At 70.1% G+C, this 57,671-nt stretch carries 45 protein-coding genes, 1 tRNA gene, 1 rRNA gene and 1 pseudogene (1 of these 48 running past the window's edge); 17 read left to right on the top strand and 31 right to left on the bottom strand.

Annotation, left to right across the window (positions count from 1 at the left end):
* From ACIGXX_RS37410 to miaA, 3 genes are all read right to left on the bottom strand, one after another.
* Window positions 1–2,401, bottom strand: part of the annotated coding region (locus tag ACIGXX_RS37410; RefSeq protein ID WP_399982619.1) for a trypsin-like peptidase domain-containing protein (this coding region is incomplete at its 3' end). The annotated region extends 1,034 nt beyond the left edge of the window; 2,401 of its 3,435 annotated nt are in view.
* An 8-nt stretch (window positions 2,402–2,409) separates the two neighbouring features.
* Complete coding sequence (locus ACIGXX_RS37405) at window positions 2,410–2,742, bottom strand: CU044_2847 family protein (RefSeq protein WP_399982616.1); 333 nt, start codon at window positions 2,740–2,742, stop codon at window positions 2,410–2,412.
* Window positions 2,743–4,541: 1,799 nt separating this feature from the next.
* Window positions 4,542–5,480 (bottom strand): tRNA (adenosine(37)-N6)-dimethylallyltransferase MiaA, encoded by a 939-nt coding sequence (gene miaA, locus ACIGXX_RS37400; RefSeq protein WP_399982613.1) that lies wholly within the window; start codon window positions 5,478–5,480, stop codon window positions 4,542–4,544.
* A gap of 182 nt (window positions 5,481–5,662) precedes the next feature.
* On the opposite strand from miaA, the gene ACIGXX_RS37395 reads away from it, so the two are divergent.
* The gene (locus ACIGXX_RS37395; RefSeq protein WP_399982609.1) at window positions 5,663–6,052 is read left to right on the top strand and encodes a hypothetical protein; all 390 of its coding nucleotides are present in this window, start codon (window positions 5,663–5,665) and stop codon (window positions 6,050–6,052) included.
* Between the two features lie 25 nt (window positions 6,053–6,077).
* A complete protein-coding gene (locus ACIGXX_RS37390) occupies window positions 6,078–6,347 on the top strand; it encodes an antitoxin (protein ID WP_399982606.1) in 270 nt (89 codons plus the stop codon).
* Window positions 6,348–6,549: 202 nt separating this feature from the next.
* Here ACIGXX_RS37390 and ACIGXX_RS37385 read toward each other — a convergent pair whose 3' ends face one another.
* From ACIGXX_RS37385 to miaB, 3 genes are read right to left on the bottom strand one after another with little or no spacing between them, the layout of a single operon-like run.
* Window positions 6,550–7,263 carry a class III extradiol dioxygenase subunit B-like domain-containing protein gene (locus tag ACIGXX_RS37385; protein ID WP_399982603.1) on the bottom strand — a complete coding sequence of 238 codons (714 nt, stop codon included), beginning with the start codon at window positions 7,261–7,263 and terminating at the stop codon, window positions 6,550–6,552.
* Between the two features lie 34 nt (window positions 7,264–7,297).
* Complete coding sequence (locus ACIGXX_RS37380; RefSeq protein ID WP_399982600.1) at window positions 7,298–7,582, bottom strand: hypothetical protein; 285 nt, start codon at window positions 7,580–7,582, stop codon at window positions 7,298–7,300.
* Between the two features lie 52 nt (window positions 7,583–7,634).
* A complete protein-coding gene (gene miaB, locus ACIGXX_RS37375) occupies window positions 7,635–9,152 on the bottom strand; it encodes a tRNA (N6-isopentenyl adenosine(37)-C2)-methylthiotransferase MiaB (protein WP_351173507.1) in 1,518 nt (505 codons plus the stop codon).
* Window positions 9,153–9,237: 85 nt separating this feature from the next.
* Here miaB and ACIGXX_RS37370 point away from each other — a divergent pair, with 85 nt between their 5' ends.
* On the top strand, window positions 9,238–10,233 hold the full coding sequence (locus tag ACIGXX_RS37370) for a TAXI family TRAP transporter solute-binding subunit (RefSeq protein WP_366463924.1): 996 nt from the start codon (window positions 9,238–9,240) through the stop codon (window positions 10,231–10,233).
* A gap of 24 nt (window positions 10,234–10,257) precedes the next feature.
* Here the strand turns inward: ACIGXX_RS37370 and ACIGXX_RS37365 are convergent, their stop codons facing one another.
* Together ACIGXX_RS37365 and ACIGXX_RS37360 are read right to left on the bottom strand one after the other, a co-directional pair.
* Window positions 10,258–11,673 (bottom strand): ATP-binding protein, encoded by a 1,416-nt coding sequence (locus ACIGXX_RS37365; RefSeq protein ID WP_399982595.1) that lies wholly within the window; start codon window positions 11,671–11,673, stop codon window positions 10,258–10,260.
* Between the two features lie 16 nt (window positions 11,674–11,689).
* Window positions 11,690–12,379: a response regulator transcription factor gene (locus ACIGXX_RS37360; RefSeq protein WP_351173498.1), complete on the bottom strand. Its 690-nt coding sequence runs from the start codon at window positions 12,377–12,379 to the stop codon at window positions 11,690–11,692.
* 287 nt (window positions 12,380–12,666) lie between these two features.
* Between ACIGXX_RS37360 and ACIGXX_RS37355 the strand changes: the two genes are divergently transcribed.
* From ACIGXX_RS37355 to ACIGXX_RS37320, 8 genes are all read left to right on the top strand, one after another.
* Entirely contained in the window at window positions 12,667–13,446 is a 780-nt protein-coding gene (locus tag ACIGXX_RS37355) for an amino acid ABC transporter ATP-binding protein (RefSeq protein WP_344527009.1), read from the top strand.
* A gap of 46 nt (window positions 13,447–13,492) precedes the next feature.
* On the top strand, window positions 13,493–14,410 hold the full coding sequence (locus ACIGXX_RS37350; RefSeq protein WP_351173494.1) for a glutamate ABC transporter substrate-binding protein: 918 nt from the start codon (window positions 13,493–13,495) through the stop codon (window positions 14,408–14,410).
* A gap of 168 nt (window positions 14,411–14,578) precedes the next feature.
* Window positions 14,579–15,226 (top strand): amino acid ABC transporter permease, encoded by a 648-nt coding sequence (locus tag ACIGXX_RS37345; protein ID WP_351173491.1) that lies wholly within the window; start codon window positions 14,579–14,581, stop codon window positions 15,224–15,226.
* Window positions 15,223–16,170: an amino acid ABC transporter permease gene (locus ACIGXX_RS37340; RefSeq protein WP_351173489.1), complete on the top strand. Its 948-nt coding sequence runs from the start codon at window positions 15,223–15,225 to the stop codon at window positions 16,168–16,170. The genes ACIGXX_RS37345 and ACIGXX_RS37340 overlap by 4 nt, the downstream gene beginning before the upstream one ends.
* 261 nt (window positions 16,171–16,431) lie before the next feature.
* A complete protein-coding gene (locus tag ACIGXX_RS37335; RefSeq protein WP_351173486.1) occupies window positions 16,432–18,075 on the top strand; it encodes an FAD-dependent monooxygenase in 1,644 nt (547 codons plus the stop codon).
* 43 nt (window positions 18,076–18,118) lie between these two features.
* On the top strand, window positions 18,119–18,205 hold the full coding sequence (locus ACIGXX_RS37330) for a putative leader peptide (protein ID WP_311605579.1): 87 nt from the start codon (window positions 18,119–18,121) through the stop codon (window positions 18,203–18,205).
* A gap of 67 nt (window positions 18,206–18,272) precedes the next feature.
* Window positions 18,273–18,812, top strand: coding sequence for a cysteine dioxygenase (locus ACIGXX_RS37325; protein WP_383823946.1), 540 nt, complete (start codon window positions 18,273–18,275; stop codon window positions 18,810–18,812).
* Window positions 18,803–19,216: a rhodanese-like domain-containing protein gene (locus ACIGXX_RS37320; RefSeq protein ID WP_383823995.1), complete on the top strand. Its 414-nt coding sequence runs from the start codon at window positions 18,803–18,805 to the stop codon at window positions 19,214–19,216. Before ACIGXX_RS37325 ends, ACIGXX_RS37320 begins: the two co-directional genes overlap by 10 nt.
* Before the next feature lie 25 nt (window positions 19,217–19,241).
* Here ACIGXX_RS37320 and ACIGXX_RS37315 read toward each other — a convergent pair whose 3' ends face one another.
* The 6 genes from ACIGXX_RS37315 to ACIGXX_RS37290 form a co-directional block, all read right to left on the bottom strand.
* Window positions 19,242–21,785, bottom strand: coding sequence for an FtsX-like permease family protein (locus ACIGXX_RS37315; RefSeq protein ID WP_399982586.1), 2,544 nt, complete (start codon window positions 21,783–21,785; stop codon window positions 19,242–19,244).
* Window positions 21,782–22,486, bottom strand: coding sequence for an ArsR/SmtB family transcription factor (locus tag ACIGXX_RS37310; RefSeq protein WP_399982583.1), 705 nt, complete (start codon window positions 22,484–22,486; stop codon window positions 21,782–21,784). Before ACIGXX_RS37310 ends, ACIGXX_RS37315 begins: the two co-directional genes overlap by 4 nt.
* A 207-nt stretch (window positions 22,487–22,693) precedes the next feature.
* Window positions 22,694–23,443 (bottom strand): recombination regulator RecX, encoded by a 750-nt coding sequence (gene recX, locus ACIGXX_RS37305; RefSeq protein WP_399982580.1) that lies wholly within the window; start codon window positions 23,441–23,443, stop codon window positions 22,694–22,696.
* Between the two features lie 3 nt (window positions 23,444–23,446).
* Entirely contained in the window at window positions 23,447–24,571 is a 1,125-nt protein-coding gene (gene recA, locus ACIGXX_RS37300; RefSeq protein WP_361468314.1) for a recombinase RecA, read from the bottom strand.
* Between the two features lie 308 nt (window positions 24,572–24,879).
* Window positions 24,880–26,187, bottom strand: a complete 1,308-nt coding sequence (locus ACIGXX_RS37295; RefSeq protein WP_351173784.1) for an AI-2E family transporter — start codon at window positions 26,185–26,187, stop codon at window positions 24,880–24,882.
* Window positions 26,188–26,291: 104 nt separating this feature from the next.
* On the bottom strand, window positions 26,292–26,486 hold the full coding sequence (locus tag ACIGXX_RS37290; protein ID WP_351173787.1) for a DUF3046 domain-containing protein: 195 nt from the start codon (window positions 26,484–26,486) through the stop codon (window positions 26,292–26,294).
* Window positions 26,487–26,565: 79 nt separating this feature from the next.
* Here ACIGXX_RS37290 and ACIGXX_RS37285 point away from each other — a divergent pair, with 79 nt between their 5' ends.
* Window positions 26,566–27,531, top strand: a complete 966-nt coding sequence (locus ACIGXX_RS37285) for a hypothetical protein (protein ID WP_361468318.1) — start codon at window positions 26,566–26,568, stop codon at window positions 27,529–27,531.
* Here the strand turns inward: ACIGXX_RS37285 and ACIGXX_RS37280 are convergent.
* The 4 genes and pseudogenes from ACIGXX_RS37280 to ACIGXX_RS37265 all read right to left on the bottom strand — a co-directional run.
* Window positions 27,502–28,701, bottom strand: coding sequence for a helix-turn-helix domain-containing protein (locus ACIGXX_RS37280; RefSeq protein ID WP_366464493.1), 1,200 nt, complete (start codon window positions 28,699–28,701; stop codon window positions 27,502–27,504). The two genes, ACIGXX_RS37285 and ACIGXX_RS37280, sit on opposite strands and share 30 nt — an antisense overlap.
* 129 nt (window positions 28,702–28,830) lie before the next feature.
* On the bottom strand, window positions 28,831–29,139 hold the full coding sequence (locus ACIGXX_RS37275; RefSeq protein WP_351173796.1) for an AzlD domain-containing protein: 309 nt from the start codon (window positions 29,137–29,139) through the stop codon (window positions 28,831–28,833).
* Window positions 29,136–29,933 carry an AzlC family ABC transporter permease gene (locus ACIGXX_RS37270; protein ID WP_383823998.1) on the bottom strand — a complete coding sequence of 266 codons (798 nt, stop codon included), beginning with the start codon at window positions 29,931–29,933 and terminating at the stop codon, window positions 29,136–29,138. Before ACIGXX_RS37270 ends, ACIGXX_RS37275 begins: the two co-directional genes overlap by 4 nt.
* A 35-nt stretch (window positions 29,934–29,968) precedes the next feature.
* Window positions 29,969–30,823: pseudogene (locus ACIGXX_RS37265) on the bottom strand (AraC family transcriptional regulator); the annotation flags it as partial.
* 79 nt (window positions 30,824–30,902) lie between these two features.
* Between ACIGXX_RS37265 and ACIGXX_RS37260 the strand changes: the two are divergent.
* The 3 genes from ACIGXX_RS37260 to ACIGXX_RS37250 all read left to right on the top strand — a co-directional run bounded on the left by ACIGXX_RS37260 (window position 30,903) and on the right by ACIGXX_RS37250 (window position 37,554).
* Window positions 30,903–35,594, top strand: coding sequence for an ATP-dependent helicase (locus ACIGXX_RS37260; protein ID WP_366464495.1), 4,692 nt, complete (start codon window positions 30,903–30,905; stop codon window positions 35,592–35,594).
* 188 nt (window positions 35,595–35,782) lie between these two features.
* A complete protein-coding gene (locus ACIGXX_RS37255) occupies window positions 35,783–36,583 on the top strand; it encodes a DNA-formamidopyrimidine glycosylase family protein (protein ID WP_361468328.1) in 801 nt (266 codons plus the stop codon).
* Between the two features lie 170 nt (window positions 36,584–36,753).
* Window positions 36,754–37,554, top strand: coding sequence for an SDR family NAD(P)-dependent oxidoreductase (locus ACIGXX_RS37250; protein WP_399982571.1), 801 nt, complete (start codon window positions 36,754–36,756; stop codon window positions 37,552–37,554).
* Here the strand turns inward: ACIGXX_RS37250 and ACIGXX_RS37245 are convergent.
* From ACIGXX_RS37245 to ACIGXX_RS37200, 10 genes are all read right to left on the bottom strand, one after another.
* Window positions 37,502–37,834 (bottom strand): hypothetical protein, encoded by a 333-nt coding sequence (locus tag ACIGXX_RS37245; RefSeq protein WP_351173811.1) that lies wholly within the window; start codon window positions 37,832–37,834, stop codon window positions 37,502–37,504. The genes ACIGXX_RS37250 and ACIGXX_RS37245 overlap by 53 nt on opposite strands.
* 384 nt (window positions 37,835–38,218) lie before the next feature.
* Window positions 38,219–38,689 (bottom strand): DNA starvation/stationary phase protection protein, encoded by a 471-nt coding sequence (locus ACIGXX_RS37240; RefSeq protein ID WP_351173814.1) that lies wholly within the window; start codon window positions 38,687–38,689, stop codon window positions 38,219–38,221.
* A 198-nt stretch (window positions 38,690–38,887) separates the two neighbouring features.
* Window positions 38,888–39,262 carry a helix-turn-helix domain-containing protein gene (locus tag ACIGXX_RS37235; protein ID WP_160507571.1) on the bottom strand — a complete coding sequence of 125 codons (375 nt, stop codon included), beginning with the start codon at window positions 39,260–39,262 and terminating at the stop codon, window positions 38,888–38,890.
* A 109-nt stretch (window positions 39,263–39,371) separates the two neighbouring features.
* Entirely contained in the window at window positions 39,372–39,953 is a 582-nt protein-coding gene (locus tag ACIGXX_RS37230; RefSeq protein WP_399982766.1) for a CinA family protein, read from the bottom strand.
* Window positions 39,953–40,666 carry a CDP-diacylglycerol--glycerol-3-phosphate 3-phosphatidyltransferase gene (gene pgsA / locus ACIGXX_RS37225; RefSeq protein WP_351173818.1) on the bottom strand — a complete coding sequence of 238 codons (714 nt, stop codon included), beginning with the start codon at window positions 40,664–40,666 and terminating at the stop codon, window positions 39,953–39,955. The genes ACIGXX_RS37230 and pgsA overlap by 1 nt, the downstream gene beginning before the upstream one ends.
* Window positions 40,663–42,156, bottom strand: coding sequence for a 30S ribosomal protein S12 methylthiotransferase RimO (gene rimO, locus ACIGXX_RS37220; RefSeq protein ID WP_351173821.1), 1,494 nt, complete (start codon window positions 42,154–42,156; stop codon window positions 40,663–40,665). The genes pgsA and rimO overlap by 4 nt, the downstream gene beginning before the upstream one ends.
* Window positions 42,157–42,222: 66 nt before the next feature.
* The gene (locus ACIGXX_RS37215; RefSeq protein ID WP_351173823.1) at window positions 42,223–43,110 is read right to left on the bottom strand and encodes a RodZ domain-containing protein; all 888 of its coding nucleotides are present in this window, start codon (window positions 43,108–43,110) and stop codon (window positions 42,223–42,225) included.
* Between the two features lie 188 nt (window positions 43,111–43,298).
* Complete coding sequence (locus tag ACIGXX_RS37210) at window positions 43,299–46,085, bottom strand: DNA translocase FtsK (RefSeq protein WP_366464499.1); 2,787 nt, start codon at window positions 46,083–46,085, stop codon at window positions 43,299–43,301.
* A gap of 138 nt (window positions 46,086–46,223) precedes the next feature.
* On the bottom strand, window positions 46,224–46,907 hold the full coding sequence (locus ACIGXX_RS37205) for a response regulator (protein ID WP_351173828.1): 684 nt from the start codon (window positions 46,905–46,907) through the stop codon (window positions 46,224–46,226).
* 244 nt (window positions 46,908–47,151) lie between these two features.
* Complete coding sequence (locus ACIGXX_RS37200) at window positions 47,152–52,665, bottom strand: HAMP domain-containing protein (protein ID WP_351173831.1); 5,514 nt, start codon at window positions 52,663–52,665, stop codon at window positions 47,152–47,154.
* 273 nt (window positions 52,666–52,938) lie between these two features.
* Between ACIGXX_RS37200 and ACIGXX_RS37195 the strand changes: the two genes are divergently transcribed.
* Window positions 52,939–55,602, top strand: coding sequence for a SpoIIE family protein phosphatase (locus ACIGXX_RS37195; protein ID WP_351173834.1), 2,664 nt, complete (start codon window positions 52,939–52,941; stop codon window positions 55,600–55,602).
* An 86-nt stretch (window positions 55,603–55,688) separates the two neighbouring features.
* Here ACIGXX_RS37195 and ACIGXX_RS37190 read toward each other — a convergent pair.
* Window positions 55,689–55,761, bottom strand: a tRNA-Thr gene (locus tag ACIGXX_RS37190).
* 140 nt (window positions 55,762–55,901) lie between these two features.
* On the opposite strand from ACIGXX_RS37190, the gene ACIGXX_RS37185 reads away from it, so the two are divergent.
* The gene (locus ACIGXX_RS37185; RefSeq protein ID WP_361468347.1) at window positions 55,902–56,810 is read left to right on the top strand and encodes a PHB depolymerase family esterase; all 909 of its coding nucleotides are present in this window, start codon (window positions 55,902–55,904) and stop codon (window positions 56,808–56,810) included.
* On the opposite strand, the gene ACIGXX_RS37180 is transcribed toward ACIGXX_RS37185, so the two are convergent.
* Entirely contained in the window at window positions 56,807–57,469 is a 663-nt protein-coding gene (locus ACIGXX_RS37180) for a DegT/DnrJ/EryC1/StrS family aminotransferase (RefSeq protein WP_399982559.1), read from the bottom strand. The genes ACIGXX_RS37185 and ACIGXX_RS37180 overlap by 4 nt on opposite strands.
* Before the next feature lie 115 nt (window positions 57,470–57,584).
* Window positions 57,585–57,671, bottom strand: a 5S ribosomal RNA gene (gene rrf / locus ACIGXX_RS37175); the annotation flags it as partial.

Below are 57,671 nucleotides of genomic sequence, written 5' to 3'. Positions count from 1 at the left end.
GGACGGTGTTGCCATCACCGTTAGTGGCGAAAAGTTTACCGTCCGCGCTGTATGCCACTGCGTTCGTACCGCCACTGCTGGTATTGGCAAGAACAGATCGAATCGGATTTCTAGCTGCCAAGTAAAGGCGGTAGGCGGCTTCGGTAGTCGGGCTAGTCCGATACGCTTGGATACTCAATAGCGAGGACAGGTCAGTGTCGCTCTCCGATAGGTAACCTGACTGGGCAGCAAGTTGCCGTGACTGAGCTACCCTCTGAGCCGTTACGGCACCCTTTTTCGCTTGGACGGCGTTCTGCTGCTGCCAAAAGGCAAGTCCTGCGGCCAGAAGAGCCATGCATAGAAGAGTGGCCAAGGCGGTGTTGATACGCCGAGTGCGGCGAATTGCGGCCTGCTGGCGTCGTTGGCTGTTGGCCAGGAAAGCGGCAATATCCTGTGGAAGCCCGCGCTTGTCGGACCACGCCACGCCCGCGGCCAAGTCTGTCCCGTCTAGCAAGTCACCAGGGTGCCCGCTCTGGGTGTAACCGATGTACTGTTCGCCGACCCTGCGGAGCCAGGCGTGGAACTGATAATCGGCTGCCACCCAATCACGCAGATCGGTCCAGTCGCGGATGAGAGCGTCATGGATGAGCTCAGCTGTGGCCTGGCCGGGTGTGCCGTCCTGATTGGGCGTGGTGCGAGTCGTGATGACTCGGCTCCGGGTCAACGAGGCCAACACTGCATCGAACGCCTGCCCACTTTGTGCGACGGACAGGGGGTCAGCGGCCAGGGCTCGAAGGTCGGCAACGGCGACGTGTCGCCGGGTTGCGGGGGTGGCGTTCGCTTCGTCAGCGGGGTGGACTAGTGCGGTGAGGACCTTCTGGGCAATGGGGCGCTGTTCGAGGGGAAGCTGGCCCAAGGCGGCCTCGCACCAGGTGGTCAAGCTACCGGCGACCCCGCCGACCTGGTCGTAGGCATGGTGCGTCAGGAAGCCGTCGTTACGACGTTCCCATAACTGGCTCAGCGCCAACTCCAAGGGTGGCAACAGGGTGGCTGGCGCCTGCCGGGTAGCTGGAGCATGTTCGTCTGCTGCCAGGACGTCGGCGATGATGCGCTCCGCAAGACCCTCTTCCAAGCGGGCGCCTACTGCATGGGCAGGTTGGGTGATGACGGCATGTAAGTCTGAGACGCTCAACGCAGCAGAGACATTCAGCAGCCCTTGGGTCGCGACCTTCGTCAGGCTGGGCTCTCCGGCGGCCAGGCGTGGGTAGAAGTCGTCCCGCATGACCAGGATGACTGTGACCGCGAGTGGCGATTCGATGAGCGCCTGAAGTTGCTGTGCGACAGGTATCTGCCGATCCGGCCCATCAGCCGCTCCTTGAAGGAGAAGTTCCTCGAATTGGTCGATGACCACGACGAGGCGTCGATCCGCAGGCTCCGCGGCAAGTCGGCGTTGAACTGCGTGCTCAATGCCCTCACTCGTGGTCCCGGGCAGGCCACTCCGCTCCAGCTCTGCCATCAGATCCTGCCTCGGCCGAGCCATCAGCGGTAGCCACCGGTCGCTACCTGGTAGTCCGCCGTCAGCCAGAGCCGGCAGGATGCCGGCTTGAACGAGAGAGGACTTGCCCGCTCCGGAAGGTCCCAGTAACAACAGGACCCTCTTGTTGCCGCGCAGCGCGGCCAACGCCTCTTCTACAGCTGCTTGCCGGCCATGAAACCAGTCGACGTGCTCAGCGGTAAACGGCTCCAGACCTCGATACGGGCACACCTGGTGCTCGACCAGGTCGGGAAGGGCATCCCTCAGCACCTGGGTAGGAGTTGCGTACGCAATTGCCAGCCCTCGGCTCTGGCGGTCCGGGGCGGTAATCGCAGTCACCATGCCAATCACCAGGCCAGTGACCTCGTCCACGACGGGGCCGCCACTGAAGCCAGTCGTCAAGTCGTTGGCATCAGCCAACTGCAACACGACACCCGCGCGACTGTCTGGCGGCAGTAGAGCACCAGCCACGCCGTAACCGAAGTGGCCACCGCCCGGCGCCTGGCTGGGAAACCCGAATGAGAAGACACTGTGCCCGCGGCACCCCGCTGCGGACCCCAGTTTCACGGGCTGGGCGTCCGCAGGCGTGGCATCCAGGCGCAGAACGGCAACGTCCTCGGCCTCTGATTCGCGCCAGCCTGATGCCAGTACGTGCCCTACCAAGCGAGGGGCATCCGCTAAGTGAGGGAAGCGAAGTTGTACGCGCCCTCCAGGGCCTTGGCCCGCAAGCTCCACCACGTGCGCGCAGGTGAGAACGATGCCAGCAGCAGCTAGAAACCCCGTCCCGGCTGTACTGCCGTCCTCGGCAAGGACCTGAGCCACGGCTGCTTCCCTGCCGAACCAGTCGCGACCGATGGAGCCAGTCCCTGGTGCATCATCAGCGACCATGTTCCCCCTCAGGAAGCGTCTTCACCTGACTCCCCTCGGCTCCACAGCACCCGCACCTTCAAGTGGACCGCCGACTCGCCTCGTGTGATAACCGCTCCTGCCTGCGCTGAGAGATCCACCCCGAACTCCACCTCAACCTCGTTGGGACCGGCTTGCCGCAGCTGGTCCAACACTGCTTGCGCAGTGTCCTTAACCGGCCCCAGGGCTTGCTGCAGAGTCTGAGGCAGGTCGCGCACCGCGTCTGCGAGTCGCCCGGCCTTCACGGGCCCGTCCAGCTCCGGTGCGGCTTCGAGCAGAACCGCGCCCCCACCTTCCAGCGGAATACGCGCAAGACTTTGCATCAACACATCGACCTAACTCTGCGTGTCCGTATCAATACGGTAGACCTCCTGGCTGGAAAAGGCACTGCCCTGGCACATCGGCCAGGATCAACGCTTGCACTGCAGCAGACCGGGTGCCACGACATCATCTGGCGGACCTTCCGTACGCACTTCTCATCGTCGCGGCGCTACGACGCGGCTCGATCGGCCCGGCCCGACCAATCTCGACGTCTCACGGCCCTGGGGGAATGACGGGCGGTCGCGGCCGGGCCGTGACGTAACCACTGCTCATGATCACGAAACCGCGGATCATGGACCCAACTGCTCAGCACGCAGCCCGTGTTCCGCGTGGCCCATCAGTCAGGAGTGCCGTCGGGCACAGTGGTCGCCAATACGTGGCTGCGCGAGCTGCCAATCAACAAGGTGCCGGCGTGGCGTTCTTGGTGAGCGTACGCGCGTGCACTTCTGGCCTGGCTGGAGTTTCTCCAGCGATACGGTGTGGATCCGTACGGTGACCGTGGTGAACTCCGCGCTGCGCTCTGAGGTCTAGCCGACTTCCGGTTGGCCGGGCCGCTCAAGGGAGCGGTGAGACGTTGGGCCTTGGAACCAGCGGGCGAACGCGATGTCCCGCTTCTACGGCTGGTGCGTGGACAACGAGCACTGCGTGAACGTGCCGTTCACCTACTCATGGGCACGGCGCTGCATCGAGGCCGGCGGCGGACGCCTGGTGGACCGATACACCGATCAGCCCCACACATGCCAGCCACTTTGCTCGACTCGGCATGGCCCTCGCGGCCTGACCACCGAATCGGGCAACAGGGTCTACCCAAACCGGGGATCCGCCGCATCCTTCTAGCTCCACCGCCGGGCCCTGACTGCCCCGTCGAAAAGCTGCATCACGACAGCACCCCACAACGCCAACCACCCGCCCAGCACGACCACGCCACCCGCAGCCACGCTCCCCCGCGGCGGGACAGGTCCTGGGCGCGCTCCAGGTCTCGCTCCGTGCGCAGCTGCAACTCTGGTTCACCGTTGCCATGGTGACCTAGCCCCGTCACATCCCGGGAAAAGCCCCCAACGAGGTCGACCTCTTTCAGGTTGGCTTGAGGTAGAGGAGGAGCTTGGTGGGCAGACGCAGGCGAAAGTTGCGCAGCCGCTAGTAAGCCGCGTACTGCTAAGGACTTCAAGAAGATCTCCTCGCACCAACGTCGCTCTCCAGGTGGCCTGACCAGGCCAGCAGCGCACCTGACAGCCCATCACAACGAGCGTCAAGATATCGCCCGTAACGCCCACACCACACATAACGCGCACGCACAAAGCGGCAGGTCAGGAGCCCTTTGCGGCAGGCTCAAGGCTCGCCACGCGCTCCACGTCATGCGTCACCGGAAGCAGGTTGAACGCCTATAGCAGGCAGCACACATGCGTTGGCCCCTCAAGACAGACAGACCAGGTTTGCAGTCGGCGCGCGCAACATAGCGCAGGATCGCCGGTTAGCCAAACCGGCGATCCCGCGCATCATCAGTAGTCCACCGCCATGCCTTGCCACAAGCTGCTCGCCTGGATCAGATACAGCGCCTGCACCTCGTTCCTCGGCGTACGAAACACCACCTCCACTCACAACGCACTCCGGCACCCCACCACGGCCAACCATTGGAAGTGACCACCCGTCAGCAAAGTCAGTAACAGCTCAGCACCAACCAGCGATCTGTCGTCCTGGTCGTCGGAACCCGGTGAAACACCGCAACCCAGTAACTCGCCCTGACCTGCCTCGATTTAGCCCAATGAAAGTCGTCGCTAAGGCCACTTTCCTCATCATGCGATCAGGCTGTGACCGCTCGTTCGACCAACGTCAGTGCCCGCCCTGGGAGTTCCCCTCGATCGTCCATGGCGCCACTGAGCCAGTGCACCCGGGGATCGCGGCGGAACCACGAGTCCTGACGGCGGGCGAAGCGCTTGGTCGCACGCACGGTCTCCGCGCGCGCCTCGTCGTCGGTGCACTCCCCCGCGAGCGCCGCGAGCACCTGCTGGTACCCGAGCGCGCGTGACGCCGTACGCCCCTCGCGCAGCCCCACGGCCTCCAGGGCACGCACCTCGTCGACGAGGCCCGCGTCCCACATGCGGTCCACGCGCGTGGAGATGCGTTCGTCGAGTTCGGGGCGGCCCACGTCCACGCCGATCTGGACGTTGTCGTAGACGGAGTCGTGACCGGGGAGGTTGGCGGTGAAGGGCTTGCCGGTGATCTCGATGACCTCGAGGGCGCGGACGATCCGGCGGCCGTTGCTGGGGAGGATGGCCTGGGCCGCTCCGGGGTCGGCGACGGCGAGGCGGGCGTGCAGCGCGCCGGGGCCGCGGAGTTCGAGCTCCTCCTCGAGGCGGGCCCGGACCACGGGGTCCGTGCCGGGGAACTCCAGGTGGTCGACGGCTCCCCTGACGTAGAGCCCGGAGCCGCCGACCAGGATCGGCCAGCGCCCGTCGGCGAGGAGCCGGTCGATCTCGGCCCGTGCCAGCTTCTGGTACTCGGCGACGCTCGCCGCCTCCGTGACGTCCCAGATGTCGAGGAGGTGGTGCGGCACTCCGTCGCGCTCTTCGAGCGTCAGCTTGGCGGTCCCGATGTCCATCCCTCTGTAGAGCTGCATGGAGTCGGCGTTGACGACTTCGCCGCCGAGACGCTGGGCGAGGAAAACGCCCAGATCGGACTTTCCTGCCGCGGTCGGCCCGACGACGGCGATGACCCGCGGTGCGGGAGCTGCTCTACTCACCGCCCCAGTCTCGCAAATCCCACGACCACTTCCCGAACGAGCTACGTGACGCCACAGGTCCGGGGTCGTTGCCTGTTGCGAGGTTCCAGCCGCCGGTTTCGAGGATCGGCGACCCGGGAGGCGCAACAGGGCGCACCGGGCGGCGCGGGATTTCGCCCACACGAGTACCGTATGGAGTAGATATGGGCGTTTTTGCACGGTTCCGCAGGAAGTCCAAGGACACGGAAGAGGCGTCAACAGCCGAGGCGGCAGCAGGCACCCCGACGGCCGAGCCGGAAGCGGCCGGGGAGTCCCCCGAGCCCGAGGCCGGCAAGGAAGAGGCCAAGGCCGAAGCTGCCGCCGAGGACGACACCAAGACCGACGAGAAGGCCGAGGCCGACACGAAGGTCGACGCCGAGGCGAAGTCCGAGGCCGCTTCCAAGACCGAGACCGGCTCCGAGTCGAAGTCCGAGTCCGAGGACAAGGCGGAGAACACCGAAGAGGCTGCCGCGGAGAACGTGGACATCCCCAAGCAGCAGTCCGCGGAGAAGGCCGCCGACAACGACGAGGCCGACGAAGGCGCCCGCAAGTAACTCTCCCAGCGAGGGAAGGTGAACCATGGGTTTCCTGCAAAGCCTGAAGGACAAGCTCGCCCCGGCGAAGGACAAGGTCGCGGGCCTCGCGCAGCAGCACGGGGACAAGATCGACCAAGGTCTCGACAAGGCCGCGCAAGTGGTCGACGAGAAGACCAAGGGCAAGTACAGCGACAAGATCCAGACGGGTACGGGCAAGGCGAAGGATGCCGTGGACCGCCTCGCGGGGACGCCCGACGAGGGCAAGGACCCGGGCGGCGGCACCGCCCCTCCGAAGCCCCGTCCGGCGCCCTGAACCACCGGCTGAACGACACCGGCGGACGGCCGTGGAGCGCCACCAGCTCCGCGGCCGTCGCCATGCGCCGGAGGGTCGGCGGTCGACCAATAGGCGGGTCAACCAATAGGCGGGCAGCGTCGCGCGGAAGCCGGTCTCGCGCAGGCCACTGGGCCCGCCTGGACCGCTTGGGCCACTGAGGCAGTTGAGGCCGCTGAGGCCGCTACGACCAGGCCGCCACCAGATACCCGACCCCGTACGGAGCGTCCTCGTACAGCAGCTCGCCCCGCAGGCCCGCGCCCTCGGCCGCGCCCGCGAGCACCTGCCACGGCGCCCGGCCCGCCGCCTTCAGTTCGTACGCCAGCTTCTCGTCCAGCGCCTTGAGTGCCTCCACGTCCGCCGCCCCCAGCGCACGCGCGATCGCCGCGTCGAACCCGGCCGCCCGCTCGTCGAGGTATCCCGGCGCCTTCAGCGTGCGGCACGCGCTGGCGTCGCCCATCACCAGCAATGCCACCCGGTCGGCCCGCGCCGCGATGTCCCCTCCGACTTGAATACACCGCTCGGCCTCCAGAGGTTCCCCCACCCCGAGTCCTTCCAGCGGGGCCGCCGACCACTCCGTGCGGTCGAGCAGCCAGGCCGCGACGGCGAGCGAGGGCGGAAGCATGCCTTCCGCCGCATCGCCGGTAGAGCGTCCGAGCCGTACGTCGACGTCCACGCCGAACCCGCGGAAGGACCCGCGGGCGCCCTGCGGATGCGGGCCGCGCCCGCTCTGCTCGGCCGGGCCGACCACGACGAGCCGGTCGGGCCGCGAGGCGGCGAGCACGCCGACGGCGTCCGTGCACGCGGCGCGCGCGGCGTCCAGTTCGGGGGCAGCGCCGGCGGCCACCTCGGGGACGAGCAGGGGCGGGCAGGGGCAGACGGCTGCGGCGACAAGCATGATCAGCAGCGTAATGCCCGCCGACAAACGCGCGCTAACAGGTGATCGGGCGCGAGTCCCACTCCAGTTCGGAGATCGAGAAGCGGTACGGGAACGAGCCCCCGGCCGAGCCGTCGCCGATCACCATCCAGCCGTCGGCCGTGCGGTAGCGCCGCATCCGTACGGGGTGGCGCGGGTGCTTGGGGCGGTACAGGCGGACGAACTCCGCGAACCGCTCCACCGCCTCCTCGTGCGTGCCGTCCACCGTGGCCATCAGCTCGAACAGATGCCACGCCCCCGGCCCCGGAGGGTTCTCCGTCATCAGCGCCCAGCGCGCCATCGGCCCGCCCCCCTGTCTGCCCGCTGTCCCCGTCGTCCGGCGCCCGCTCCGGTCAGTCGCAGCCGCAACCGCTGCCCGCGGCCACCGGAAGCGGCTCGGGGGCGCCCACCTTCGGAAGTCCGAGCATCACGCCGGCCGGCTTGGCCGCCGCCTCGACGTTGCGCTTCTCCCAGGCGTCACCCGCGCGCGTGCGGCGCACGTTCAGGGTGGGGCCCTCGGCGAGCAGGTGGTGCGGCGCCGCGTACGTGATCTCGACCGTCACGACGTCGCCGGGGCGGACCTCGGTCTCCGGCTTGGTGAAGTGGACCAGGCGGCTGTCGGGCGCGCGCCCGGAGAGGCGGTGGGTGGAACCGTCCTTGCGGCCCTCGCCCTCGGCGACCATCAGTTCGAGGGTCCTGCCGACCTGCTTCTTGTTCTCCTCCCAGGAGATCTCCTCCTGGAGGGCCGACAGACGCATGTAGCGCGCCTGCACGACGTCCTTGGGGATCTGCCCCTCCATGGTCGCCGCGGGCGTACCCGGGCGCTTGGAGTACTGGAAGGTGAAGGCGTTGGCGAAGCGGGCCTCGCGGACCACGTGCATCGTCTGCTCGAAGTCCTCCTCCGTCTCACCGGGGAAGCCGACGATGATGTCGGTGGAGATCGCCGCGTCGGGCATGGCGGCGCGGACCTTCTCGATGATGCCGAGGAAGCGGTCCTGGCGGTACGAGCGGCGCATCGCCTTCAGGATCGGGTCCGAGCCGGACTGGAGCGGCATGTGCAGCTGCGGCATCACGTTCGGGGTCTCGGCCATGGCGGCGATCACGTCGTCCGTGAAGTCGCGCGGGTGCGGGGACGTGAAGCGCACGCGCTCCAGGCCCTCGATCTTCCCGCAGGCCCGAAGGAGCTTGCTGAAGGCCTCGCGGTCACCGATGTCCGATCCGTACGCGTTCACGTTCTGGCCGAGCAGGGTGATCTCGGAGACGCCCTCGGCGACGAGCGCCTCGATCTCGGCGAGGATGTCGCCGGTCCTGCGGTCCTTCTCCTTGCCGCGCAGCGCGGGCACGATGCAGAACGTGCAGGTGTTGTTGCAGCCCACGGAGATGGAGACCCATGCCGCGTACGCGCTCTCGCGGCGCGTGGGCAGCGTCGAGGGGAACGCCTCGAGCGACTCGGCGATCTCGACCTGAGCCTCTTCCTGGACGCGGGCGCGCTCCAGGAGCACCGGCAGCTTGCCGATGTTGTGCGTCCCGAAGACGACGTCGACCCAGGGGGCCTTCTTGACGATCGTGTCGCGGTCCTTCTGGGCCAGGCAGCCGCCGACGGCGATCTGCATGCCGGGCCGCTTGGTCTTCATCGGCGCCAGGCGGCCGAGGTTGCCGTACAGCTTGTTGTCGGCGTTCTCCCGCACGGCGCACGTGTTGAAGACGACCACGTCGGCGTCGCCGTCCGAGCCATCGGGCGCGCGTTCGTAGCCGGCGCCCTCAAGGAGACCGGAGAGGCGCTCCGAGTCGTGGACGTTCATCTGGCACCCGTAAGTGCGTACCTCGTACGTTTTAACGCCCACTGCCTGTCCCCGGTCGCCGCTGCTCATGTGACAAGGGTAGGCGGTCGGGGAAGTGTCCCTGCCGGGAGCTCGGCCCTGGCCATCACGGTGAGTGGCTGGCAGGATCGCGCGCATGCTCCAGGCACTCCCCCGCATCAGCAGGCGCCGCGCACTCCAGGGTGCGGCGGCCGCCCTCGTGGTCTTCGGGCTGCTGGTGTGGTGGCTGGTTCCGGCGGACGACGACTCCCCGACGGGCCGGATGACGTTCAGTACGGGCGTGAAGAACGCGGTGTACGAGCGGTACGGCAAGCTCCTGCGGACCGCGGTCTCCCAGGACATGCCCGAGGTCGACGTGGAGCTGCTCAACAGCGAGGGGTCGCAGCAGAACGTCGAGCGGGTGGCCACGGGGAAGGCCGATTTCACCATCGCGGCCGCCGACGCCGTCGAGAAGTACCGCCTGGAGGGCGGCGCGGGCGCGGACCGGCTGCGGGGCTGTGCGCGGCTGTACGACGACTACGTCCAGCTCGTCGTCCGGCGCTCTTCGGACATCGACAAGGCGCAGGACCTGCGGGGCAAGAAGGTGGCCGTGGGCCAGCCGCGCTCGGGCGTGCGGCTGATAGCGGACCGGGTCCTCAAGGCGGCCGGCCTCGATCCCGACAAGGACCTCACGCCGGTGGACGCCGGCATCGACACGGCGCCCGATCTTCTCAAGAAGGGCGACGTCGACGCCTTCTTCTGGTCGGGCGGGCTGCCGACCCTCACCGTGACCGAGCTCTCCAAGGAGTTCGACATCCGGCTGGTACCGCTGGGCGCCCTCGTGGACGCGCTGCACAAGCAGGGCGGCGCCTCCCGCTACTACCGGGCGGCGGTGATGCCCGCCGACGCCTATCCCGCCGCCCAGCAGAACGACGCCGTACCGACCCTGGCCGTGGCGAACCTCCTGGTCACCACGGACCGGGCGGACTCGAAGCTGACCGAGGGGCTGACGCGCACGGTGATCGACAGCCGGGACCACATCGGTGACGAGGTGCACGCGGCCCAGCTGGTGGACCTGCGCACGGCCCTCTACACGGATCCGCTCGCCCTGCACAAGGGCGCACGCCGCTACTACCAGTCGGTCAAGCCCTAGCCGTCGGGCCCTGTTCCGGCCGTGTCAGACGTGGAGGCCGGGCTCGCCGCGCGGGACGCTGACGGTCACCCGAAGTCCGTGCGGCGCGCGCTGTTCGTACGAGATGGAGCCGCCGCCCGCGGTGAGCAGGGCCCGCGAGATCGACAGACCGAGGCCCGAGCCCTTCACGTTCTGATGGCGGTTGCTGCGCCAGAAGCGGTCGCCGATGCGGGCGAGTTCGTCCTCCGTGAGGCCGGGGCCGCCGTCCGTGATCACGATGGTCGTCAGTTCACCGCTCCAGGAGACCTCCACCCGCACCTCCTCGCCCTCGGGCGTGAACTTGAGGGCGTTGTCGATCACCGCGTCCAGGGCGCTGGACAGCGCGACCGGGTCGGCCCAGCCGGTGGTCGCCGGGCAGACGCCGTGCAGCCGCACCCCGCGCTCCTCGGCGAGCGGCCGCCAGGCGCCGACCCGTTCGGACGTGAGCGCCCCGATGTCGGTGAGCCGCAGATCGGCGGCGGCGTGCTCGGCCAGCGCGAGGCCCAGGAGGTCGTCGAGGACCTGGGCGAGGCGCTTGCCCTCGGTGCGCACGGAGGCGATCTCCTCGTTCCCCTCGGGCAGTTCGAGGGCGAGCAGCTCGATGCGGAGCAGCAGGGCGGAGAGCGGGTTGCGCAGTTGGTGCGAGGCGTCGGCGACGAAGGCCCGCTGTTGCTCGAGCACGTCCTCGACGTTGTCGGCCATCTCGTTGAACGACCGTGCGAGACGCCTGAGTTCCGGCGGTCCGCCCGCGGCCGCCACCCGCGACTTCAGGCGCCCGGTCGCGATGTCGTGGGTGGTCGCGTCCAGGACCCGCACGGGGCGCAGCACCCAGCCGGTGAGGCGCAGCGCGGCACCCACGGCGAGAAGCATCGCCGCCGACTCGCCTGCGCCGATGAGCAGCCATCCCTGTAGCGTCTTCGAACGCATGCGCCCCGTGGGCGACTCGGTGACGACGACGGCGATGACGTCCCCGTCCCTGATCACCGGAGAGGCGACGACGAGCCGGCCGCGCTGCCAGGGCCACACCTGACGCGGATCGTGGCTTCCACGGGACCTGAGGGCCTCTTCGAAGGCCTCCCGCACCTCGGCGCCCCTGGGGGGCAGGAACCAGCTCCCGGGCGCGTGAGCCATGGGCTCACGGTCCCGGAAGAAGACGCCCGCCTTGATCCCGTAGACCTCGTGGTAGTAGTCGAGTTCGGTCTGGAGGGTTTCGCGGCGTTCGTCCTTGTCCCGCAGCCGTGAGCCCGTGGGACGTTTCGTGACGAACTGCGCGAGCGCCGCGAACCGTGCCGTGTCGTCGATCCGGTCGACGATCACCTTCTGCTGCTGCGCCGCCGCCACGCTCACCGCGAGCGGGAAGCCGAGCGCGAGCAGCACACCCGCCATGAGGACGATGAGCAGCGGGAGGAGGCGAGAGCGCACCTGACCTCGCTACGCGCTACGCGGCCGGGGCGACGAGCCGGTAGCCCACACCCCGGACGGTCTCGATCAGGGCCGGCATGTGCAACTTGGACCGCAGGGAGGCGACGTGCACCTCAAGGGTGCGTCCCGTCCCCTCCCAGCTGGTGCGCCACACCTCGCTGATGATCTGCTCCCGGCGGAACACCACGCCCGGCCGCTGCGCGAGGAGTGCGAGCAGGTCGAACTCCTTGCGGGTCAGTTGGACCGTCGAACCGTCCACGCTGACCTGGCGGGTGGGCAGTTCGATGCGTACGGAACCGAGGCGCAGTTCGCTGTCCGCGGGGCCCGCGGCGGCGCCGGACGGAGGTCGCCGGATGACCGCGTGGATGCGGGCGATCAGCTCCCCGGTGTCGTACGGCTTCACTACGTAGTCATCGGCCCCGAGGTTCAGGCCATGGATGCGCGAGCGCACGTCGGCACGGGCCGTCACCATGATCACGGGGGTCGACCCGCGCTTGCGGATCTTGCCGCACACCTCGTAGCCGTCCTGATCGGGCAGTCCCAGATCGAGGAGCACGACTCCGAAGGGTGCCGTTTCACCGGGCAACAGGGCTTGAAGCGCTTCCTCGCCGCTGCGGGCGTGCACGACGTCGAAGCCGTGCCTGGCCAGGACCGCGGACAGGGCGGCGGCCACATGATCGTCGTCCTCGACGAGGAGCAGTCTCATACAGGCCCCCTCCGGTTCATCGGTCGTTCCGTTCGCGCTCGCCGATGGCCGGTATGCGCGCGTGCACAGGCACCAAGGCATCCACGCCGATGGATAAGGACCGCGTCAAGGGGGTGCGGGTCACGGACACGTTCCGTTATCCAGCCGGTACGCGGCAGGGCGTCCCCTTCACACGGAGTGTCCGGTTGCGGCCGGATCGTTATGCTCAATTTCCCCTCAGATGTAATGACGCTGGTCGCACCGGGTTATTACTGTCCTCCCAACCGAGGAGGATGGAGCAACAAGCCGTGACCGAAGTATCGGTGACCAAGGACGCCATACCGCCCGGGGCGGACGACCTGGTCGTGCTGAAGAACGTCAACAAGCACTTCGGCGCTCTGCACGTCCTCCAGGACATCGACCTGACCATCACCCGCGGTGAGGTCGTCGTCGTGATCGGCCCCTCCGGGTCGGGCAAGTCGACACTGTGCCGCGCCATCAACCGCCTGGAGACGGTCGAGTCGGGAGACATCTCGATCGACGGCAAGCCGCTGCCCCAGGAGGGCAAGGAGCTCGCCCGTCTCCGTGCGGACGTGGGCATGGTCTTCCAGTCCTTCAACCTTTTCGCGCACAAGACCGTGCTCGAGAACGTGATGCTGGGCCAGATCAAGGTGCGCAAGACGTCCAAGGCGGAAGCAGAGACAAAGGCACGCGGTCTCCTGGACCGCGTGGGTGTCGCGTCGCAGGCCGACAAGTACCCCGCGCAGCTCTCCGGTGGCCAGCAGCAACGCGTGGCGATCGCCCGCGCGTTGGCGATGGACCCCAAGGTCATGCTCTTCGACGAGCCCACTTCGGCGCTCGACCCCGAGATGATCAACGAGGTGCTCGAGGTCATGCAGCAGCTCGCGCGTGACGGCATGACCATGGTCGTGGTCACCCACGAGATGGGCTTCGCCCGGTCCGCGGCCAACCGCGTCGTCTTCATGGCGGACGGCCGGATCGTCGAAGAGGCCGTGCCGGACCAGTTCTTCAGCAACCCGCGCAGCGACCGGGCCAAGGACTTCCTGTCGAAGATCCTTAAACACTGAGGCTCCCACGTCGTCTCAACGCCAGTCGAAACAAAGGATGTCCACGATGAAGCTCCGTAAGTCCGCCGCCGTCGCAGCGGCGATCGCCGCGCTCTCCCTTGCCGCCACGGCCTGCGGCGGCAAGGAGGGCTCCGCCGGCGACAAGCCGGAAGGCCCGGACAACTCCGGCAAGGCCCTCAGCTACGAGGTCAAGAAGGACGCCTCGGTCGACTCGTCGGTCTTCAAGGCGGCCAAGAAGCGCGGCAAGATCGTCATTGGCGCCAAGGCCGACCAGCCGTACCTGGGCTTCCAGGACCAGTCGACCAAGGAGTACTCCGGCTTCGACATCGAGATCGCCAAGATGATCGCCGCCGATCTGGGCTTCTCGGCCAAGCAGATCGAGTGGAAGACGGTCGACTCCGGTGCCCGTGAGACCGCGGTCTCCAAGGGCGACGTCGATCTGATGATCGGCACGTACACGATGAACGACGAGCGCAAGAAGCAGATCGACTTCGCCGGCCCGTACTTCCACGCCGGTGCCTCCCTCCTCGTCCGCAAGGACGAGAAGGACGTCAAGGGCCCGGAGACGGTCCGCGACAAGAAGGTCTGTTCCATCGTCGGCTCCACGCCGCTGCAGAACATCAAGAAGCCGAAGTACGGCGCCAAGGTCACCGAGCTCTCCAAGTACTCGGAGTGCGTCGCCCAGCTCCTGAACAACCAGGTCGACGCCGTCACCACGGACGACGCGATCCTGATGGGCTACGCGGCGCAGAACGAGGGCAAGCTCAAGGTCGTCGGCAAGCCGTTCTCGGACGAGCCCTACGGCGTCGGCCTGAAGAAGGGCGACGCGGCCCTGCAGACGGCCGTCGCGGACGCCATCAAGGCCCACCAGGAGAACGGCGACTACAAGGAGGCCTACGAGGCCACCCTCGGCAAGTCCGGCTCCGAGTACAAGGACCCGCCGGCCTTCACCGACCCGAAGTAATCCGGCACGCCCCGCTCCGTCCGCGCTCGGCCGCGGTACGGAGCGGGACGTTCGCTGCGCGCATCGCTGCCGGACCTGTCGCGAAACCCTGCCACCGCCCCCGGCCCTGACGGCCGGGGCCCGTCGCGATCACCTGCGACCCGTCGCGAAAGACCTCGCGGAGAATTCATGGACGTACTACTCGACAACCTGTCGCTTTTCCGCGAAGGGTTTTACGGGACTCTGAAGCTGACCGCATCCAGCGCGCTCGTTGCTGTGGTCGTCGGGGTCATCATCGCCGGGTTCCGGGTATCCCCCGTACCGCCGCTGCGAATATTCGGAACCCTCTGGGTCACGCTGCTGCGCAACACCCCGCTCACCCTGCTCTTCCTCGTGGCGTTCTTCGTCGTCCCCAAGGTGCTCTACCCCGACCTGGACTCCTTCCTCCTCGCCACGCTCGCCTGCGGTTTCTACACCTCCGCGTTCGTAGCCGAAGCGGTCCGCTCGGGCATCAACACGGTGCCTCTCGGGCAGGCCGAGGCGGCCCGGGCCGTCGGGCTCACCTTCAGCCAGACGATGCGGCTCATCGTGCTGCCGCAGGCCACGCGCACCGTGGTACCGCCGCTCTCCAGCATCTTCATCGCCCTGACGAAGAACACCGCCATCGCGGGTGCCTTCGACAACGTCGAGCTGTTCAACGTCTCCAAGACGCTGAGCAACGAGGGCTACGACATCGTGATGATCTTCCTCTGGATCACCATCGCGTACCTGATCATCACGTACGCCATCAACGGCCTCTTCCGGCTGCTCGAGCACCGCCTGGAGGTCGCCCGATGAGTGCCAACGTTCTCTTCGACGCCCCCGGCCCCAAGGCCCGTGTCCGCAACATCATCTACAGCGTCATCGGCACCGCCGCCCTCCTGGGCGGCATCCTCTGGGTCATTCTGCGGCTGAACGAAAAGGGTGAGTTCGAAGCCGACCTGTGGGACATCTTCAACTACACCGGAATTCAGCAGAACGTCCTTGACGGCCTTTTGGCCACGCTGAAGGTGTTCGCCCTCGCGGGCGTCTTCTCGCTGGTGTTCGCCGTGGTGCTCTGTGTGGCGCGGCTCTCCGAGCACAAGCCGGTGCGCTGGATCGCGGTCGCCTTCATCGACCTCTTCCGGTCCATTCCGCTGCTCATCACCATCTTCGCGTTCTGGGTCGGCCTCGTCGGCAACATGACCCCGTTCTGGGCGCTGGTGCTCGGCCTGACCATCTACAACGGATGCGTCCAGGCCGAGGTGCTCCGCGCGGGCATCAACGCGGTGCCCAAGGGCCAGATGGAGGCCGCCTACGCCCTGGGTCTGCGCAAGACCCAGGTCATGGCGTCGGTGCTCTTCCCGCAGGCGGTCCGGTCGATGCTGCCGACCATCATCAGCCAGCTGGTGGTGACGCTGAAGGACACCTCGCTCGGATTCTTCGTCCTCTACCCCGAGCTGCTCCAGTCGGCCCGCCTGATCGCCAACAACACTCCGGTCAACGGCGTTTACCCGTTCGTCCAGACGGTCACCGTGTTCGGCGCCATCTACATCGGCCTCTGCATGATCCTGTCCTCGCTGGCCACCTGGATCGAGAAGCGCGGACGTCGCGCCAAGACCGGTATCGCCGTCGCCGCGGCCGCCGAACCGGCCGAGGCACCCGGTGTGCTCGATCCCTCCGCGCCGCTCGGCCCCACCGCCGCGGGCACCGCGGCAGCGGACGCGCAGCCGGACGACGGCCCCACGGACAAGAAGATCTGACGCGACCTCAGCGTCGGGAACCACCCGCACGAAAGCTCGTCCGTCAGGGCCCGCCGAGGACACTCGGCGGGCCCTGACGCGTCCTCTGCCTCCCGTTCCCCACGAACGGCCCCCGAGGGAGCTCCGCCACCGTGCGTCCAGCTTGACGGGTCGGCACGCAGTCTGTTGCATACGTTCTGTGATCGTGCACCGGGCTCCAACTGCCAGTTCCTGTACGTACGTCCAGCGCTCCCGGGCCCTTGCGGCGGGAGGGTGCGCACCGTGGACCCGGTGATCGTCGTCGGCGCGGGCCCCGTGGGCCTCGCGCTCGCCCTGGCTCTCGCACGTCACTCCGTGCCCACCGTCGTGCTCGACGAAGGACCGGGCAAGGACGAGCAGCGGGCCGCGCGGACCGTCGTCCTGCGGGATGACACGGCGGCCCTCATGGAGCGGCTCACCGGTCACTCGTTCGGCGACCAGGAGTCCGGCGCACGGTGGGGCGGCTGGCGTTCCCTGCGGCGCAAGCAGCTGATGCGGGAGCTCACGTTCAGTGATGAGGTGCCGGCCCCGCTTCACGTGGCCCAGCACGTGCTGACCGGCGCCCTGCGCGCGGCCATCGCCGAGGAGCGGCTGATCAAGGTCGCGGTGGAGAGCAAGCTCGACTCCCTGGAGCAGGACGCGGGCGGACTGACCGCCCACACGCGCGGCCCCAAGGACAACTGGTGGCGGGGCAGTTATCTGGTGGGCTGCGACGGACCGCGGTCGACGGTGCGCAAGCTCCTCGACATCCGCTTCCCGGGGCGCACGGCCGTCGAGCGACACGCCGTCGCCGCCCTGCGCACGGAACTTCCCCGGCCCGGCGAGGCGTTGTTGCATCGGATGCCTCCGTGGCGCCACGGAGGCGCCGAGGTGACGGGCCGTCCGCTCGCCGGCGGGGTGTGGCGGATCGACTGGCTGCTGCCGCCGCGCGGCGAGCTCGTGACGCCCGACGCCCTCGTGGTGCGCATCCGCGAGACCCTCGCGGGCTGGTGCGGGGGCGCCACGCCGCCGTACGAACTGCTCGACACGGGCGTGCACACCGTCCACCACCGGCTGGCCCGCCGGTGGCGGGTCGGCCGTGCCTTCCTCGCGGGCGACGCCGCGCATCTGCTCGGCGCGCTCGGCACCCAAGGCCTCGACGAGGGGCTGCGGGACGTGGACAACCTCGCCTGGAAGCTGGCCCTTGCCTGGCACCACGGCGCGCGGGACACCCTGCTCGACAGCTACCAGGCCGAGCGGCGGGCCGGGGTCGCCGCACGCCTGCGCGCCGCCGACCAGTCGCTGCCGATACTGCGGGGCGGCAAAGGCCTGCGCTCGTACGTGCCGGGGTCGGCGCGCGGCCACGACATGCTCCTCACCGACGGCCACGTGGGACGCGGGCCGCTCGGCGCCCCGGGGTCGTACGCGGAGTCACCGCTGGCGCCCCCGCCCTCCGAGTCCGAGGTCCCCGTGGGCACGGAACCGGGGTCTCCGGTGGCCGACGTGCCGGTGACGGCACCCGACGGATCCTTCGTGCGGCTGCGGGACCGGCTCGGCCTGGGGCAGCTGCTGGTCGTCCTCGTCGCGCCCGGCACGGTGGTGTGGGAGCGGCGGCACTGGGTGACGGCCGGGATCATGCCCCGGCTCGCCGCCGCCGTCACGGCGCTGCCGCACCCGGCGGAACTGCTCGTGGCGGAGGGTTACCCCGGGGCCGCAGCGCACTCGGTGCTGCTCATCCGCCCCGACGGCCACCTGGTCACCGCGCTGAGCGGGGTACGCCCGGCCGAGCTGTATACGGCGGCCGAGGCGGCCCTGGGCGGGGCGGAACGGAAGCGGCGCGAGAAGAGCGCGGACGCTACGGAGAAGGCGGAGAGTACGGCCGTCGCGGGGCGGCCGACCACACAGTGAGAACGGGTTGACCGGCACGCAGCGTCATGGTCTACTCCGAAACGTGACCGACACCGATGTGCGCCTGTGGCGGAGGGTCCATATGGACCTCGTCCGCTATGCGGGCTGCGTGTGTCGTCCGTCCTGCTGAATTCGCCTCTCCCTCTCGCGTGCCCTCTTCTCGGCGCGCGTTTCCGCGAACGTCCAGGACGGTAGCCATGTCCCTCTCTGTCACCAACCCTTCTTCTGCCTCCCCTGCGGTGTCGGCGCCCACCGCCGCAGATCTTCTCGATTTCGTGCGTCGCAGTGCCTCCGACCCCGAGCTCATCGCCTCGCTGCCGCTCGACCCCGAGGGGCGCACCTGGGTGCGGCTCGAAGGGCCCGGTGGCAGCGAGGCCTGGCTGATCGGCTGGCCGCCGGGAACCGGCACCGGCTGGCACGACCACGCGGAGTCGGTCGGCGCCTTCCTCACCGCCGCCGGCACCCTCAAGGAGAACTCGCTCGCCGCCCGGCTGCCCACCGACGGCTGGAAGACCCTGGAGCTGTCCGACGGGGTGGACCGCGAACGGGAGTTGACGGCCGGCAAGGGCAGGGCGTTCGGCCAGAACCACGTGCATGAGGTGCTGAACGAGTCCACGAGCGAACACGCCGTCTCCGTGCACGCCTACTACCCTCCGCTGCCGCGCATCCGCCGCTACAGCCGCACGGGCGCGGTCCTGCGCCTGGAGTCCGTGGAGCGCCCGGAGGACTGGCAGTGAGTGGGCATCAGACAGCAGGCGAACGTCCTGTCGGCATCGACGAGTTGCTGGAGCGTGTGCGGCGCGACCTCGACCGGGTCACTCCGGAGGAGGCGCGCGACACCGCTGCCGCGGGGGGACTTCTGGTCGACATCCGGTACGCCGCCCTGCGCGAGCGCGACGGACTGATCCCCGGCGCCCTCGTCGTCGAGCGCAATGAGCTGGAGTGGCGCCTGGACCCGCAGGGCAGCCACCGTGCCGCGGAGGCCGTCGGCCATGACCTGCGGGTCGTCGTGATCTGCAACGAGGGCTACGCGTCGAGCCTCGCGGCCGTCTCCTTGCGGCAGTTGGGGCTGCGGCACGCGACCGACCTCGTCGGCGGGTTCCAGGCGTGGAAGGCCGCCGGGCTTCCCGTCGCGGGGTGAGTGCACGCCTCACTCGTCGGCCGTTTCACTCCTTGGCCGTTGCCACGGTGACGGGGCGCGGCTTCAGGGCGACCCGGCCCGGGAGCGCGGTGGCGGTGAGGGCGAGCAGAGCCGCGACGGCCACCACGGAGACGTACACCAGGGGTGTGATCGAGGGCGCGGCGCTGCCGGTCATGCCGACGCTGAAGGCGGTCAGGACGGCGAGCGCGATCCCGCTGCCGAGTGCCGTGCCGATGAGCAGGACGGACAGGGCCTCGGTGCGCAGCATGCGCAGGACCTGGCGGCGGCCGGCGCCCACGAGACGCAGCATCGCGAACTCACGGACGCGCTCGGAGACCGACATCGCGAGGGTGTTGACGACGGCGATCGCGGTGAAGGCCAGGATCAGGCCCATGGCCAGGTAGTTCACTTCGGCGTTCGCCTGCTGGCGCTCGGCCTGGAGGTTGTCGACGGCGGCCGGGGCGAGAACGCGCACGCCCGGGAACTTCGCGAGGCCTGCCGCGAGTTGTTCCTGTGTACGGTCGCTCTTGATCAGGACCGTGGCGGCGAGCGGGTTGTCGACGTGGCGGGCGACCAGGTCGTGCGCCATGGTCAGGTCCCCGAACCCGAGCCCGCGCGCGTACACGGCGCTGACCTTGAGCGCGGTCTTCGTGCCGTCGCCGACCGTGAGCTTGAGAGTGCTGCCGGGCTTCAAGCCGAGCTGGTCGGCGGCCAGTTCGCTGACGGCGACGCTGCCCTTGCCGAAGCCCTTCAGGGACCCGGCGGTGTCGTCCGGGTCCCAGGTGCGGGTGAGCCCGGCCGTGCTGACGCCCTGCGCGGGGTACTTGGCGAGTCCGACGCGCACGGTGGTGCGGACGATCTCGGTGGCGGCCTCGACGCCTTCGGTCGCACGCAGCTTCTGCGCGGCCTGGGCCGGGACGCCGGGCCCCTGCGCCGCAAGGACCCAGTCGGCGCGGATGCCCTCGCGGGCCTGTGCGCGGGCCGCGTCGCCGAGAGTGGGCTGGACGAACAGGACGGTGCAGGTCATGCCGGTGAGCAGGGCGAGCGGGGTGACGGCTGCCGCCATCCGGGCGGCGTTGCCGCGGAGGTTGGCGTGCGCGAGGCGGCCGCCGGGGCCGGAGAGCCGCAGCGGGCCGCGGAGTACGGCGGCCGCCGCCCTGACCACGAGCGGTCCGAGGAGCGCGATGGCGGAGGAGAGGACCACAACGGCCAGGAACGTCACGGGAGTCGACGCGGGCTCGGTACGCAGCACGCTGAGCACGGCGACCAGCACGACACCTCCGGCAAGGAGGACGAGCCCGGCGACGATGCGGCTCCACGCGGGCCGGGTGCGCTCGACACGTGCTTCGGCGAGGGCCTCGGCCGGGCGGATACCGGCGATGCGGCGCGCCGAGAGGCGGGCCGCGGCCCAGGCGCCGAGCAGCGTCGCGGCCACAGCGGCGAACACCGGGAAAACGCTGACGGTCCGCTCCAGGGTGGCGGGGACGGCGCCCATGTCCACGAACTTGCCGTGCAGCCAGCCGCCGAGCGGGATGCCGGCGAGCGAGCCGATGATGCCCGCGGCCGCACCGACGATCAGGGCCTCGCGGCCGAGAAGCTTGCGGATCTGCTTCGGGGTGGCGGCGATGGCTCGCAGCAGGGCCAGTTCGCGGTGGCGCTGCTGCACGGAGAGGGCGAACGTGCCGACGACCACGAGGACGGCGACGAGGAGGGAAGTACCGCCCATCGCGCCGCCCATGCTGACCAGCTTGACGCGGGCGCCCGCCGCGTCGAGGAACTCCACGGGGCCACGGTCGTCGCCAACGCTGACCTGCGCTTTCGTACCGGCAAGGGCGTCCGTGACCGCCTTCTTGAGGTCACCCGTCCCGGTGCCCTCGGCCGGCACGACGCCGAGCGCGGTGATCTGGCCGGGGTGGGCGGCGAGCCGCTCGGCCTCCGCAGCGGAGAAGAAGAGGGACGTCTGGTGGGCGAGGGCGCCTTGGGCGGGGGTCGCGATGCCGGTGATGCGGTAGGAGCGCGGGGCCTGGGTCGACTGGACGGTGAGGCGGTCACCGGTCTTGAGGTGGGCACGCCCGGCGAGGTCGCGGTCGATGACGAGGTCGCCCGCGGCGCGCGGGGCCTTGCCCTCGACGAGCCCGAAGGGGGTCAGCGCGGCCGACTCCCAGGCGTGGCCGTACGCGGGCCTGTCGGCGAGGTCACCGGCGGCGGGGTTCAACGGCGTGGCGAGGAAGGTGAGTTCGGGGACGACCTTGCCGACACCCGGCACGCCCTTGAGCTTGCGTGCGATGCCGTCCGACAGCCAGGCCCGCTCGGCGATCGGCTTGGCCTTGTGCTTGACCTTGGTCTTGCCCTTCTTGTGTTTGATCGTGGTCTGGTGGACGTTCTGGTCCGCGGAGACGATCACGGGGGCCGCGGCGTAGCGCTCGGTCTGGATGGTGCCGCGCAGGCCCGTCTCCAGGAGGGTGCCGCAGGCCGTGATGAGCGCGGCGGCGCACATCAATGCCAGGAAGGCGCCGAGGAATCCGCCCTTGCGGTCTCGGACTGTCTGCAGTGCGTAGCGCAGCATCATGATGTCGCCTCGGGCTCGGAGGAAGAGGAGGGCAGGGGCGTGCGGGAGGACCCGGGATCGCCGGGCGGCGCGGGCGGCGCTGGTGCCGGGAAGGCCAGGAGACGCGTGAGCACGGTGCGGGCGCCGGCCGGTGTCTCGGCGTCGGGGCGCTTGTAGCGGTTGAGCAGGGCGATGTACTCCTCGAAGAACGCGCGGAGTTCGGGGAGCGTCAGCCGGATCGTGCCGCGCGAGTACGGGAACGCGTCGGCCCACTCACCGAGGTCGGTGCCGCCCTCTCGCTGCAGCTGCTCGAAGAGCTCCAGGTCGGCGGCGTACGAGAGGTGGTTCAGCTCGTCCATGACGAGCCGCGTCTCGGCGTTCTGCTCGCTACGGGGCGGGAAGCGCCGGTCGCCGGGGATCGCGCGCCACCAGCGTTCGCGTCCGTGGCCCGTGCCCGTGGTCTCCTCGACGAAGCCGTAGCGGGCGAGTTCGCGCAGGTGGTAGCTGGTGGCCCCGGTGTTGAGACCGAGCGCCCTGGCGAGCGTCGCGGAGGTGGCCGGGCCGTGCACGGTGAGGTGCTGAAGCATCTGCTGCCGCCGGGGCTGTGCGAGCGCCTTGAGGACGCGGAGGTCGCTCAGCTTCTCGGGGAGGGCGCCCCGTTCCGCGGGGAGGGTGCTCAGCTCCTCGGGTGCGCCGTCGGTCGTGCCGGGTTCCTTTGCCATGCGTACACAGTCGTCTGTGCACAGGTTCCTTTGCAGTGCGGCGGACCGGCGTCTTCGGCCGGGGGTTAACCCCACCCCGGTGAACCCCACCCCTCAGGCGGAGAGGGGGAGTTCGGGGCCCTGGGAACACGAAAGGGCCGGGCCGCGGTTCTCACCGCACTGCCCGGCCCGGACCTGAGCCCCACCCCCGCGAGGGCCCTGGTCAGCTCATCCCCCGTCGTACCCCAGGTCCCCCGGGTCCTCGCCCTCTTCCTCGATCGCCTGCCGGACGATCCGGAGTGCCAGGCCTTCCGAGTAGCCCTTGCGGGCGAGCATGCCCGCGAGGCGGCGCAGTCGCTTGTCGCGGTCCAGGCCGCGCGTCGCGCGGAGCTTGCGGGCGACGAGCTCGCGCGCGGTCGCCTCCTCCTGCTCCGAGTCGAGCTGCCCGACGGCCTCCTCGATCAGCGTGGCGTCCACGCCCTTCGTCCGCAGCTCCTGCGCGAGCGCCCGTCGGGCCAGGCCCCGGCCGTGGTGCCGGGACTCCACCCACGCTCCCGCGAAGGCGCCGTCGTTGATCAGGCCGACCTCTTCGAAGCGGGTCAGCACCTCGTCCGCCACGTCGTCCGGGATCTCCCGTTTGCGCAGCGCGTCCGCCAGCTGTTTGCGCGTGCGCGGGGTCCCGGTGAGCAGGCGCAGGCAGATCGCCCGTGCCCGCTCACCCGGATCCGTCGGCGGCTCCCCCTTCTTCTCGGCCCTCGACGAGGAAGGGGGGCCGCTGTCCTGTGTTCCGCCGCCTCGGCCTTCACCGAAGCCGCCACGCCGTCGGCGCCCCCTCCGGCCGCCGCCCCCGCGGAAGCCGGTGCCGTCACCCTCCTGGTCGGCGCCGCCCTGATCCGCACCGTCCGCGAGGCCGCTGCCCGCGGGGTCGATGGGGCACTCGGGGGTGACCTGGTCCGCCCAGTCCGTGCGCCGCGTCATGGATCAGCTCTTGGCCGCGGCGGCCTTGGGCTTGGTGGCCTTGGTCGCCGGTGCGGGCACCGTCTTGGCGGCGTCCTCGACCGCGTCCCCCGCGTCCTTGGCCGGCTCGGCAGCGGGCTCCTCCGCCTTCGGCTTCACGCCGACACCCAGCTTGTCCTTGATCTTCTTCTCGATCTCGTCGGCGAGGTCGGGGTTGTCCTTGAGGAAGTTGCGGGCGTTCTCCTTGCCCTGGCCGAGCTGGTCGCCCTCGTACGTGTACCAGGCGCCGGCCTTGCGGACGAAGCCGTTCTCCACGCCCATGTCGATCAGGCCGCCCTCGCGGCTGATGCCCTGGCCGTAGAGGATGTCGAACTCGGCCTGCTTGAAGGGCGGCGCGACCTTGTTCTTGACGACCTTGACGCGGGTGCGGTTGCCGACCGCGTCCGTGCCGTCCTTCAGGGTCTCGATACGGCGGATGTCGAGCCGCACCGACGCGTAGAACTTCAGCGCGCGGCCACCGGTCGTGGTCTCCGGCGAGCCGAACATCACGCCGATCTTCTCGCGCAGCTGGTTGATGAAGATCGCGGTGGTCTTGGACTGGTTGAGCGCGCTGGTGATCTTCCGCAGTGCCTGGCTCATCAGGCGGGCCTGCAGACCCACGTGCGAGTCACCCATCTCGCCCTCGATCTCCGCGCGCGGCACCAGGGCCGCGACGGAGTCGATCACGATCAGGTCGAGGGCGCCGGAACGGACCAGCATGTCGACGATCTCCAGCGCCTGCTCGCCGTTGTCCGGCTGGGACAGGATGAGGTTGTCGATGTCGACGCCGAGCTTCTTCGCGTACTCGGGGTCCAGGGCGTGCTCGGCGTCGATGAAGGCCACCGAGCCGCCTGCCCGCTGGGCGTTCGCCACCGCGTGCAGCGTCAGCGTCGTCTTACCGGAGGACTCCGGCCCGTACACCTCCACCACACGGCCGCGCGGGATGCCGCCGACGCCGAGCGCGACGTCGAGCGCGGTCGATCCGGTGGGGATGACCTCGATGGGTTCGTTCGGCCGCTCGCCCATGCGCATCACTGCGCCCTTGCCGAATTGCCGTTCAATCTGTGCGAGCGCGGCTTCGAGCGCCTTCTCGCGGTCGGTTCCTGCCATGGGTTCCACCCGATTTGCTTGTGTCGATCGCTTCACGTCAATGACGCTAGCGCCTGCCACTGACAATCCGCCCCGACGCCCGTCCCGCCTGTGGATAACTCGAGGCGATCGCCCCGCCGAAATCCGCCGGAGCCCCAGGGATCCCCCCGCGAAAACCCCGGGAAAACGCCGCCAGGCAACCTATGAGAATGGATGTTCGATTTCGGTGTCAAGCGCACCACGCGGCTCCACCGAGAGTACGGAAGGGTCCGGTCCGCCCGGCGCACATCGCCCCTGAGACCCTCCGCGTCGCTCCTCCGCGTCGCCCTCTACTCCGGGCCGGAGCCCGATGCGGGACCGGGGCGCGAGCCCGCGGCCTCCTCCGCCGCGACCTCGGCCTCCGACGCCGCTCCCGGACGGTTCGGCCCGCGCAGGGCACGCCGTACGCGCGTGAGGAGGGACGCCCCGCCCTTGCGCCGGTGCCCGTGGACGCGCGGGTCGTCCGTGACGTCGTACCGCTTCACGTACGCCCCCAGGAACGCCTGGAGGGTCGCGATCGCCGGGATGGAGATCAGGGCGCCGACCGCGCCGAGGAGCGCCGTGCCGGCGATGACCGACCCGAAGGCGACCGCCGGGTGGATGTCCACGCTCTTGGCGGTGAGCTTGGGCTGCAGGACGTAGTTCTCGAACTGCTGGTAGACCACTACGAAGATCAGCACCCACAGCGCGTACCAGGGATCGACCGTGAAGGCGATCAGCATCGGCAGCGCGCCCGCCAGATACGTGCCGATGGTCGGGATGAACTGCGAGACCAGGCCCACCCACACCGCGAGCACGGGCGCGTACGGCACACCGAGGGCCTGGAGCAGGACGTAGTGCGCGACTCCGGAGATCAGTGCCATCAGACCGCGCGAGTAGAGATAACCGCCGGTCTTGTTCACCGCGATCTCCCAGGCGCGCAGCACCTCGGCCTGCCGGGCGGGCGGCAGCACCGAGCAGAGCGCGCGCCGCAGCCGCGGTCCGTCGGCCGCGAAGTAGAACGAGAACAGCAGGACCGTCAGGAGCTGGAAGAGGCCGCCGAGGACCTGCGCCGAGACGTCCAGGACGCCGCTCGCGCTGTTCTGCACGTACTTCTGCAGCCAGTCCGAGTGGACCAGGCTGTCCTGGATCTCGACCCGGGAGAGCTCCGTGTGGAACGTCTGGTTGATCCAGCTGATGACATCGTCGAGGTACTCGGGGAAGTCCTCGACCATTTCCACGATCTGGCCCGCGAGCATCGACCCCATGAGCGTGATGAAGCCCGCGCTCGCGATCAGGACGCCGAGGAAGACCAGGAAGGTGGCGAAGCCCCTGCGCAGCCCGCGCGCGGCCATCCAGCTCACCGCGGGCTCGACCGCGAGCGCCAGGAAGAACGCGATCAGAATGTTGATCAGCAGTCCTGTGACCTGGTGGAAGGCCCAACTGCCCAGCTGGAAACAGGCGATGAGCGCGAGGGCGAGCACCATGGCGCGCGGCAGCCAGCGCGGCATACTGGCGGCCCGCCCGGTCTCCGCCCCGTTCGGAGGCCGTGCGGGCGGCGTGGTGCCGAGCGGAGCTACGTCCTGAGTGACCTGCGCGGTCTCGTCTGTCGATGACACAGAGCCAGTCTCGCCCACGCCGCCGACATTCAGCCGCCGCCCCCGCATCTTGACGGTCTCCGGCGCCCGGGACGAGCCGCGGGAAGACGGCGGGCCGTCCGGTGTCAGCGCCTGTCGGCCGGCACGTCCATCGCCGTGCACACGGCACGCCAGACGTCCTTGGCGTCCCAGCCCGCGTCCAGCGCCTGATGCACCGTGCGGCCGCCGAGCTCCGCCATCACGTGATCGCGAGCGAACGAGTCCGCGTACCCCTGTCCGAAGTGGTCCGCCATCCGCTCCCAGAAAATCGTCAACCGCATGCCTTCAGTATCGCGCCCTAGAGAGTGCAGCCGGACGCAGGGGGCTTACCGAAGGCGCTTTCCGGCCTACGGTCTGTGCATGGCCGAAACCGGAGCATCCCCGCACGCCGCGCCCTCGCCGGTCGCACGCGCCGAGCACTTCGTCTGGCTCACCGCGCGCGTCCTGGAACAGCGGCGGTTCGCGTACCACTTCCTGAGCGGCACGGGCGGCGCGGGCGGCACCGGAGCCGACCCGGCGGCCGATGCCGTCGAGACCGCCCTGGCCGCGTACGGCACCGTGGACGGCGGGTACGGGTACGCGCTCGAACCGGATCTGCGCGGCCCCGTCAGCCAGCCCCTGCACGCCGGGCACGCGCTGCGCGTCCTGGACTCGATCCGGCGCTGCGGCGGGCAGCGGGTGGAGCGCGTGTGCCGCTATCTGACCTCGGTGTCGACGTCCGACGGCGCCCTTCCGGCGATCCATCCAAGCCAGCGCGGCTACCCCTCGGCGCCGTTCGTGCCCGTGGTGGACGATCCGCCGAGCGAACTCCTCGCCACCGGCCCCGTAGTGGGCCTGTTGCACCGCAACGAGGTGTGGCACGCCTGGCTGTTCAGGGCCACCGACTTCTGCTGGGCGGCCGTCGAGTCCCTCGAGAAGTCCCATCCGTACGAGATCGAGGCGGCCGTCGCGTTCCTCGACGGGGCACCCGACCGCCCGCGCGCGCAGGCGGCCGCCGACCGGCTGGGCAGAATCGCGCGGGAGCAGGGCCTGGTGGCCCTCGACCCCGAGCGATTGGACGCGTATCCCGTGGCGCCCGGCTACGCACCGGGTGAGCACCACTTCGCGCACGACTACGCGAAGGCCCCCGAGTCGCTCGCGCGCGCGTGGTTCACCGACGAGGAGATGGCGCGCTCCCTGGACTTCCTGGAGCGCGAGCAGCAGGAGGACGGCGGCTGGCCCGTGCGGTGGCGCCAGTGGGCGCCGACCACCGCCCTCGAAGCGCGCCCGATCGTCACCATCGAGGCGCTGCGCACGCTACGGGCCTACGGGCGCCCCATCGCCTGACGGAGGCTCCTCGGCCTCCCTCAGCAGTAGTGCCGCGATGGCGAGTGCCGTGCCGCGCGGCGCCGACAGGTCGATGCCGGTGCGTTCGCCGATCTTCGCGAGGCGGTTGTCGACGGTGTTGGGGTGCAGGCCGAGGGCGGCGGCGGTCGCCCTGCGGTCCTGCTGGTGGCCGAGGTGGGTGCGCAGCGTCTCCAGGAGCTCGGGTCGGTCGGCGACCGGGTCAAGCAGCGCGGAGATGAGGTGGCTGCTCTCGTTGCGGCGGGAGAGGTGGTACTCCAGAAGCACGTCGTCCATGCGGTGCAGTCCCGGAGGCATCCCGCACGCGCGCGTGATGCGCAGGATCTCGGTCGCGGTACGGGCCGCGCCGGTCACGGCCTCGGGCCCCGCGGCGTCCACGGCGGCCACGCGCACGGGCAGGTCGCAGGCCTTGCTCAGGCGGCGGGGCAGGTCTTCGGGAGCCCGGCACTCCCTGGGCACGATGACCCGGCCGCCGTCGGTCTCAAGGAGCGCGAGCACCTCCACGTCGAAGGCGTGGTCCAGGGCGGTCTGTACGCGCCGCAGCCGCCGCCGTACCGCCACGGGGCCTTCGGCCGGCGCCCCGTCGAAGCCGACCGCGAGGACGAGCGCGGGACCCGCCAGGCGCAGTTGGTCGAGGAGCACGTGTCCGGGCGGCACCATGCCGTCGAGCAGGCCGCGCACCAGGGAACTGCGCTGGGCGCGCTGCTCGGCCTCCAGCGCGGAGCGCTCGTCCAGGTAGGTCTCGGCCACGGTCCCGACGACGGCGGGGTGCGACTGCAGCAGTACGTCCACGAGTTCGACCAGGGCCGCCTCCTCGCCGGGGCGTGCCACGTCGCGCAGCGCCTGCCACAGGACGTAGACGCCCAGCGCGTGCGTACGCAGCAGCAGATGCAGCGGCATGCCCTCTTCCGCGCGCTGTGCGGCCCGCTCGCGGAAGAGCCGGTGGCTGCCGGGCTGATCGGTGACGCGGCGCAGGAAGAGGCGCACTCCGTGGCGTGCGGTCGCGGCTATCTCCACGTCCTTCACGTCGTCGGGGAGCTCCGCGTATCCGGGCAGCTCCTCGAACGACTCACGGGCCATCCTGCGGGCCAGTTCATTGACCCGGGGCTCGCACCGCGCCGCGAGGGACCTGGCTTCGGAGGACAGCGCCACGGTGTCTCCTCTCCGGGGGCGGGGCCGCGGTTGTGACGCGTCACATTACCCACGGGGTCTGTGCGCGACGGGAGCGGGTGTTCGAGGCCACCGATACCTGTGAGTCCCTGTGGAGGACGGCACCGAAGCTCAACCCGTGAGCGCCCGCACCCCCGCGGTGACGACCACCGCCGCCCCGATGACGACCAGGAACGGGGCACGCAGCAGCAGCGCCACGGCCGCCGCCACGAGCCCCAGCGCCTTGGCGTCGAGCTCCAGGACCCGGCCGTCGGCGAAGGCCTGCTGGGCCGTGAGCGCGGCGAGCAGGGCCACGGGCAGCAGGGCGGCCATGCGCTTGACGAGCGGACGCTCCAGGGCGCCCGCGGGCACCAGCAGGCCCGCGAGCTTCACGAGGTAGCAACCGACGAAGGTCACGCCGATCGCGATCCAGATGTTCAACGGTCTTCCTTCTGTGCGTCGTTCCGAGCGTTGTACTGGGTGTCGTTCCGGGCGCCGTCGGGGCGTGCCTCTTCCTTGGCGGCGGCCTTGCGGCCCTCTACGTAGAGCACCGCCGGCACGGCGAGCGCGGCCACCAGGACCGGCACCCCCGCGGGCAGCACGGGCAGCAGGCCGAGCCCCAGGACGACCGCGATCGCCGCCACCGCCCGCTCCGTGGCCGTCCGCAGCATCGGCGCGAGCAGCGCCAGGAAGACCGCGGGCCCCGCGGCGTCGAGCCCCCACGCGTCCGTGTCTCCGATGGCCTCCGCGCCGAGCGCCCCCAGGAGCGTGGTGAGGTTCCACAGCACGTAGAGGCTCAGTCCGGTGACGGTGAACCCGATGCGGGCGGCGCGCCGTGTCGGCTGGGCGAGCGAGACGGCGGTGGTCTCGTCGATGACCCAGTGGGCGGCGAACGGGCGCACCGCGCGCGGGAGGGCAAGCAGCTGCGAGAGGCGCAGTCCGTAGAACGCGTTGCGTACGCCGAGGAAGAAGGCACCCGCTGCCGCGGTGAACGGGTTCCCGCCGCCCGCGAGCGCCCCGACCAGCGCGAACTGCGAGGCGCCGGTGAAGACCAGCAGGCTGAGCGCGCAGGTCTGCAGCACGGTGAGGCCGCTGCCCGCCGAGGTCACTCCGAAGGCGAAGCCGGAGAGGCCGACGGCGATCCCGACGCCGAGGGCGTCGCGGACCACGGCGGAGTCGGGTTTCTCCGGTGTGCGGGGGGTCTGGTCGCCGTGCTCGATCCGGCCTGGGCCTATGTCTGCGGGTGTCGTCTGTTCTGCCACACGCCGGACGGTACGAGGAGGGCCGACGCGCCGTCTTGTACGTTCTTGCGCTCGCGCTGGTACGCCCCGGGCGGCACCCCGACGATCCGCGCGAAGTGCCGGTTCAGGTGCGGCTGGTCGGTGAACCCCACGGCGACGGCCGCCTCCGCGGGCGCCGTGCCCACGTCCAGGAGGCGCCGTGCGGCGCGCACGCGCGCGTCGGTGAGCCACGCGTGCGGAGGCATCCCGTACGCGTCACGGAAGGCCCGCAGCAGGGCGAAGGGGCCGACTCGGAGGTCGGTGGCGAGCCGCTCCAGGCTCGGCGGGTCGGCCATCCGCTCATCGAGGACCGCACGCGCGCGTGCCGCGATCCTGGCCCCCGCCGTGGGCACGGCGCGCTCGGGGAGGGGCCCGCCGTTCAGCCGCAGCAGCCGGGTCACGGCCACCCGCAGGAGGGTGTCGGCGGCGAGCGCGTTGCCCTCCTCGGCGGCGCGCAGCACCCGGTGGACGAGGGTCACGGCGTACGGGTCATCGAGCACCGGACGGACGAAGCCGGGGGTTCCGCGGATCGTGGTGGTCTCGGCGGCGATGGCGGTGACCAGCTCCGGCGACGGATAGACCGCCGCGTACCGCCATCCCTCGGGTGCGCCGGCCCGGCCGGTGTGCGTGGTGTCCGGGTTGATCAGGGCCAGCGTCCCCGGCCCCGCGTGCTGATCGGCGCCACCGTGGTGGAACACGTCGACGCCCTCGGCGATCGCGGCGATCACGAAGTGCTCGTGGGTGTGCCGCACGAACGTCTTGCTGATGTAGTGGGCCCGCAGCAGGTCGACCCCGGGCAGCTCCGCGTAACGCCAGTGCCGCGCCTGCTCCGCCGAACCTGCCATGGCCCCATTCTGCGACAGCCACGCAAACCCTTTTTCGCAGGTCGGCGCCGTTGTCAGTGGCGGGGTGCACGATGGGGTCATGGTCAGGTCCGCATCCAGCGCCCTCGGCGCCCTTGACGGCTTCTCCCCCGCGACCCGCAGCTGGTTCACGGGGGCCTTCTCCGCGCCCACGTCCGCGCAGGCCGGGGCGTGGAAGGCCATCGGCGAGGGCTCGGACGTGCTGGTCGTCGCGCCCACCGGCTCGGGCAAGACGCTGGCCGCGTTCCTGGCCGCCCTCGACCAGCTGGCCTCGACCCCGCCGCCCGCCGACCCCAAGAAGCGCTGCCGGGTGCTGTACGTGTCTCCCCTGAAGGCCCTGGCGGTCGACGTGGAGCGCAATCTGCGCAGCCCGCTGACCGGCATCCGCCAGGAGTCCGTGCGCCTCGGACTCCCCGAGCCGGAGGTGCGGGTCGGCATCCGCTCGGGCGACACCCCGCCCGCCGAGCGCCGCTCCCTGGCCACGCGCCCGCCGGACATCCTGATCACCACGCCCGAGTCGCTCTTCCTGATGCTCACCTCCGCCGCGCGGGACGCGCTCGCGGGCATCGAGACGGTGATCCTGGACGAGGTGCACGCGGTCGCGGGCACCAAGCGCGGCGCCCATCTCGCCCTCTCCCTGGAGCGGCTCGACGAGCTGCTGCCCAGGCCCGCCCGCCGCATCGGCCTGTCGGCGACGGTCCGCCCGGTGGACGAGGTGGCGCGCTATCTCTCCCCGCAGCGCAGGGTGGAGATCGTCCAGCCACCGTCCGGCAAGGAGTTCGACCTCTCGGTGGTCGTGCCGGTCGAGGACCTCGGGGAGCTGGGCGGTTCCCCGGTCGCCGACTCCGACCAGGCCGCGGAGCGCCCCTCGATCTGGCCGCACGTCGAGGAGCGCATCACCGACCTCGTCCAGGCACACCGCTCGACGATCGTGTTCGCCAACTCACGCCGTCTCGCGGAGCGCCTGTGCAACAGGCTGAACGAGATCGCGTACGAACGTGCGACGGGAGAGCCTCTTCCGGAGGACCACTCCCCCGCCGAGCTGATGGCCGAGTCGGGCGCGGCCAAGGGCGCCCCTCCGGTCCTCGCCCGGGCCCACCACGGCTCGGTCTCCAAGGAGCAGCGCGCGCTCGTCGAGGAGGACCTGAAGGCGGGCCGCCTGCCGGCCGTCGTCGCCACCTCCAGCCTGGAGCTCGGCATCGACATGGGCGCGGTCGACCTGGTGATCCAGGTCGAGTCACCGCCCTCCGTGGCCTCCGGCCTGCAGCGGGTCGGCCGCGCGGGACACCAGGTGGGCGCGGTCTCCACCGGCGTCGTCTTCCCCAAGTACCGAGGGGACCTGGTGCAGGCCGCCGTGGTCACCGAGCGGATGCGGACCGGCTCCATCGAGTCGCTGCGCGTCCCGGCCAACCCCCTGGACGTCCTGGCACAACAGCTCGTCGCGACGGTCTCCCTCGACACCTGGCAGGTCGACGACCTCCTCGCCCTGGTCCGCCGCGCCGCGTCCTTCGCCTCGCTCCCGGAGTCGGCGTTCACGGCCGTCCTGGACATGCTCGCGGGCCGCTATCCCTCGGACGCCTTCGCGGAGCTGCGCCCCCGCGTGGTCTGGGACCGCGTCGCCGGCACCGTCACCGGGCGGCCGGGCGCGCAGCGCCTGGCAGTCACCTCCGGGGGCACGATCCCCGACCGCGGCCTCTTCGGGGTCTTCCTCGCGGGCGCCGACCCCAAGAAGGGCGGCGGCCGCGTCGGAGAGCTCGACGAGGAGATGGTCTACGAATCCCGGGTGGGCGACGTCTTCACGCTCGGCACCAGCTCCTGGCGCATCGAGGACATCACACGCGACCGCGTGCTCGTCTCCCCCGCACCCGGCGTTCCAGGACGGCTCCCCTTCTGGAAGGGCGACCAACTGGGCCGCCCGCTCGAACTGGGCCGTGCGGTGGGCGCCTTCCTCCGGGAGGTCGGCTCCCTGTCGCGCGACGACGCGCGCGTGCGCCTGCTGGCCGCGGGCCTGGACGACTGGGCGGCGGACAACGTCCTGACGTACCTCACCGAGCAGCGTGAGGCCTGCGGCCACATCCCGGACGACCGCACGATCGTGGTCGAGCGGTTCCGCGACGAGCTGGGCGACTGGCGGGTCGTGGTGCACTCCCCCTTCGGCGCGCAGGTGCACGCACCCTGGGCCCTCGCCCTCGCCTCCAGGCTGACCGAGCGGTACGGCATGGACGCCCAGGTCATGCACGCCGACGACGGCATCGTGCTGCGCCTGCCGGACGCCGACCTCATGGGCCTGGACCTGCTCGACCAGGAACCCACCGACCAGCACCCGGCGTACGACAGCGATCAGGCACCCGTAGGAGCGGGCGACATCGCCTTCGACAAGGGCGAGGTCAACCAGATCGTCACCGACCAGGTGGGCGGCTCGGCCCTGTTCGCCTCGCGCTTTCGCGAGTGCGCCGCCCGCGCGCTGCTGCTGCCGCGCCGCAGCCCCGGAAAGCGCACACCTCTGTGGCAGCAGCGCCAGCGCGCCGCACAACTGCTCCAGGTGGCCAGCGAGTTCGGATCCTTCCCCATCGTCCTCGAAGCGGTCAGGGAGTGCCTCCAGGACGTCTTCGACGTCCCCGGCCTGACGGAACTGATGGGCGACATCGAGTCCCGCAAGGTCCGGCTCGTCGAGGTCACCACCCCCGAGCCGTCCCCCTTCGCCCGCTCCCTCCTGTTCGGCTACGTGGCGCAGTTCTTGTACGAGGGCGACTCACCCCTGGCCGAGCGCCGCGCGGCGGCCCTGTCCCTGGACTCCCGGCTCCTCTCCGAACTCCTCGGCCAGGCCGAGCTGCGCGAGCTGCTCGACGCGGACGTCCTGACGGAACTGGAGCAGGAGCTCCAGTGGCGCACGGAGGACCGCCGCGTCAAGGACGCCGAAGGCGTCGCCGACCTGCTGCGCCTCCTCGGGCCGCTCACCTCCGCCGAGTTGGCCGAGCGCGGCGCCGAGCCCGACTGGGCGCAGGAGCTCGCCTCGGCCCGCCGCGCGATCAGCGTCCGCATCGCCGGGGCCGACCACTGGGCGGCGATCGAGGACGCGGGACGGTTGCGCGACGCGCTGGGCACCGCGCTGCCGGTCGGTGTCCCGGAGGCGTTCACCGAGCCCGTCAAGGACCCCCTCGGCGATCTCATCGCGCGGTACGCCCGCACGCACGGCCCCTTCACCTCGGCGACGGCGGCGGCCCGCTTCGGCCTCGGCGTCGCGGTCACCGAGGGCGCGCTGCAGCGCCTGGCCGCCAACCAGCGCGTCGTACAAGGAGAGTTCCATCCGGCGGGCATCGGCCAGGAGTGGTGCGACGCGGCCGTCCTGCGCCGCCTGCGCCGCCGCTCCCTGGCGGCCCTCCGGCACGAGCTGGAGCCGGTGCCGCCCGCCGCGCTGGCCCAGTTCCTGCCCCAGTGGCAGCACTTGAGCGGGCACGGCCTGCGGGGCGTGGACGGACTGGTGCGCGCCATCGAGCAGTTGCAAGGGGCGACCGTGCCCGCGTCCGCCCTCGAAAAGCTCGTCCTGCCCTCGCGCGTCTCCGGCTACGCACCGGCGATGCTCGACGAACTCACCGCCGCCGGAGAGGTGGTGTGGGCCGGAGCCGGGTCCCTCCCCGGCAAGGACGGCTGGGTCTCCCTCTACCTGGCCGACGCCGCGCCCCTGCTCCTGCCGCAGGCCCATCCGCTGGAGCTCACCGCGCTCCACCAGTCGGCCCTGGACACCCTCTCCGGGGGGTACGGATTGTTCTTCCGGCAGATCGCCGACCAGGTGCGCGCCACCACCCACCCCGAGGCCTCCGACCTACAACTGGCCGACGTGATCTGGGACCTGGCCTGGTCCGGACGGCTCACGAACGACACGCTCGCCCCCATGCGCTCGCTCCTCGGCTCGGGCCGCACCGCGGGCTCCACGGCCCACCGCGCCAAGCGCTCCGCCCCGCGCGGGCGCTACGGCACGCTGACGGCCGCCGCCCGCCCCACCTCGCGTACGGGCCCACCGACCGTGGCGGGCCGCTGGTCGCTGCTCCCCGCCCAGGAACCGGACCCCACCCTGCGCGCCCACGCCCTTGCCCGCACGCTCCTCGACCGACACGGCGTGGTGACCCGTGGGGCGGTCGCGGCCGAGGGAGTGGAGGGCGGCTTCTCGGCGACGTACCGCGTCCTGTCCGTCTTCGAGGACAGCGGCCAGGCGCGCCGCGGGTACGTCGTCGAGGGCCTCGGCGCCGCCCAGTTCGCCATGGACGGCGCGGTGGACCGGCTGCGCGCGGCGGCGAACGCCCGGGACCGCACGGACAGTTCACCGTCCGCGATGAACTACGCCCCGCGCTCCTCGGAATCCCAGGCCATCGTCCTGGCCGCCGCCGACCCGGCCAACGCCTACGGAGCCGCGCTCCCCTGGCCCGACCCGCCCACCGACGCGGGCCACAAGCCGGGCCGCAAGGCAGGCTCCCTGGTCGTCCTCGTCGACGGTGAACTGACCCTCTACATGGAGCGCGGCGGCAAGACCCTGCTGGCCTGGCCCGCCACCCCACAGGACGACAGCCCCGCCACCGAGGACGCCCGCCTGCACGCGGCCGCCGAAGCGCTCGCCGCCTCGGCCCGAGCGGGCTCCCTCGGCACGGTCACGGTAGAACGCATCAACGGAGGCTCCTCCCTGACCTCCCCCTTCGCCCCCCTCCTGGAAGGAGCAGGCTTCCACGCGACCCCCCGGGGGCTGCGGCTGCGGGCGTGACGGCCGGCTTCTCGCGGGGTCTGCGGCTACGGCTACGGCCGCGGCTACGGCTGCGGCTGCGGCTGCGGCTGCGGCTGCGGCTGCGGCTGCGGGCATGACGGCCACCTCCCGGGGGCTACGCCTACTGGCATGACGCCCCCACCCCGCACCTCCCGCCCTCCCCACCCCCCACATGCCACCCTGGACCCATGCCCGAAGGCGACACCGTCCACCAGGCAGCCCGGCGTCTGCACACCGCCCTCGCCGGGCACACCGTCACGCGCTCCGACCTCCGCGTCCCGAAGCTCGCGACCGTCGACCTCACCGGGCGCACCGTTCTGAACGTCACCCCGCGCGGCAAGCACCTCCTCACCCGCTTCGAGGGCGGCCTCACCCTGCACTCCCACCTCCGCATGGACGGCTCCTGGAAGCTGTACGCCCCCGGCGAGCGCTGGAGCGGCGGCCCCGGGCACCAGATCAGGGCGATCCTGGGCACCGCCGAGCGCACAGCCGTCGGCTACCGCCTGCCCGTACTCGAACTCCTGCGCACCGCCGACGAGGACAAGGCCGTGGGCCACCTCGGCCCCGACCTCCTCGGCCCCGACTGGGACCCCGAGCTCGCCCTCGCCAATCTCCTCGCGACCCCCGAACGCCCCCTCGGCGAGGCCCTGCTGGACCAGCGCAATCTCGCGGGCGTCGGCAACGTATTCAAGAGCGAGATCTGCTTCCTCCTGGGCGTCACTCCCTGGCTCCCCGTCGGCGAACTCCCCGCCGAGACGGCCGCCCGCGTCCCCGCCCTCTCCAAGAAGCTCCTGGAAGCCAACCGCGACCGCCCGTCGCGCACCACCACGGGCCACGACCGCCCGGGCCAGCGCCTCTACGTATACGGCCGCGCACCCCGCCCCTGCCTGCGCTGCGGCACCCCCATCCGCAAGGGCGAGCAGGGCGACGGCTCCCGCAGCCGCCCCACGTACTGGTGCCCCACCTGCCAACAGGGCCCGACCCCCTGACCCTGGCGGCAACCACACCCATCCCACGCTCCACCCAGCCCCGCCCAGATGCCCAACACCCCACACCCCACACCACCCCCAGCCCCGCACACCCAGCAACCACCACCCCCCAGCAACCCACCCCCACCCACCAGTTGACGCCCCGTCAGATCCCGCCGTACCGTCCCGTCATGCCCCTCACGGCGTACGACCTCAGCGGACGCACCGCATTCGTCACCGGCGCGGCCAGCGGCATCGGCCGGGCGTCAGCCGTGCTCCTCGCGGAAGCGGGCGCCACCGTCCACTGCGCCGACCGCGACACCCAGGGGCTCCACGAGACCGCCACGCTCATCAAGACCGCGGGCGGCACCGCGCACACCCACCCCCTGGACGTGGCCGACAGGGCCCAGGTCGACCAGGCCGTCGCGACCGCCACCGAGGCCACCGGCCGCCTGGACGTCATGGCCGCCATCGCCGGGATCATGCACAACAGCCCGGTCCTGGAGACCCGCGACGAGGACCTCGACCGGGTCCTGAGCATCAACTTCAAGGGCGTCCTGTACGCCTGCCAGGCCGCGGCCCGCGCGATGATCGCGGCCAACGCCGACCGGGCCGACGGCTCCCGCCGCCCCGGCAGCATCATCACCATGGCCTCGGGCGCCGTGGACACCGGCGGCCCCGGCCTCCTCTGCTACGGCGCGGCGAAAGCCGCCGTGGTTCAGCTCACGAAGACACTGGCCACCGAGGTGGGCCCGCACGGCATCCGGGTCAACGCCGTCGCGCCGGGCTGGATCCGCACCCCCATGACCGACCGCCACGACAGCGACGCCCAGGCGCACACCGAGGGCCTCATGGTCCGCATGTCCCCCCTGGGCCGCGTCGGCGAACCGGAGGACATCGCGCACGCCGTCCTGCACCTGGCGTCCGACGCGTCCGCCTTCACGACGGGGCAGATCCTCCGCCCGAACGGCGGCGTCGCCATGCCTTGGTGACAGCGCCACCGACGGTCTGCGCAGCGCCCTTGGCCGTACGCTCCCCAGGCCACCGCAGCGAACCGTCCGGCCGCCGAGAGCTCCGCCTGGACCGGAAGACGACCCCCGCCCGGGACTTCGGCACACAGTGCACCGGCAGCAGACTCAGCCCCCATCCGCCGGCCGCGACCGCCCCCTCCAGAACCCCCGCGTCAGGCACGAACGCCAGCCGCAGCACGCCCCACCACCAGAGCGCACCGAGGGCCAGAGCCGGCGCCCACCGCACGACTCTCCATGCCACGGCCACCACCTCCGTACGAGGCCCGACGTCCGTCCGACACCCCACCGCACACGCCACACCTCACGCGCCCCCGCCACATCCGACGTCCAGTCGACGCTAGACGCCAGGTGCGACCGGGCGGGAGGGCGCACCCCAGCGCACACGAGGCACGACCACCACCCAGACCACCCGCTCTCCACGATCCGCGACCATCCAGCCCGGCCAGCCCGGCCAGCCCATCCAGACCGACCAGACCGACCAGCCCATCCAGACCGACCAGACCGACCAGACCGACCAGTCCGACCAGACGGCCAGATCAGCCAGCCCACTCAGACCGATCAGACCGATCAGACCGGTCAGATCAGCCCGCCGGTCAGTTCGGCCCGATCAGCCCGATCGACCCGCTCAGCCGTTCTCCGCCTGGAACATCCAGTGATGCTTCTCCAGATCGGCCGTGATCCCGATGAAGATGTCCTGGCTCACCGGATCCGCCTCGCCCGTCGCCTCGACGCGCTCCCGCATCCGCGTGATCACCGCACCGAGCGCGTCCACGAGCGTCCCCACCGCGTCCGCGTCCTTGACCCAGCCCCCGGCGACGTCCCCGATGCCACTGCTCCGCGCCACGGTCGCCGCACGCCCGTCGGGCGAGACGCCGAGGGTGGAAGCCCGCTCGGCCACCGTGTCGGAGTGCGTCCGCGCCGTGTCGACGACCTCGTCGAGCTGGAGATGAACGGACCGGAACCGCGTGCCGACCACGTTCCAGTGGATCTGCTTGGCCACCAGGGAGAGGTCGACCAGGTCCACGAGCGCCCCCTGCAGGGCGTCCGAGACCGTCTTCAGATCCGCATCGGACAGAGGGCTCTTCACGACGTACATTCGGCCTCCAAAGCTCATGAAACCCCCGTAATCGAAAATCCCCACCAACAATGGCACACGTGCACCAATTGGGGCATCTCAGGACAGGGTCAGCTGAGAGGGCTGAGAGCAAGAGACAGACAGAAGCCCCGGCCAGTGACCCGGCCGGGGCTTCCCACACTTCTGAGCGCTCAAGCAGCATGCACAGTCAGCGCAGCATCACGCGGCGACGACGTCCACTGCCTCCGCGGGCGCCTTGATCGTCACCCGTTCCGGCGGCACACCGCTCACCGAGACGGAATTGAGCATCGGGCGAACCGGTGCGCGCACCGGTTCCGTAGCCGCTGCCGACGCAGCCAGTTCGGCGAGAGAGAGCTCATCGCTCACCTCGCGCATGAGCTCGGACATCCGTACGTCAAGCGCGTCGCAGATCGCGGAAAGCAGCTCGGAGGATGCCTCCTTCTGCCCCCGCTCCACCTCGGAAAGATAGCCGAGCGAGACTCGGGCGGACGAGGAGACTTCGCGCAGAGTACGGCCCTGGCGCTGGCGCTGCCGACGCAGCACGTCACCCAACAGGCGACGGAGCAGAATCATCGGTGGCTCCCTCCTCGGACCGCGTAGCCGCATCCTTCACGCCCCACCGTACCGCCTCGCGCGGCGGCCGTGCGGGGAGCGATGTCGTGTTCACTCAGGGCTGCAAACATCAATTCCCCCCGTTCTGTTCCGTATCCTGTGCCCGCCCATTCCCGGTACGTTCGCCGGACAGCCGCTCGAGCAGCAGCGTGAGCACGCTCCGTACACTCTCCATACGGATGTCCGAACGCTCACCGTTCAACCTCAGAGCGGCTACTTTCCCCTCAGAGCGAAGAGCGGAACCCATCCCGCCAACCGGGGAAGCCGACCCGCCAACCGGGGAATCCGGCCCGTCGATCGCCACGAAAACGGTGCCGACCGCCTGTCCGTCCTGCGGATCGGGCCCCGCGACGCCCGTGGTGGCGATCCCCCAGTCCGCGCCCATGACCTTGCGCACACCTGCCGCCATCTGCAGCGCCACCTCTGCGTCCACGGCGCCCCGCTCGGCCAACAGAGTGCCGTCGACCCCGAGCACCTCGTGCTTCAGCTCGGTCGCGTACGCCGTCACGGACCCCCGGAAGACCCGAGAGGCCCCGGGCACCGCCGTCACCTCCGCGGCCACCAGACCGCCGGTGAGCGACTCGGCGACCGCGAGCGTCTCGCCGCGCGCCTGAAGGAGCCGCAGAACCTCCGCAGCCGGCCCGGAGGACATCACGTCGCCGACTCCCGGGCCCCTTCGCCGGAGGCCGCGGCGGAAGCGGCGGCCGCTTCCCGCGCCTCCGCGAGACCGAGGCGGCGCAGCACGACCGCCTGGCGCACGTAGTCGAGCGCGGTCACCACGGTCAGGACGACGGCGACCGCCATCACCCAGAACCGCAGCGTGGCGAGCGGCCCGGTCAGCGCCAGGACGTACATCCCGACGGCCACGCCCTGCCAGAGCGTCTTCATCTTGCCGCCGCGACTGGCCGGAATGACACCGAAGCGGATCACCCAGAACCGCAGCAGGGTGATCCCGAGCTCACGTCCGAGAATGACGCCCGTCACCCACCAGGGCAGATCGCCGAGGTAGGAGAGGCAGATCAGCGCGGCGCCCATGATCGCCTTGTCGGCGATGGGGTCGGCGATCTTCCCGAAGTCCGTGACCAGGTTGTACGTACGTGCCAGGTGCCCGTCGAACAGGTCGGTGATCATGGCGACGGCGAAGGCCGCCCAGGCCCACGCGCGCCAGGCCGGGTCGTACCCGCCGTCGGCGAGCAGCAGCATCACGAAACCCGGCACGAGGATCAGCCGGATCACCGTCAGCAGGTTGGCGACGTTCCACACGCTGGCCTGGTTGACGGCCGCAGCGCCCAACTTTCCACCGCGCACCGGCTTGGCGCCCTGCGCGCCGGAGCCGCCCGCCGCGGATGCCGGGACACCGGTCATCTGCGCGCCTCCTCAGCCGGAATCCGGGGCGAGGCCCCCAGAATTTCGCTGTACTCAGCCACCAGGTCCACGCCTTCCGTGCCGACCACCTTTGCCACGACCATACGACCGACCTGCAGGTCGTCCCCACCCGTGGGGCCCGTGAAGCGGATCTGGCCGTCCGTCTCGGGCGCCTGGTGAGCCGCCCGGCCGATCGCGCCGTCCTCCTCGTCCACGGACTCCACAAGCACCTCGACGGTCTCACCGAGACGGTCGTCGGCACGCTGTGAGGTCAGCTCCTCGGCGAGCCGCGAGATGCGCGCGAGCCGCTCGTCGACGACGTCCTGGTCCAGCTTGTGGTCGTACGTCGCCGCTTCCGTGCCCTCCTCGTCGGAGTACCCGAAGACGCCGATGGCGTCCAGCCGCGCACCCGTGAGGAACCGCTCGAGCTCGTCCACGTCGGCCTCGGTCTCGCCGGGGAAGCCCACGATGAAGTTGGACCGCACACCTGCCTGCGGCGCCTTGGTCCGGATGGTGTCCAGGAGCTCCAGGAACCGGTCGGTGTCACCGAAGCGCCGCATCGCCCGCAGCACGCCGGGAGCGGAGTGCTGGAAGGACAGGTCGAAGTAGGGGGCGACCTTCTCCGTGGAGGTCAGTACGTCGATGAGCCCGGGGCGCATCTCGGCGGGCTGAAGGTAGCTCACGCGCACCCGCTCGATGCCGTCGACGGCGGCGAGCTCGGGCAGCAGCGTCTCCAGGAGCCGGATGTCGCCGAGATCCTTGCCGTACGAGGTGTTGTTCTCGGAGACGAGCATGACCTCCTTGACACCCTGCTCGGCCAGCCAGCGCGTCTCGCCGAGCACGTCCGAGGGGCGCCGCGAGATGAAGGACCCGCGGAAGGAGGGGATGGCGCAGAACGAGCAGCGCCGGTCGCAGCCGGAGGCCAGCTTCACCGAGGCGACGGGGTTGGTGCCCAGGCGTCGCCGCAGCGGGGCGCGCGGCCCCGAGGCGGGCGCGAGGCCGTCGGGCAGGTCCACGGGCGCGTGCCCGGGCAGCGCGACGTCGGAGCCCGCCTCCTGCCGCTCTGCGGGGCTGATCGGCAGCAGCTTGCGCCGGTCGCGCGGGGTGTGAGCCTCGACACTGCCGCCGCTCAGGATGGTGTTCAGGCGGGAAGAGATGTCGGAGTAGTCGTCGAAGCCGAGGACACCATCGGCTTCGGGCAGGGCTTCGGCGAGCTCCTTGCCGTACCGCTCGGCCATGCAGCCGACGGCCACGACGGCCTGGGTCTTGCCGTGCCCCTTGAGGTCATTGGCTTCCAGGAGGGCGTCGACGGAGTCCTTCTTGGCGGCTTCGACGAATCCACAGGTGTTGACGACGGCTACGTCCGCGTCTTCGGCGGCCTCGACGAGCTGCCAGCCGTCCGCCTCCAAGCGGCCTGCGAGCTCCTCCGAGTCCACCTCGTTACGGGCGCAGCCAAGAGTGACAAGGGCGACGGTGCGGCGTTCGGGCATGCTCTCAAGACTACTTTGTCCCTGCCCGGGCCCCCGCCGCGAGGGTCCGGGCCTCTGTCACACGGCTCAGCCGACCTCGGGATCACCCTTGGTGTACGTGAGCCGCTCGACCTGACCGGGGTCGAATTCGTTCTCGACCGCCTTGCCGTTCACGAACAGCTTGATCGCGCCCGCGTCGCCGAGGACCAGGTCGATCTTCTGCTTGTCCTGGAAGGTCTTCGACTTGCCCTGCTCCAGGACGCCGTCGAAGAGCGTCCGGCCGTTGTGGTCCTTGGCCGAGATCCAGCTGCGGCCGTCCGCGGCGTTGACCTTGACCGTGACCTTGTCCCGGGGGGCGCCGGCGATCGCGCTGTCCGACGGGTCCGGCTTGGGGTCGGCCGGCTTGTTCGGAGCCGGCTTCGTGGCGGGCTTGCTGGTGGCGGGCGTGGAGCCCTCGGCGACCTGCGACTTCGATCCGTTGTCGTCGTCCCCGCCGCTGAACGCGGTGAAGCCGACGAAACCGATGACGGCGACGATCGCGGCCACCATGGCCGCGGTCCAGTTGGGACGGCGCGGATCGGACCTGATCCGCTCGGCCTCGAAGAGCGGGGCCGCCGGGGTGGGCGCTGGCGGGTGCCCGCCGTGCGCCGCGTCGTACTGCGCCAGCAGCAGGGCGGGGTCGATCCCCACGGCGCGGGCGAGCGTCCTGATGTGGCCGCGGGCGTACACATCTCCGCCACACCGGGAGAAGTCGTCCTGTTCGATCGCGTGCACGATCGGGATGCGCACCCGGGTGGTCGAGCTGATTTCGTCGACGGTCAGGCCCGCGTCGATGCGTGCCTGCTGCAGCGTGCGCCCGATCGAGGGCCGGTCGTCAGCCGGGCTCTCAGCTGCCGGACGGTCGTCAACGGGCCGGTCGTCAGTGGGTCGGTGGTCTGAAGGGCGGTCGTCTTCAGGGGAGTTGCCGATGGACACGGGGGCGCCTTTCGAGCGTGTAGCCACCTGCCGGATGCTCAGTCTAGGGGGGTTCGCGAAGGGTGGGGCAACTGGGCGACGGAGTTTGTACGCCATCGGAATGGCCGGACATCCTGATGGTGGTGCATGGTGTTGTCCCTCCCCTCAACTTGACGTATGCCCAGGGGAAACGGTTGCCTGCCGCACCCTTATGGGTGAGCCTCCCCCCGGATCACGGCCAGCACGCCATCCAGCTCGTCGCCCTTCACAAGAACGTCACGAGCCTTGGAGCCCTCGCTGGGGCCCACGATGCCGCGCGATTCCATGAGGTCCATGAGCCGTCCGGCCTTCGCGAAGCCGACCCGCAGCTTGCGCTGAAGCATCGACGTGGACCCGAACTGAGTGGAAACCACCAGCTCAGCGGCCTGGCACAGCAGATCGAGGTCGTCGCCGATGTCCTCGTCGATCTCCTTCTTCTGCTTGGTCCCCACGGTGACGTCCTCCCGGAAGACGGGCGCCATCTGGTCCTTGCAGTGCTGGACGACCGCGTGGATCTCGTCCTCGGTGACGAAGGCGCCCTGCATTCGGGTGGGCTTGTTCGCACCCATCGGCAGGAAGAGCCCGTCACCCTTGCCGATCAGCTTCTCGGCACCGGGCTGGTCGAGGATGACGCGGCTGTCGGCGAGCGAGGAGGTGGCGAAGGCGAGCCGCGACGGCACGTTCGCCTTGATCAGACCGGTCACGACGTCCACGGACGGCCGCTGCGTGGCGAGCACCAGGTGGATGCCCGCCGCACGGGCGAGCTGCGTGATGCGGACGATCGAGTCCTCCACGTCGCGCGGGGCGACCATCATCAGGTCGGCGAGCTCGTCGACGATCACCAGGAGGTACGGGTAGGGGCTGAGCTCCCGCTCGCTGCCCTCGGGCGTCTTGAGCTTGCCGTCCCGGACGGCCTGGTTGAAGTCGTCGATGTGCCGGTAGCCGAACGCCGCCAGGTCGTCGTAGCGCAGATCCATCTCGCGTACGACCCACTGCAGCGCCTCGGCGGCCCGCTTGGGGTTGGTGATGATCGGCGTGATCAGGTGCGGGATGCCCTCGTACGCGGTGAGCTCGACGCGCTTGGGGTCGACGAGGACCATCCGTACGTCCTCGGGGGTCGCCCGCATCATGATCGACGTGATCAGACAGTTGATGCAGGACGACTTTCCGGAGCCGGTGGCTCCGGCGACCAGGATGTGCGGCATCTTCGCCATGTTGGCCATGACGTAGCCGCCCTCGACGTCCTTGCCGAGCGCGACCAGCATCGGGTGGTCGTCCTCGGCCGCGTCCGCGAGACGCAGCACGTCTCCGACGTTGACCATCTCGCGGTCGGTGTTCGGGATCTCGATGCCGACCGCGGACTTGCCGGGGATGGGGCTGATGATGCGGACGTCGGGGCTGGCGACCGCGTACGCGATGTTCTTGGCCAGAGCGGTGATCTTCTCGACCTTCACGGCCGGGCCGAGCTCGATCTCGTACCGCGTGACCGTCGGGCCGCGCGTGAAGCCGGTGACGTCCGCGTCGACCTTGAACTCGGTGAAGACGTTGCTGAGCGAGGCGACGACCGCGTCGTTTGCCGCGCTGCGGGTCTTGCCGGGGCCGCCGCGCTCCAGCAGGTCGAGCGAGGGCAGCGAGTACGTGATGTCCCCCGCGAGCTGTAGCTGCTCGGCGCGCGGCGGGAGGTCCCTCGGCTGTTCCGGGGCGGCCTTCGTCAGGTCCTTCACGCCGGAGGCGGACGCGTCGCGCGACTCCCCCGGCTTCTTGCGGAGCACGCCGGGCGGCGGGCTGTCCGTGGCGCGCGCGCTCGGCACCGGCGCGGAGCTCTCCTCCGGCTGCTCCTCCTGCGCGGGCTTCTCGGCGCGCTCCCCGGAGACGCCCTGCGTGAGGTCGGCGACCAGCGGCGAGGGCGGCATTCCGTGCAGGACCGCGCCGTCCAGGGCGGCGGCAGCGGCGGCCGCCACGTCCACCGCGTCCATCGGCCGGTCCAGGGAGGGCTGTGCGGACGCCCTGCGGGGCCTGCGCCGCCGCGTGAGCGCCTCTTCCTCGGCCTGGTCCGGGGCGTACGCCTCGGGCGCCTCGGAGCGCCTGCGGGAGCGGGCGGGCAGCGCCTCGCGCCACTGCTCGTCGTATCGCTCGTCGTCCGCGTAGTCGCCCTGCTCCGCTTCGGGCTCCGCCTGGACGATGCCGAGCCTGGTGCCGAGCAGCCGCAGCCGCTGCGGGATGGCGTTGACGGGCGTCGCGGTGACCACGAGCAGCCCGAAGACGGTCAGCAGGACGAGCAGCGGTACGGCGAGGACCTCGCCCATGGTGAAGATCAGCGGGGTGGACGTGGCCCAGCCGATGAGACCGCCCGCGTCCCTTATGGCCTCCATGCCGTCCGCACGGGCGGGCGAACCGCAGGCGATGTGCACCTGGCCGAGCACGCCGATGACGAGCGCGGACAGGCCGATCACGATGCGGCCGTTCGCGTCGGGCTTCTCGGGGTGCCGGATGAGGCGTACGCCGATGACCGCGAGCAGTATCGGAAGGAGCAGATCGAGGCGGCCGAACGCGCCGGTCACCAGCATCTCGACGAGATCGCCCACGGGACCCCGCAGGTTCGACCACGTGCCCGCGGCGACGATCAGCGCGATGCCGAGCAGCAGCAGCGCGACGCCGTCCTTGCGGTGTGCCGGATCGAGTCCCTTCGCGCCGCGCCCTATGCCGCGGAACAGCGCGCCCACGCTGTGCGCGAGACCGAGCCAGAGGGCGCGCGCGAGGCGGTACACGCCGCCCGTGGGACTGGGCGCCGGCTTGGGCGCGGGCTTCTTCGCCACGGCTTTCTTGGCGGGCGCCTTCTTCGCCGGAGCCTTCTTGGCGGGCGGCTTCTTGGCGACGGCCTTCTTCGCCGGAGCCTTTGTGGGCGCGGCCGCCTTCTTCGCGGGCGTCTTCTTGGCTGCGGACGGACGTGAGGCCATGGGTCTGAGGTTACCGGTGGAGGCCACCGTGGACACGTGTGCCTACTGCTTCACCCGTTTGTGTCGCCCTTGCGAGGGCGGTGAACTGACGGACGTTCACCGCCTTCGCGTCGGCTTCTGCCCGGCGTCCGCGCCGGATCAGCTCTGCGAGGACACCGAAGGCGCACCGCTGCCGGTGCCCGGCTCCAAGGCGTCAAGAGCCCGCCGCAGGCCGGTGAGTTTGCGTTCGAGATGGGCTGCGGTGGCGACAGCGGCGGCATCCGCCGAGTCGTCATCGAGCTGTTTCGAGAGCGCTTCCGCCTGTTCCTCGACGGCCGCCAGGCGCGCGGAGAGCTCCGCGAGAAGCCCCGCGGGCTCCTTGGCGTCACCCGCCGTGGACTTGCCGCCGCCTTCGAGCTGGAGACGCAGCAGCGCTGCCTGCTCCCGCAGTTGGCAGTTCTTCATGTAGAGCTCGACGAACACCGAGACCTTCGCGCGCAGCACCCACGGATCGAACGGCTTGGAGATGTAGTCCACCGCACCGGCCGCGTAACCGCGGAACGTGTGATGCGGGCCGTGGTTGATGGCGGTGAGGAAGATGATCGGGATGTCCCGGGTCCGTTCTCGCCGCTTGATGTGCGCGGCGGTCTCGAAACCGTCCATGCCTGGCATCTGGACGTCCAGCAGAATGACCGCGAAGTCGTCCGTGAGTAGTGCCTTGAGCGCTTCCTCCCCGGACGATGCCCGTACCAGGGTCTGATCGAGCGCAGAGAGGATGGCCTCCAGCGCCAGCAGATTCTCCGGCCGGTCATCGACCAGGAGGATCTTGGCCTTCTGCACCATGGCCCGCCCTCCTCGCCCCGGCGGTACACCGGGCGCCGCCCCAGGGGACGACTCCCTTACGCCGTCCGTCCTTGTGCCGGTCATCGTAGCCGCACCCCGCCTGTCGCCACACCCTGTCACCGCGATGTCACTGTGCACGTAGCAGAAACGCAGTGGGAGACCAGAAGGTTCCCCGAATACCGTGGTTCTACACGGCTTCGGCCACACTCTGTCAGCAACTCCGCGTAATGAAGCCCCTTCTCGGTCACTCCCCGCGCATCCACTGCTCCATCACCGAGAGCAGATGATCCGGGTCGACCGGCTTCGTAACGTAATCGGAGGCTCCGGAGTCGATCGCCTTCTCCCGGTCGCCCTTCATGGCCTTCGCGGTGAGCGCGATGATCGGCAGTCCGGCGAACTGCGGCATCCTGCGGATCGCCGTCGTCGTCGCGTACCCGTCCATCTCCGGCATCATGATGTCCATCAGGACGACCGTCACGTCGTCGTGCTGTTCCAGGACCTCGATGCCCTCGCGGCCGTTCTCCGCGTACAGCACCGAGAGCCCGTGCTGCTCCAGGACGCTGGTGAGCGCGAACACATTACGGATGTCGTCGTCGACGATGAGCACCTTTTCGCCGCCGAACTGATAGCCGGGACGCCCCTCGGGCGCCTCCTGCCCGGCGGTCGGCCACTGCTCCTGCGAGCGCTCCTCCTGAGGCCCCGTCGGCCCCTGCCCGGGCAGCACCGGCGGCTGCTCCGACGAGGCGTGCGCGGCGCGACGGCGGCGCCTGAAGAGCGTGCCGGACTCCGGTACCGCGTCGAGGCTCGGCCGTGCGGTCCCCTCGCTCTGGGGCGGCTGCTCGGCCGTGGACGCGCCCTCCTCCAGGGCGGGCCGCGACGGCGTCCCCGGCAGGGGCGCCAGCTGCGTGTAGCCCTGGGGAGGCAGTTCGCTCGGGTGCAGCGGCAAATAGAGCGTGAACGTCGAGCCGCGGCCCGGTTCGCTCGCCGCGTGGATCTCTCCGCCGAGCAACCGCGCGATCTCCCGGCTGATGGAGAGCCCGAGACCGGTGCCGCCGTACTTCCTGCTCGTCGTCCCGTCGGCCTGCTTGAACGCCTCGAAGATGACCCGCATCTTGCTGCCGGCGATTCCGATGCCGGTGTCGCTCACCGAGAAGGCGATCAGATCCGCGTCCGCGTCCCGCAGCGAACCGGCCTCCAGGAGCTGCTCACGGATGGCGTTGGGCACGTCGGCGTTCGCGTGCCGGATCACCAGCTCGACCGCTCCGGAGTCGGTGAACTTCACCGCGTTGGACAGGAGGTTGCGCAGCACCTGGAGGAGCCGCTGCTCGTCCGTGTGCAGCGTCGCGGGCAGCTCCGGAGACACGCGTACGGAGAAGTCGAGTCCCTTCTCCGCGGTCAGCGGCCGGAAAGTGGCCTCTACGTAGTCCACGAGCTGGACGAGCGCGATGCGCGTCGGGGAGACGTCCATCTTGCCCGCCTCGACCTTCGACAGGTCGAGGATGTCGTTGATGAGCTGGAGCAGGTCCGAGCCCGCCCCGTGGATCGTCTCGGCGAACTCCACCTGCTTGGGGGTGAGGTTGGCGTCGGCGTTGTCGGCGAGCAACTTGGCGAGGATCAGCAGGGAGTTGAGCGGCGTACGCAGCTCGTGCGACATATTCGCCAGGAACTCGGACTTGTAGCGCATGGAGACGGCGAGTTGTTCGGCGCGCTCCTCCAGGACCTGCCTGGCCTCTTCGATCTCGGTGTTCTTGACCTCGATGTCGCGGTTCTGCTGGGCAAGCAGCTCGGCCTTCTCCTCCAGTTCGGCGTTCGAGTCCTGCAGGGCCTTCTGCCGGTTCTCCAACTCGGCCGAACGTTCCCGCAGTTGCTCGGTGAGCTCCTGCGACTGCTTGAGCAGCACCTCGGTCTTCGTGTTGACGCTGATGGTGTTGACGCTCGTCGCGATCATCTCGGCGATCTGGCTGAGGAAGTCCTTCTGGATCTGCGTGAACGCCTGGAAGGCGGCCAGCTCGATCACGCCGAGGACGGTCCCTTCGAAGAGCACCGGAAGGACGATCACCTGGGCGGGCGGCGCCTCGCCGAGGCCGGAGGCGATCCGCAGATAGCCGGAGGGCGCGTTCTCCACGAGGATGGTGCGCCGCTCCTGCGCGGCGGTGCCGATGAGCGTCTCGCCGGGCCGGAAGGACGTCGGCATGGAGCCCATGGAGTAGCCGTAACTGCCCATCATGCGCAGTTCGTACGCGTCCCCCTGCTCGGCGCCGGGCTCCGCGGCGTCGTCCGTGGGCAGCGCCAGGAAGAAGGCGCCGTGCTGCGCGGAGACCACCGGCGTCAGCTCGCTCATGATCAGCGAGGCGACGTCCTCCAGGTCGCGGCGGCCCTGCATCAGACCGGAGATGCGGGCGAGGTTGCCCTTGAGCCAGTCCTGTTCCTTGTTGGCCAGGGTGGTGTCGCGGAGGTTGGCGATCATCGAGTTGATGTTGTCCTGCAGAACCTGGATCTCGCCCGCCGCGTCGACGTCGATCTTCAGGTTCAGGTCTCCGCGCGTCACCGCGGTGGCGACCTCGGCGATGGCGCGCACCTGACGCGTCAGGTTCCCTGCCATCTCGTTCACGGATTCGGTGAGGTCGCGCCACGTCCCGTCGACGTCCCGCACCCGCGCCTGACCGCCCAACTGCCCTTCCGTGCCCACCTCGCGGGCCACGCGCGTGACCTGCTCGGCGAAGGACGACAGCTGGTCGACCATCGTGTTGATGGTGGTCTTGAGTTCGAGGATCTCGCCCCGGGCGTCGATGTCGATCTTCTTGGTCAGGTCGCCCTTGGCGATCGCGGTGGTGACCATCGCGATGTTGCGGACCTGTCCGGTCAGGTTGGAGGCCATGCCGTTCACGGACTCCGTCAGGTCCTTCCACGTACCCGACACTCCGGGAACGCGGGCCTGGCCGCCGAGGATGCCGTCGGTGCCCACCTCGCGGGCCACGCGGGTCACCTCGTCCGCGAACGAACTCAGCGTCTTCACCATCGTGTTGACGGTGTCGGCGAGCTGCGCGACCTCGCCGCGCGCCTCGACGGTGACCTTCTTGGTCAGGTCTCCGTTGGCGACCGCCGCCGCGACCTGGGAGATGTTGCGCACCTGGCCGGTCAGGTTGTTCGCCATCAGGTTGACGTTGTCGCTCAGGTCCTTCCAGGTGCCGGTGACGCCCGGAACCCGTGCCTGGCCGCCCAGGTTGCCCTCGGTGCCCACCTCGCGGGCCACGCGGTTGACCTGCTCGGCGAAGTTGGAGAGCTGGTCGACCATCGTGTTCACGGTGGTGACGAGCTCGAGGATCTCGCCCTTCGCGTCGACGGTGATCTTCTTGGAGAGGTCGCCCATGGCGACGGCCGTGGTGACCTCGGCGATGTTGCGGACCTGAAGGGTCAGGTTGTTCGCCATGCCGTTCACGGACTGCGTGAGGTCCTTCCAGGTGCCGGAGACGCCCTGCACCTCCGCCTGGCCGCCCAGGATGCCGTCGGTGCCCACCTCGCGGGCCACCCGCGTCACCTGCTCGGCGAAGGCCGACAGCTGGTCCACCATCGTGTTGAGGGTGTTCTTCAGCTCCAGGATCTCGCCGCGCGCGTCCACGTCGATCTTCTGCGACAGGTCGCCCCGCGCCACCGCGGTCGCGACCTGCGCGATGTTGCGCACCTGAGCGGTGAGGTTGCCGGCCATGCCGTTCACCGAGTCGGTCAGATCGCGCCATACACCGGCCACGCCGGGCACCTGCGCCTGCCCGCCCAGGCGGCCCTCCGTGCCCACCTCGCGGGCCACCCGGGTCACCTGGTCGGCGAAGGCGGAGAGCTGGTCAACCATCGTGTTGATGGTGTTCTTCAGCTCCAGGATCTCGCCGCGCGCGTCCACGTCGATCTTCTGCGACAGGTCGCCCCGCGCCACCGCCGTCGTGACTTGGGCGATCTGACGCACCTGCGACGTCAGGTTCCCCGCCATGAAGTTGACGGAGTCGGTCAGTTCCTTCCAGGTGCCGCTGACGCCGTCCACGCGCGCCTGGCCGCCGAGGCGGCCTTCCGTGCCCACGTCACGTGCCATCCGCGTGACCTGATCGGCGAAGGACGACAGCTGGTCCACCATCGTGTTCACGGTGTTCTTCAACTGAAGCATCTCGCCGGAGACGTCGACGGTGACCTTCTGCGACAGATCGCCGTTGGCGACCGCCGTCGTCACCTGCGCGATGTTGCGGACCTGGCCCGTGAGGTTGCGGAAGGCGGTGTTGACCGAGTCCGTCAGGTCCTTCCACGTACCGGCCGCGCCCTGCACCTGCGCCTGACCGCCGAGCTCACCCTCGACACCGATCTCCCGCGCCACGCGCGTCACTTCGGCACCGAAGGCGGAGAGCTGGTCCACCATCGTGTTCACGGTGTTCTTCAGCTCGAGCATCTCGCCCGCGACATCGACGGTGACCTTCTGCGACAGATCACCGTTGGCGACCGCCGTCGTCACCGTCGCGATGTCCCGCACCTGCGTGGTGAGGTTCCTGAAGACCGTGTTCACCGAGTCGGTGAGGTCCTTCCACGTGCCCGCGGCGCCCGGCACGTTCGCCTGACCGCCCAGCTGCCCCTCGGCACCGACCTCGTTCGCGACCCGGGTGACCTCGTCCGCGAACGTACGCAGCGTCTCGGTCATCTGGTTGATGGTCTCGGCGAGTTGCGCGACCTCGCCGCGCGCGCTCACCGTGACCTTCTGGGACAGGTCGCCGTTCGCGACGGCCGTCGTGACCTGGGCGATCCCCCGCACCTGGGCGGTGAGGTTGCCGGCCATAAGATTCACCGAATCGGTGAGGTCCTTCCACACGCCCGCCACACCGGGCACCTGCGCCTGGCCGCCGAGCTCACCCTCCGTGCCCACCTCGCGCGCGACACGGGTCACCTCGGAGGAGAACGACGAGAGCTGGTCCACCATCGTGTTGACGGTGTTCTTCAGCTCCAGCATCTCGCCGGCGACGTGAACCGTCACCTTCCGGGACAAGTCACCCTTGGCGACTGCCGTGGTGACGAGAGCAATGTCACGTACCTGTGCGGTGAGCCGGTACGCCATGGTGTTCACCGAATCCGTGAGATCCTTCCACGAACCGGACATTCCACGTACCCGCGCCTGGCCACCCAGCTTGCCCTCGGTACCCACCTCGCTGGCCACGCGCGTGACCTCGTCGGTGAACGTCGAGAGCTGGTCGACCAGGTTGTTGACCGTCCGGCCGACCTTCAGGAACTCCCCGCGCAGCGGATGGCCGTTCCCCTCGTCCACCTGGGCCCGCAGCTCCATCCGCTGCTCCAGGTCGCCCTCCGCGACCGCGGAGAGCACCCGGCCGACCTCGGAGACGGGACGTACGAGATCGTCGACGAGGGCGTTCGACGCGTCGATCGCCGCCGCCCACGAGCCCTCACTGGCGCCGCTCTCCAGCCGCTCCGTGAGCTTTCCCTCACGTCCGACCATGCGCCGCACCCGGGAAAGCTCACCGGTCAGATGCAGATTCCGGTCGGCCACCTCGTTGAAGACGGCGGCGATCTCGGACATGACGTCGTCACCGGAGACCGTGAGCCGCTTGCGGAAGTTTCCGTCCCGCATGGCCGCGAGCGCCGCGAGCAACCTGTTCAGGGCCGCCGTGTCCACTGACGTAGTCGCCCCATGGCGCGGTTTGCGCTGTTTACTCTGGGACTGTCCGTCTTTCGCACGCGTTTTAGTGCCCCGCGTCGCTGCGCCAGACTCCACTGTGTCCCTCCCGCAAGGGTCGACCGTACTGCTCGGGTTACCTGGGCTCTCTCCAAGAAGCTTGCCCAGTGTTTCACCATGGCTGAACCAGGCCATAACAGTTCGGCAGCTTCGCACACCGTCCGCACACCCTCCGGGCGGAAACACTGACGACCGGCATCAGCATGGACGGCGAAGGTAAGTAACCTGGCATCCGGCTGTCCAACCACCCCGGTCCTGCCCGGCCTGGGCGGTGGCACACGTACAAGCGGGCATCGGAGGGGCGGCCGCACCATGGTGGGAGATCTGGGCGTCGATACTCGTACGAGGAGTTCTGTGATCACCGCGCGCGCGGCTGCGACTTTCGACCCCGTCGGGCGGTCCGTCGCGACGGCCCGCTCCTTCGTCCGCGACACCCTCCAGGGCTGGGGGTTCACGGACATCGTCGACGACGCGGTCGTCCTCACCAGCGAGCTCGTCACCAATGCCGTGGTGCACGCCGGCACCGCCGCGGACGTCCTCTGTCTGCGCAGCGAGGACGCCGTACGCATCGAGGTCTCCGACCACTATCCGGAACGCGAGATCCCGCTCCAGCAGTCCGCCGTGAACATGGGCAACCCGGACCGCGAGGGCGGCCGCGGCCTCCAGCTGTGCGCGGCGCTCGCCACCCGCTGGGGCGTCGACTACACCCCCACGCAGAAGCAGGTCTGGTTCCAACTCGACCTCCCCGACCGCTCGGTGGGCACCCGCGCCGCCGGCCCCGCCCTGCCCGCCGAGATGCTCCCGCTCACCGACGGCCGCGTCCGCGTCGCCGTCATCCAGATCGACCGCGTGGGCGCGGTCTCCGCCTGGAACGAAGACGCGGAGGAGCTCTTCGGGTACGCCTCCGAACAAGTCACCGGCAAACCCCTCACCGACTTCGCCGCCTGGCCGCACACCCCGGGCACCAGCACCGGCATCGTGGAAGCGCTCCAACTCTCCCGCTGGGAGGGCAGCTATGGCATCCGCGGCTCCGACGGCCGCGTGACCCCGGTCTACGCATCGCACCTGCGCGTCCGCGACACCGACGGCGAACCGTCCACGGTCTGCCTGCTCGTGCGCGACGACGAGCGCGCCGTCCTGCAGACCCCGCTGCGCGGCCCCGCCCCCGAGCCCGGGGCGCTCACGGAGTCGCACACCGCCGACCCCTTCGAGGTCTTCATCGGCTCCCCGGCGCCGGACGACCTCGACGGACTGCTCCAGCGCACGGTCGAACGCGCCCGCGACATGCTCGACGGCGACGCCGCCTTCCTGCTCCTCGCCACGGACGACGAGACGGAACTGGAGGTCCGCGCCTCCACGGGCCTGCCCTCCGCCCGCCAGCGCTTCGCCCGCGTCCCCGTGGAGGCGGGCCCGGGACGCTACGGCTCCGCACGCATGCCGGCCGTCCACGAGGACCTCACGGTCGTCCCCGGCGCCGTACCGCTCCTCAACGGCACGGGCATGCGCTCCGTGGTCACGGTCCCCCTGAAGGTCGAGGGGCGCCTCACGGGCTCCCTGGGCGTCGCCGCCGAGTCCCCCGACCGGTACTCGAACGAAGAGGCCCTGCGCCTCCAGTTCGCCGCCGACCGCATCGCCCTCGCCGTGGAGTCCGCGCGCCTCGGCGAGCTCGAACGCCTGCGCCGCGGCTCGCTCTCCTTCCTCGTCGAGGCCTCCGACCTCCTCGCGGGCACCCTGGACCGCGACCAGACACTGGCCCTCATGGCCCAGATGACGGTCCCGACGCTCGCCACCTGGTGCGCCGTCTACACGATCGCCGACCAGTCGTCCGAGCCCTATCTCTCGTACGTCCTCCATGAGGACGAGGAGCGCATCGACGGCCTGAAGGCACTCCTCTCCAAGATCGCCCCTCCCGACCCCGTGCCGACCCCCGGAGCCCGCGTCTGGGCCGCCCCCTCGGAAGCCGCCCACCAGGCCGCCCTGCGCACCTCCATGCGCAGCCTCGGCCTCGGTGAGCCCATGAACCTGGGCGGAGGCATCGGCACGACGCTCTCCACGGCATCGGCGGTGGGCGGCGAGACGGTCGTCCTGCCCCTGGTCGCCCGCAACCGCGTCATCGGCATGCTCACCCTGGGCAAGCCCTCCGACGAGCACTTCCGCCAGGAAATCCTGGAACTGGCCGAGGACCTGTCCCGCCGAGCGGCCCTCGCCCTGGACAACGCCCGCCTGTACTCGGAGCGCATGGCCATCAGCCAGTCCCTCCAGCGCAGCCTGCTGCCCCCGGGCCTCCCGCAGATCCCGGGCGTCGAGGTCGAGGTCATCTACCGCGCGGCCGGCGAGGGCAATGAGGTCGGCGGCGACTTCTACGACCTCTTCCCCATCCGCGACGGCGCGTACGGCTTCGCGATCGGCGACGTCTGCGGCACGGGCCCGGAGGCCGCCGCGGTCACCGGCCTGGCCCGCCACGCCCTGCGCCTCCTGGCCCGCGAGGGCTTCGGCGGCCCCGCGGTCCTGGAGCGCCTGAACGCCGCCATCCTCGACGAGGGCGCCCGCAGCCGCTTCCTCACCCTCCTCTACGGGGAGTTGTGGCCGCAGGAGGACGGCTCGGCCGTCCTGAAGATCGTCTGCGCCGGCCATCCGCTCCCGCTCCGCCTGCGCCAGGACGGCACGGTCGAGCCGTACGCGGAACCGCAGCCGCTCCTCGGCGTCATGGAAGACCTGGAACTCTACGAACAGACGATGACGCTCGACCCCGGCGACGTCCTGCTCTGCGTCACGGACGGCGTCACCGAGCGCCGCGAGGGCACCCGCATGCTCGGCGACGACGGCCTCGCGGACGTCCTCACCACGTGCACGGGCCTCACGGCGGGCGCGGTCGCGGCCCGCATCATGCGCGCGGTGGAACGCTTCGCGACGGACGCACCGTCGGACGACATGGCGATCCTCGCGATGCGCGTCCCCGGCCTCCAGAAGGACTGAAGAACCGCGCCCGGGGGCCCAAGGGCCCCCGGGAAACAGGAAAGTCCCCGCCCAACTGGGCGGGGACTTTCCTTACTTACTCTCTGAGCCCCCAAGCGGAATCGAACCGCTGACCTTCTCCTTACCATGGAGACGCTCTACCGACTGAGCTATAGGGGCCTGTTGCGCTTCGCGGTTTCCCGCTTGGCAACGGAATAGATCATACCCGAAAGCGAAGGTGCCTCGAACCGACCGTTCCTCTGGACCGCCCGCACGGCCACTGCCACTCTGCGCCCATGCCGACCCGACGTGGAACATCCATGCGGTACTCCTTACCCCTGGCGCTGGCAGCCCTGCTCCTGCCGGTCGGGGCCTGTGGATCCGACGACGACGAAGCGGCGGACCAGAAGCCCACCAAGAAGCCGCGGAGCGCGGAGACCCCGCGCCCCGGCGACCAGAAGGTCACGCTCACCTGGAAGGGCAAGAAGCGCGTCTACACGGTGCACGCCCCACCCGGCTACTCACGCACCGAGAAGCTCCCGCTGGTCATCGCCATGCACCCCTATCCGGCCGACGGCGCGGCGGCGGCCGCGATCAGCGGCCTCAGCGCCAAGGCGGACAAGGAGAACTTCCTCGTCGCCTACCCCGACGGCCTCAACCGAGGCTTCAACGCCTTGATCTGCTGCGGCACCGAGGACGACGTGGGCTTCATCCGTACGATGACGAAGAGGCTGACCGGCACCTGGAACGCCGATCCGGACCGCGTCTACGCGACCGGCATATCCAACGGCGGCGACATGTCCTTCAAGCTGGCGGTCGAGCTCCCCGACACCTTCGCGGCCATCGCCCCGGTCAGCGGCGGCTATCTCGGCCCCGACTCGGCGACGGACTCGTACATGCCGAAGACCCCGGTCTCCGTGGTCACCTTCATCGGCGGCCTCGACGAGCACTACACGGGGATGGACGAGGGCATCACGGCCTGGCAGAAGCGACTGTCCTGCAAGACGAGCCGCCCCGAGAAGCTCAAGAAGAAGATCAGCAGGACTACGGCCGAGTGCCGCGACGGCTCGGACGTGGTCGTCTACCGGCTGGCCGACATGGGCCACTCATGGCCGGGCGGCGCGGGCGGCAGCATGTCCGACCCCACCGCGGGCATCAAGGCGACAGACCTGATGTGGAAGTTCTTCGCGTCCCACACCAAGAAGGCCCCCCAGGAAACGGGTTCCTAGAAGGCCGGCTGGAGAAGTCCACCGAGCGCGTTGCAGGCGGACACGACCTTCTGTAGTTCACGCCGCGACATCGAAGCGTCGACCGGCAGCGCGAGCGTGTCGTCCGCGGCACGCTCGGTCTCCGGCAGATAGACGTCCCGCCAGAACATCGGCGTCCGATGAGCGGGTGTCTTCACGGGCACCCGGCACTCAATTCCCTTGGCCCGCACGGCACGCGCGAACGCGTCCCGGTCCGGCCGCCCATTGCCGGGCACACGCACGACATACTGCTGATAGCTGTGCCCCTCGACGCCGTCGGGGGTCACCACACCGCTCAGCCGACCGTTCAGATAGGCCGCGTGCGCCCGCCGCTGCGCCAGTTCGTCGTACGGTGCGTCCGACTCGCCCTGCTCCAGCACGAGAATGCCGTGCCGCTGCCCGACGTCCCGAAGCCGCCTGACGTCGGCCGGGTGCCCGAAGCGGTGCACGACGGCCACGGCAGCCGTACGGGAGGTCACTGCGGCGTTCACCGCATCAGGATCAAGGCAGTACGTCGCCCGATCTATGTCCGCGAACACGGGCACGGCCCCGGCCAGGACCACGGCCTCGGCGATCTCGACGTTTCCGTATGCCGGCACGATGACCTCGTCACCGGCACCGACACCTGCGGCTCGCAACATGCCAACTGTCCCCATGCCTCCAGATGTTGGCCGCGGAACGTGAACGGCAAGTGTCGCAAAACAAAAAAGAGCTGGTCCCTGAACCGAAGTTCAGGGACCAGCTCTTCTAATAATAGTTCGGCGGCGTCCTACTCTCCCACAGGGTCCCCCCTGCAGTACCATCGGCGCTGTGAGGCTTAGCTTCCGGGTTCGGAATGTAACC

It is taken from the genome of Streptomyces sp. NPDC055243, assembly GCF_044544025.1.
GTDB lineage: Bacteria > Actinomycetota > Actinomycetes > Streptomycetales > Streptomycetaceae > Streptomyces.
Note: the sequence above shows the minus strand (reverse complement) of the source record. Positions and strands in the feature narration are given on the sequence as shown.

Coding starts and splice junctions, on each gene's coding strand:
- rimO (WP_351173821.1), bottom strand. CDS start 42,156: ATGCCCGAACGCCGCACCGTCGCCCTTGTCACTCTTGGCTGCGCCCGT.
- ACIGXX_RS37390 (WP_399982606.1), top strand. CDS start 6,078: ATGGGTTTCCTGCAAAGCCTGAAGGACAAGCTCGCCCCGGCGAAGGAC.
- ACIGXX_RS37240 (WP_351173814.1), bottom strand. CDS start 38,689: ATGTACGTCGTGAAGAGCCCTCTGTCCGATGCGGATCTGAAGACGGTC.
- ACIGXX_RS37205 (WP_351173828.1), bottom strand. CDS start 46,907: ATGGTGCAGAAGGCCAAGATCCTCCTGGTCGATGACCGGCCGGAGAAT.
- ACIGXX_RS37290 (WP_351173787.1), bottom strand. CDS start 26,486: ATGCGGTTGACGATTTTCTGGGAGCGGATGGCGGACCACTTCGGACAG.
- ACIGXX_RS37230 (WP_399982766.1), bottom strand. CDS start 39,953: ATGTCCTCCGGGCCGGCTGCGGAGGTTCTGCGGCTCCTTCAGGCGCGC.
- ACIGXX_RS37405 (WP_399982616.1), bottom strand. CDS start 2,742: ATGCAAAGTCTTGCGCGTATTCCGCTGGAAGGTGGGGGCGCGGTTCTG.
- ACIGXX_RS37325 (WP_383823946.1), top strand. CDS start 18,273: ATGTCCCTCTCTGTCACCAACCCTTCTTCTGCCTCCCCTGCGGTGTCG.
- miaB (WP_351173507.1), bottom strand. CDS start 9,152: ATGAGCAGCGGCGACCGGGGACAGGCAGTGGGCGTTAAAACGTACGAG.
- ACIGXX_RS37395 (WP_399982609.1), top strand. CDS start 5,663: ATGGGCGTTTTTGCACGGTTCCGCAGGAAGTCCAAGGACACGGAAGAG.
- recA (WP_361468314.1), bottom strand. CDS start 24,571: ATGGCAGGAACCGACCGCGAGAAGGCGCTCGAAGCCGCGCTCGCACAG.
- ACIGXX_RS37210 (WP_366464499.1), bottom strand. CDS start 46,085: ATGGCCTCACGTCCGTCCGCAGCCAAGAAGACGCCCGCGAAGAAGGCG.
- recX (WP_399982580.1), bottom strand. CDS start 23,443: ATGACGCGGCGCACGGACTGGGCGGACCAGGTCACCCCCGAGTGCCCC.
- ACIGXX_RS37255 (WP_361468328.1), top strand. CDS start 35,783: ATGCCCGAAGGCGACACCGTCCACCAGGCAGCCCGGCGTCTGCACACC.
- ACIGXX_RS37185 (WP_361468347.1), top strand. CDS start 55,902: ATGCGGTACTCCTTACCCCTGGCGCTGGCAGCCCTGCTCCTGCCGGTC.
- ACIGXX_RS37350 (WP_351173494.1), top strand. CDS start 13,493: ATGAAGCTCCGTAAGTCCGCCGCCGTCGCAGCGGCGATCGCCGCGCTC.
- ACIGXX_RS37235 (WP_160507571.1), bottom strand. CDS start 39,262: ATGATTCTGCTCCGTCGCCTGTTGGGTGACGTGCTGCGTCGGCAGCGC.
- ACIGXX_RS37370 (WP_366463924.1), top strand. CDS start 9,238: ATGCTCCAGGCACTCCCCCGCATCAGCAGGCGCCGCGCACTCCAGGGT.
- ACIGXX_RS37360 (WP_351173498.1), bottom strand. CDS start 12,379: ATGAGACTGCTCCTCGTCGAGGACGACGATCATGTGGCCGCCGCCCTG.
- ACIGXX_RS37180 (WP_399982559.1), bottom strand. CDS start 57,469: ATGTTGCGAGCCGCAGGTGTCGGTGCCGGTGACGAGGTCATCGTGCCG.
- ACIGXX_RS37250 (WP_399982571.1), top strand. CDS start 36,754: ATGCCCCTCACGGCGTACGACCTCAGCGGACGCACCGCATTCGTCACC.
- ACIGXX_RS37260 (WP_366464495.1), top strand. CDS start 30,903: ATGGTCAGGTCCGCATCCAGCGCCCTCGGCGCCCTTGACGGCTTCTCC.
- ACIGXX_RS37310 (WP_399982583.1), bottom strand. CDS start 22,486: ATGGCAAAGGAACCCGGCACGACCGACGGCGCACCCGAGGAGCTGAGC.
- ACIGXX_RS37195 (WP_351173834.1), top strand. CDS start 52,939: ATGGTGGGAGATCTGGGCGTCGATACTCGTACGAGGAGTTCTGTGATC.
- ACIGXX_RS37385 (WP_399982603.1), bottom strand. CDS start 7,263: ATGCTTGTCGCCGCAGCCGTCTGCCCCTGCCCGCCCCTGCTCGTCCCC.
- ACIGXX_RS37380 (WP_399982600.1), bottom strand. CDS start 7,582: ATGGCGCGCTGGGCGCTGATGACGGAGAACCCTCCGGGGCCGGGGGCG.
- pgsA (WP_351173818.1), bottom strand. CDS start 40,666: ATGACCGGTGTCCCGGCATCCGCGGCGGGCGGCTCCGGCGCGCAGGGC.
- ACIGXX_RS37315 (WP_399982586.1), bottom strand. CDS start 21,785: ATGATGCTGCGCTACGCACTGCAGACAGTCCGAGACCGCAAGGGCGGA.
- ACIGXX_RS37345 (WP_351173491.1), top strand. CDS start 14,579: ATGGACGTACTACTCGACAACCTGTCGCTTTTCCGCGAAGGGTTTTAC.
- ACIGXX_RS37340 (WP_351173489.1), top strand. CDS start 15,223: ATGAGTGCCAACGTTCTCTTCGACGCCCCCGGCCCCAAGGCCCGTGTC.
- ACIGXX_RS37285 (WP_361468318.1), top strand. CDS start 26,566: ATGGCCGAAACCGGAGCATCCCCGCACGCCGCGCCCTCGCCGGTCGCA.